Origin of the sequence: Promicromonospora sp. NPDC060271 (assembly GCF_042726755.1) — a bacterium.
Taxonomy (GTDB): Bacteria; Actinomycetota; Actinomycetes; order Actinomycetales; family Cellulomonadaceae; genus Promicromonospora.
On the sequence record NZ_JBHXBG010000016.1, the window covers coordinates 1 to 51,179 of the forward strand.

The 51,179-nt window shown below is 71.1% G+C and carries 53 protein-coding genes; 26 read left to right on the top strand and 27 right to left on the bottom strand.

Annotation, left to right across the window (positions count from 1 at the left end):
* Positions 1 to 31: 31 nt before the first annotated feature.
* Complete coding sequence (locus ACFWE2_RS04295; RefSeq protein WP_377222977.1) at positions 32 to 844, bottom strand: hypothetical protein; 813 nt, start codon at positions 842 to 844, stop codon at positions 32 to 34.
* Complete coding sequence (locus ACFWE2_RS04300) at positions 841 to 1,665, bottom strand: hypothetical protein (protein ID WP_377222978.1); 825 nt, start codon at positions 1,663 to 1,665, stop codon at positions 841 to 843. The genes ACFWE2_RS04295 and ACFWE2_RS04300 overlap by 4 nt, the downstream gene beginning before the upstream one ends.
* A gap of 126 nt (positions 1,666 to 1,791) precedes the next feature.
* Between ACFWE2_RS04300 and ACFWE2_RS04305 the strand changes: the two genes are divergently transcribed.
* The 11 genes from ACFWE2_RS04305 to ACFWE2_RS04355 are packed head-to-tail and all read left to right on the top strand — an operon-like array spanning position 1,792 to position 9,035.
* On the top strand, positions 1,792 to 2,175 hold the full coding sequence (locus tag ACFWE2_RS04305; RefSeq protein WP_377222979.1) for a hypothetical protein: 384 nt from the start codon (positions 1,792 to 1,794) through the stop codon (positions 2,173 to 2,175).
* Between the two features lie 3 nt (positions 2,176 to 2,178).
* Positions 2,179 to 2,562, top strand: coding sequence for a hypothetical protein (locus ACFWE2_RS04310; RefSeq protein WP_377222980.1), 384 nt, complete (start codon positions 2,179 to 2,181; stop codon positions 2,560 to 2,562).
* Positions 2,562 to 2,822 carry a hypothetical protein gene (locus ACFWE2_RS04315; RefSeq protein WP_377222981.1) on the top strand — a complete coding sequence of 87 codons (261 nt, stop codon included), beginning with the start codon at positions 2,562 to 2,564 and terminating at the stop codon, positions 2,820 to 2,822. Before ACFWE2_RS04310 ends, ACFWE2_RS04315 begins: the two co-directional genes overlap by 1 nt.
* Entirely contained in the window at positions 2,822 to 3,067 is a 246-nt protein-coding gene (locus ACFWE2_RS04320) for a hypothetical protein (RefSeq protein ID WP_377222982.1), read from the top strand. The genes ACFWE2_RS04315 and ACFWE2_RS04320 overlap by 1 nt, the downstream gene beginning before the upstream one ends.
* Positions 3,067 to 3,312 carry a hypothetical protein gene (locus ACFWE2_RS04325; protein ID WP_377222983.1) on the top strand — a complete coding sequence of 82 codons (246 nt, stop codon included), beginning with the start codon at positions 3,067 to 3,069 and terminating at the stop codon, positions 3,310 to 3,312. The genes ACFWE2_RS04320 and ACFWE2_RS04325 overlap by 1 nt, the downstream gene beginning before the upstream one ends.
* Positions 3,309 to 4,967 (top strand): FtsK/SpoIIIE domain-containing protein, encoded by a 1,659-nt coding sequence (locus ACFWE2_RS04330; RefSeq protein WP_377222984.1) that lies wholly within the window; start codon positions 3,309 to 3,311, stop codon positions 4,965 to 4,967. Before ACFWE2_RS04325 ends, ACFWE2_RS04330 begins: the two co-directional genes overlap by 4 nt.
* 2 nt (positions 4,968 to 4,969) lie before the next feature.
* Positions 4,970 to 5,695 carry a DUF2637 domain-containing protein gene (locus ACFWE2_RS04335; RefSeq protein WP_377222985.1) on the top strand — a complete coding sequence of 242 codons (726 nt, stop codon included), beginning with the start codon at positions 4,970 to 4,972 and terminating at the stop codon, positions 5,693 to 5,695.
* Positions 5,692 to 5,973 carry a WhiB family transcriptional regulator gene (locus ACFWE2_RS04340; RefSeq protein WP_377222986.1) on the top strand — a complete coding sequence of 94 codons (282 nt, stop codon included), beginning with the start codon at positions 5,692 to 5,694 and terminating at the stop codon, positions 5,971 to 5,973. The genes ACFWE2_RS04335 and ACFWE2_RS04340 overlap by 4 nt, the downstream gene beginning before the upstream one ends.
* The gene (locus ACFWE2_RS04345; RefSeq protein WP_377222987.1) at positions 5,973 to 7,601 is read left to right on the top strand and encodes a replication initiator; all 1,629 of its coding nucleotides are present in this window, start codon (positions 5,973 to 5,975) and stop codon (positions 7,599 to 7,601) included. Before ACFWE2_RS04340 ends, ACFWE2_RS04345 begins: the two co-directional genes overlap by 1 nt.
* 16 nt (positions 7,602 to 7,617) lie before the next feature.
* Positions 7,618 to 7,839, top strand: a complete 222-nt coding sequence (locus ACFWE2_RS04350) for a helix-turn-helix domain-containing protein (protein WP_377222988.1) — start codon at positions 7,618 to 7,620, stop codon at positions 7,837 to 7,839.
* Positions 7,839 to 9,035, top strand: coding sequence for a tyrosine-type recombinase/integrase (locus tag ACFWE2_RS04355; RefSeq protein WP_377222989.1), 1,197 nt, complete (start codon positions 7,839 to 7,841; stop codon positions 9,033 to 9,035). The genes ACFWE2_RS04350 and ACFWE2_RS04355 overlap by 1 nt, the downstream gene beginning before the upstream one ends.
* Before the next feature lie 143 nt (positions 9,036 to 9,178).
* Here ACFWE2_RS04355 and ACFWE2_RS04360 read toward each other — a convergent pair whose 3' ends face one another.
* Entirely contained in the window at positions 9,179 to 9,382 is a 204-nt protein-coding gene (locus ACFWE2_RS04360) for a hypothetical protein (RefSeq protein ID WP_377222990.1), read from the bottom strand.
* A gap of 157 nt (positions 9,383 to 9,539) precedes the next feature.
* On the opposite strand from ACFWE2_RS04360, the gene ACFWE2_RS04365 reads away from it, so the two are divergent.
* Positions 9,540 to 10,379 carry an endonuclease/exonuclease/phosphatase family protein gene (locus ACFWE2_RS04365; protein ID WP_377222991.1) on the top strand — a complete coding sequence of 280 codons (840 nt, stop codon included), beginning with the start codon at positions 9,540 to 9,542 and terminating at the stop codon, positions 10,377 to 10,379.
* Positions 10,380 to 10,428: 49 nt separating this feature from the next.
* On the opposite strand, the gene ACFWE2_RS04370 is transcribed toward ACFWE2_RS04365, so the two are convergent.
* Positions 10,429 to 12,282, bottom strand: a complete 1,854-nt coding sequence (locus ACFWE2_RS04370; RefSeq protein WP_377222992.1) for a GTP-binding protein — start codon at positions 12,280 to 12,282, stop codon at positions 10,429 to 10,431.
* A gap of 145 nt (positions 12,283 to 12,427) precedes the next feature.
* On the bottom strand, positions 12,428 to 13,486 hold the full coding sequence (locus tag ACFWE2_RS04375) for an EamA family transporter (RefSeq protein WP_377222993.1): 1,059 nt from the start codon (positions 13,484 to 13,486) through the stop codon (positions 12,428 to 12,430).
* 81 nt (positions 13,487 to 13,567) lie between these two features.
* On the opposite strand from ACFWE2_RS04375, the gene ACFWE2_RS04380 reads away from it, so the two are divergent.
* Entirely contained in the window at positions 13,568 to 14,467 is a 900-nt protein-coding gene (locus ACFWE2_RS04380; protein WP_377222994.1) for a LysR family transcriptional regulator, read from the top strand.
* A gap of 32 nt (positions 14,468 to 14,499) precedes the next feature.
* On the opposite strand, the gene ACFWE2_RS04385 is transcribed toward ACFWE2_RS04380, so the two are convergent.
* The 7 genes from ACFWE2_RS04385 to glnA all read right to left on the bottom strand — a co-directional run bounded on the left by ACFWE2_RS04385 (position 14,500) and on the right by glnA (position 25,667).
* A complete protein-coding gene (locus ACFWE2_RS04385; protein WP_377223029.1) occupies positions 14,500 to 15,453 on the bottom strand; it encodes an OmpA family protein in 954 nt (317 codons plus the stop codon).
* A gap of 5 nt (positions 15,454 to 15,458) precedes the next feature.
* Positions 15,459 to 17,984: an Hsp70 family protein gene (locus tag ACFWE2_RS04390; protein ID WP_377222995.1), complete on the bottom strand. Its 2,526-nt coding sequence runs from the start codon at positions 17,982 to 17,984 to the stop codon at positions 15,459 to 15,461.
* Positions 17,977 to 18,639 carry a hypothetical protein gene (locus ACFWE2_RS04395; protein ID WP_377222996.1) on the bottom strand — a complete coding sequence of 221 codons (663 nt, stop codon included), beginning with the start codon at positions 18,637 to 18,639 and terminating at the stop codon, positions 17,977 to 17,979. Before ACFWE2_RS04395 ends, ACFWE2_RS04390 begins: the two co-directional genes overlap by 8 nt.
* Before the next feature lie 55 nt (positions 18,640 to 18,694).
* Positions 18,695 to 19,948: a hypothetical protein gene (locus ACFWE2_RS04400; RefSeq protein WP_377222997.1), complete on the bottom strand. Its 1,254-nt coding sequence runs from the start codon at positions 19,946 to 19,948 to the stop codon at positions 18,695 to 18,697.
* Positions 19,948 to 20,826 (bottom strand): serine/threonine-protein kinase, encoded by an 879-nt coding sequence (locus ACFWE2_RS04405; RefSeq protein ID WP_377222998.1) that lies wholly within the window; start codon positions 20,824 to 20,826, stop codon positions 19,948 to 19,950. The genes ACFWE2_RS04400 and ACFWE2_RS04405 overlap by 1 nt, the downstream gene beginning before the upstream one ends.
* Before the next feature lie 159 nt (positions 20,827 to 20,985).
* Positions 20,986 to 24,294 (bottom strand): bifunctional [glutamine synthetase] adenylyltransferase/[glutamine synthetase]-adenylyl-L-tyrosine phosphorylase, encoded by a 3,309-nt coding sequence (locus ACFWE2_RS04410; protein WP_377222999.1) that lies wholly within the window; start codon positions 24,292 to 24,294, stop codon positions 20,986 to 20,988.
* Between the two features lie 38 nt (positions 24,295 to 24,332).
* On the bottom strand, positions 24,333 to 25,667 hold the full coding sequence (glnA, locus tag ACFWE2_RS04415; RefSeq protein ID WP_377223000.1) for a type I glutamate--ammonia ligase: 1,335 nt from the start codon (positions 25,665 to 25,667) through the stop codon (positions 24,333 to 24,335).
* A gap of 104 nt (positions 25,668 to 25,771) precedes the next feature.
* On the opposite strand from glnA, the gene panB reads away from it, so the two are divergent.
* Positions 25,772 to 26,602, top strand: coding sequence for a 3-methyl-2-oxobutanoate hydroxymethyltransferase (panB, locus tag ACFWE2_RS04420; RefSeq protein WP_377223001.1), 831 nt, complete (start codon positions 25,772 to 25,774; stop codon positions 26,600 to 26,602).
* 50 nt (positions 26,603 to 26,652) lie between these two features.
* Here panB and ACFWE2_RS04425 read toward each other — a convergent pair whose 3' ends face one another.
* Entirely contained in the window at positions 26,653 to 26,838 is a 186-nt protein-coding gene (locus ACFWE2_RS04425; RefSeq protein WP_377223002.1) for an SPOR domain-containing protein, read from the bottom strand.
* 14 nt (positions 26,839 to 26,852) lie between these two features.
* Between ACFWE2_RS04425 and ppgK the strand changes: the two genes are divergently transcribed.
* Positions 26,853 to 27,599, top strand: coding sequence for a polyphosphate--glucose phosphotransferase (ppgK, locus tag ACFWE2_RS04430; RefSeq protein WP_377223003.1), 747 nt, complete (start codon positions 26,853 to 26,855; stop codon positions 27,597 to 27,599).
* 9 nt (positions 27,600 to 27,608) lie between these two features.
* Here ppgK and ACFWE2_RS04435 read toward each other — a convergent pair whose 3' ends face one another.
* Positions 27,609 to 27,977, bottom strand: a complete 369-nt coding sequence (locus ACFWE2_RS04435; protein ID WP_377223004.1) for an STAS domain-containing protein — start codon at positions 27,975 to 27,977, stop codon at positions 27,609 to 27,611.
* 268 nt (positions 27,978 to 28,245) lie between these two features.
* On the bottom strand, positions 28,246 to 28,602 hold the full coding sequence (locus ACFWE2_RS04440; protein ID WP_377223005.1) for a DUF3467 domain-containing protein: 357 nt from the start codon (positions 28,600 to 28,602) through the stop codon (positions 28,246 to 28,248).
* 202 nt (positions 28,603 to 28,804) lie between these two features.
* Here ACFWE2_RS04440 and ACFWE2_RS04445 point away from each other — a divergent pair, with 202 nt between their 5' ends.
* Positions 28,805 to 30,898: a HelD family protein gene (locus ACFWE2_RS04445; protein WP_377223006.1), complete on the top strand. Its 2,094-nt coding sequence runs from the start codon at positions 28,805 to 28,807 to the stop codon at positions 30,896 to 30,898.
* Positions 30,899 to 30,947: 49 nt separating this feature from the next.
* On the opposite strand, the gene ACFWE2_RS04450 is transcribed toward ACFWE2_RS04445, so the two are convergent.
* Both ACFWE2_RS04450 and ACFWE2_RS04455 read right to left on the bottom strand, forming a co-directional pair.
* Positions 30,948 to 31,691, bottom strand: a complete 744-nt coding sequence (locus ACFWE2_RS04450) for a class I SAM-dependent methyltransferase (RefSeq protein ID WP_377223007.1) — start codon at positions 31,689 to 31,691, stop codon at positions 30,948 to 30,950.
* 77 nt (positions 31,692 to 31,768) lie between these two features.
* On the bottom strand, positions 31,769 to 32,431 hold the full coding sequence (locus tag ACFWE2_RS04455; protein WP_377223008.1) for a histidine phosphatase family protein: 663 nt from the start codon (positions 32,429 to 32,431) through the stop codon (positions 31,769 to 31,771).
* 222 nt (positions 32,432 to 32,653) lie between these two features.
* On the opposite strand from ACFWE2_RS04455, the gene ACFWE2_RS04460 reads away from it, so the two are divergent.
* From ACFWE2_RS04460 to ACFWE2_RS04470, 3 genes are all read left to right on the top strand, one after another.
* Complete coding sequence (locus tag ACFWE2_RS04460) at positions 32,654 to 33,424, top strand: C40 family peptidase (RefSeq protein WP_377223009.1); 771 nt, start codon at positions 32,654 to 32,656, stop codon at positions 33,422 to 33,424.
* Between the two features lie 52 nt (positions 33,425 to 33,476).
* Positions 33,477 to 34,046, top strand: coding sequence for a TetR/AcrR family transcriptional regulator (locus ACFWE2_RS04465; RefSeq protein WP_377223010.1), 570 nt, complete (start codon positions 33,477 to 33,479; stop codon positions 34,044 to 34,046).
* 301 nt (positions 34,047 to 34,347) lie between these two features.
* Positions 34,348 to 34,782, top strand: a complete 435-nt coding sequence (locus ACFWE2_RS04470) for a roadblock/LC7 domain-containing protein (RefSeq protein ID WP_377223011.1) — start codon at positions 34,348 to 34,350, stop codon at positions 34,780 to 34,782.
* Positions 34,783 to 34,857: 75 nt separating this feature from the next.
* On the opposite strand, the gene ACFWE2_RS04475 is transcribed toward ACFWE2_RS04470, so the two are convergent.
* The gene (locus ACFWE2_RS04475) at positions 34,858 to 35,433 is read right to left on the bottom strand and encodes a pyridoxamine 5'-phosphate oxidase family protein (RefSeq protein ID WP_377223012.1); all 576 of its coding nucleotides are present in this window, start codon (positions 35,431 to 35,433) and stop codon (positions 34,858 to 34,860) included.
* Between the two features lie 135 nt (positions 35,434 to 35,568).
* On the opposite strand from ACFWE2_RS04475, the gene ACFWE2_RS04480 reads away from it, so the two are divergent.
* The gene (locus tag ACFWE2_RS04480; RefSeq protein WP_377223013.1) at positions 35,569 to 35,892 is read left to right on the top strand and encodes an SRPBCC family protein; all 324 of its coding nucleotides are present in this window, start codon (positions 35,569 to 35,571) and stop codon (positions 35,890 to 35,892) included.
* Between the two features lie 4 nt (positions 35,893 to 35,896).
* Here ACFWE2_RS04480 and ACFWE2_RS04485 read toward each other — a convergent pair whose 3' ends face one another.
* Together ACFWE2_RS04485 and ACFWE2_RS04490 are read right to left on the bottom strand one after the other, a co-directional pair.
* Positions 35,897 to 36,322 (bottom strand): hypothetical protein, encoded by a 426-nt coding sequence (locus ACFWE2_RS04485; RefSeq protein WP_377223014.1) that lies wholly within the window; start codon positions 36,320 to 36,322, stop codon positions 35,897 to 35,899.
* Between the two features lie 50 nt (positions 36,323 to 36,372).
* The gene (locus ACFWE2_RS04490) at positions 36,373 to 36,687 is read right to left on the bottom strand and encodes a hypothetical protein (protein WP_377223015.1); all 315 of its coding nucleotides are present in this window, start codon (positions 36,685 to 36,687) and stop codon (positions 36,373 to 36,375) included.
* A gap of 563 nt (positions 36,688 to 37,250) precedes the next feature.
* Between ACFWE2_RS04490 and ACFWE2_RS04495 the strand changes: the two genes are divergently transcribed.
* Positions 37,251 to 38,264: a hypothetical protein gene (locus ACFWE2_RS04495; RefSeq protein ID WP_377223016.1), complete on the top strand. Its 1,014-nt coding sequence runs from the start codon at positions 37,251 to 37,253 to the stop codon at positions 38,262 to 38,264.
* Positions 38,265 to 38,293: 29 nt separating this feature from the next.
* Here the strand turns inward: ACFWE2_RS04495 and ACFWE2_RS04500 are convergent, their stop codons facing one another.
* The 5 genes from ACFWE2_RS04500 to ACFWE2_RS04520 are packed head-to-tail and all read right to left on the bottom strand — an operon-like array spanning position 38,294 to position 43,725.
* On the bottom strand, positions 38,294 to 38,863 hold the full coding sequence (locus tag ACFWE2_RS04500) for a dihydrofolate reductase family protein (protein WP_377223017.1): 570 nt from the start codon (positions 38,861 to 38,863) through the stop codon (positions 38,294 to 38,296).
* A 19-nt stretch (positions 38,864 to 38,882) separates the two neighbouring features.
* Positions 38,883 to 40,754 carry a cytochrome b/b6 domain-containing protein gene (locus ACFWE2_RS04505; protein ID WP_377223018.1) on the bottom strand — a complete coding sequence of 624 codons (1,872 nt, stop codon included), beginning with the start codon at positions 40,752 to 40,754 and terminating at the stop codon, positions 38,883 to 38,885.
* Positions 40,755 to 40,759: 5 nt separating this feature from the next.
* Positions 40,760 to 41,722, bottom strand: coding sequence for an electron transfer flavoprotein subunit alpha/FixB family protein (locus ACFWE2_RS04510; protein ID WP_377223019.1), 963 nt, complete (start codon positions 41,720 to 41,722; stop codon positions 40,760 to 40,762).
* A gap of 14 nt (positions 41,723 to 41,736) precedes the next feature.
* Complete coding sequence (locus ACFWE2_RS04515; RefSeq protein ID WP_377223020.1) at positions 41,737 to 42,516, bottom strand: electron transfer flavoprotein subunit beta/FixA family protein; 780 nt, start codon at positions 42,514 to 42,516, stop codon at positions 41,737 to 41,739.
* A 42-nt stretch (positions 42,517 to 42,558) separates the two neighbouring features.
* On the bottom strand, positions 42,559 to 43,725 hold the full coding sequence (locus tag ACFWE2_RS04520) for an acyl-CoA dehydrogenase family protein (protein ID WP_377223021.1): 1,167 nt from the start codon (positions 43,723 to 43,725) through the stop codon (positions 42,559 to 42,561).
* A gap of 586 nt (positions 43,726 to 44,311) precedes the next feature.
* Between ACFWE2_RS04520 and ACFWE2_RS04525 the strand changes: the two genes are divergently transcribed.
* The 3 genes from ACFWE2_RS04525 to ACFWE2_RS04535 all read left to right on the top strand — a co-directional run bounded on the left by ACFWE2_RS04525 (position 44,312) and on the right by ACFWE2_RS04535 (position 47,927).
* Positions 44,312 to 45,850 (top strand): amino acid adenylation domain-containing protein, encoded by a 1,539-nt coding sequence (locus ACFWE2_RS04525; protein WP_377223022.1) that lies wholly within the window; start codon positions 44,312 to 44,314, stop codon positions 45,848 to 45,850.
* A gap of 80 nt (positions 45,851 to 45,930) precedes the next feature.
* Entirely contained in the window at positions 45,931 to 47,127 is a 1,197-nt protein-coding gene (locus tag ACFWE2_RS04530; protein WP_377223023.1) for a hypothetical protein, read from the top strand.
* An 11-nt stretch (positions 47,128 to 47,138) separates the two neighbouring features.
* Positions 47,139 to 47,927, top strand: a complete 789-nt coding sequence (locus ACFWE2_RS04535) for an enoyl-CoA hydratase-related protein (protein WP_377223024.1) — start codon at positions 47,139 to 47,141, stop codon at positions 47,925 to 47,927.
* Between the two features lie 4 nt (positions 47,928 to 47,931).
* Here ACFWE2_RS04535 and ACFWE2_RS04540 read toward each other — a convergent pair whose 3' ends face one another.
* Positions 47,932 to 48,768: a helix-turn-helix domain-containing protein gene (locus ACFWE2_RS04540; RefSeq protein WP_377223025.1), complete on the bottom strand. Its 837-nt coding sequence runs from the start codon at positions 48,766 to 48,768 to the stop codon at positions 47,932 to 47,934.
* A gap of 101 nt (positions 48,769 to 48,869) precedes the next feature.
* Here ACFWE2_RS04540 and ACFWE2_RS04545 point away from each other — a divergent pair, with 101 nt between their 5' ends.
* The gene (locus tag ACFWE2_RS04545) at positions 48,870 to 49,610 is read left to right on the top strand and encodes an SDR family NAD(P)-dependent oxidoreductase (protein WP_377223026.1); all 741 of its coding nucleotides are present in this window, start codon (positions 48,870 to 48,872) and stop codon (positions 49,608 to 49,610) included.
* An 87-nt stretch (positions 49,611 to 49,697) separates the two neighbouring features.
* Here ACFWE2_RS04545 and ACFWE2_RS04550 read toward each other — a convergent pair whose 3' ends face one another.
* The gene (locus tag ACFWE2_RS04550) at positions 49,698 to 50,447 is read right to left on the bottom strand and encodes an SDR family oxidoreductase (protein WP_377223027.1); all 750 of its coding nucleotides are present in this window, start codon (positions 50,445 to 50,447) and stop codon (positions 49,698 to 49,700) included.
* 238 nt (positions 50,448 to 50,685) lie between these two features.
* Here ACFWE2_RS04550 and ACFWE2_RS04555 point away from each other — a divergent pair, with 238 nt between their 5' ends.
* On the top strand, positions 50,686 to 51,156 hold the full coding sequence (locus tag ACFWE2_RS04555) for a hypothetical protein (RefSeq protein ID WP_377223028.1): 471 nt from the start codon (positions 50,686 to 50,688) through the stop codon (positions 51,154 to 51,156).
* Positions 51,157 to 51,179 lie beyond the last annotated feature (23 nt).

Consider the following 51,179-nt stretch of genomic DNA (forward strand, 5'->3'; position numbering starts at 1 on the left):
CTCTAAGAGGTCAATTCGGCAGCGGCTTCCGTCAAGCGAAGGGCACTGCTACCAGGGTCTTGTCGTCGTGGAGCTTGGCACGAGGCCAGCGGCTGCCGTTCGGGTCCGTGTCTTCGGCGTCCTGGATCTGTCGCAGAACACGTTCGGGTCCGTGCTCGTTGGCCGCCTTGTAGACGCCGCCCCACGTGGTTGCTCCCGGATGCCGAAGGACGTCGACACCATCACTGGCAAGCACCACGGCTGTGACACCCGCTCTTGGCTCGGAGCTCGTGAGCCCGTGTTGACCTGCTGCTGGCTCGGCTCCCGCAATCCAGTAACCGCCTGGCCGGTTGACGTGCCGCGCCTGCTCGGCCTGCAGCTCCATGAGCGTCGCCCGGTGTTCTTCCCCGTAACCATGCCCAGCGGCCAAGCCTTCTTGGTACCGGGCGCGTTCGCGGGTAGCAACGGAGTCCAAGCGCTCGTCGGTGTGGACCGCCTCTGTGCCGTCGCTGTGGAGCACTACTACGTAGCTATCCCCGAGGACGTATGTCTCCAACGCATCATCCGACCAACGCGCGAGAGCAATGGTGCTGGTAGGCGTGGTTCCGGGCGTCAGTCCGTGGGTGTCACGCACAGCACGGATGGCTTCCTCGACGGCGTCAGTCAGGGCACCGCCAAGCGGAAGTACCACACTGAGCACTCGCCCGAGCTGCTCGGCGTACCAACCCGGGTCGTGCGATCGATCTCCGGCGAATGACGTCGCACCGTCGAGCACTACGGCGAACTGATCGCCGATCACGTACCGGTCCTGGTTGTTCGTGCCGCCCACGAGAGTCGCGTGAAGCGCCTTACGCGACGTGCTCACGAGTGAACCTTCGGGCCCCAAAGGGCGGTCGTGTCCTCGACGGTTGTGCCGTCAAACTTGCTAGTCACCACCAGGGAGAACGGGTCATCGCCTACGGCGGTGTAAAGCTCAGAGAGGTTACGCCGGAGATACTCCACTGCCCCGACCGACCCGATCGCATGCACACCCGCGACGACGAGCAGCACTCTGCCGCGTCGGTTCAGCCGGGCCACATAGGCGATGTCTCGGGCGGGGTCGTCAATGTCAAAGGGAGAGACGAACACGTCGCCGGTCGTCTGGTCGGTGATGACCCATCGACCCTCGGCGTCGGGCTTGAACGTGAGGTGCGGGTCAGCCTCGATCGCTTCGGCGGTGACATGGGAGGACTTGGGCCCGCAAATCGCTACGGCGTCGACGGGTGGGTCCCATTCACCGGTGGTTGGTATCTGGAAGATGTCAGAGGCGAGGCTGAGCGATTCGAGCATCCCTGTCATGCGCTGTGCGGCCGTGTCGTCTTCAGCAGCTATAACGCCGTTGGGGCGATCCCCGATCGCTCGGAGTGGGATTGCCACGGTGACAGGCCCGACGCCGAAGAAGGCGCGCTCGACGGGCGGCGCGCTCTTGCGGAGTTGGGTGATCCGCCCCTTTGAGATACCGACCTTGTTCGCGACCTCGGTGTACGACATTCCGAGTTCGTCATGGGCTCGGTCGATCGCTGCCTTGCGAAGACGCGCGAGCTCGGTGGTTCGCTGGCCATAAACCACCAGAAGCTCCGTGGCGCGCCGGGCCTGACGGATGGGGTCAGCATCCGTTCTGACGTGCTCGAAGTCCTCTGCGCTCATGCCTCCCGAGTTTAGACCCCTTGACGGCGCGCCAGATCGGGTCTACCTTCGTGTTTAGACCCCTCAATTTCGAGCGGTCGGCGAGCGGGGTCGGAGTTTAGACCCCTCAACATTGGAGACGTTCAGATGGCGACGTTCGCAGTGGACAGCAACCGACAGCAGATGATGGCGACCGGCGTTGTGGAGCCGGTCAACGAGTGGATCGAGACGGCCGACGGCAAGCGTCGTCCGGGCGACATCCAGGCCCGGGACGAGAACACGGGTGCCCCGCTGTGGGGTGTCGAGGTGGTGTACCAGTCGGTGTCGTGGGGTCGGGTCTCCACGGAGTCGGTCAAGGTGACGGTCCCGGCGCGCGAGATGCCCGCCCCGTCTCTGTTCTCCCCGATCAAGTTCGAGGACCTGGTTGCCTCGGTCCGCGTCGACAAGCGCAACAACGGTCTGTCGACCTCGTGGGAGGCGTCCGGCATCGCGGAGATGTCCGGGGCCAAGGTCCAGCCCAAGGCGGCCTGACCCATGAGCACCAACACGGTGTCGTCGGGGGTGGCGGAGGCTTCGGTTTCCGCCCCCTCGACGGGGGAGGCGCTGCGGTTCGCGGCCTATGTCGTGGACCTGATCGGGACGGGGCGTGTCGAGTACGTCAGCGTCGAGGGCACGAAGCTGCACCTGACCACGCTGGACACTCTCGCGGTCGAAGCGGCTGTGCACCTGCTCGGCTTGAAGTCGACGCTGAGCCGGGATCGCGTGGACGTCGAGCCGGACGAGCGCCGCCCGGAGGGCTATTCGTCCTGGATGGGCACCTCGGGCCCGTTCTCGGTGTACCTGTCCGCGCCGCTGGCCCTGGGGGCACTGCCCCAGCTCGCCCCTCGGGACTGGTCCGCTGCCGGGGTGGCTGCCTGATGTCCCGCGCCGAGTCGCTGGCGAACGCCGCGACCTACCTGTCCGAGGCCGTGACCGCCCTGGGTGGTGCTGCCCGGACCCTCGACCGCTCCGGACTTTTCGGCACCGCCGAGCAGGTCCAGGGCATGCACGAGCAGGCAGAAGACCTGCACACGCAGGTCAGTCTCGCGGCGTCGACCGCGCACCGGGCCGAGCGCCCCGAGTTCTACGACGAGTCCGGCCGCTGGATCGGCCGGCAAAACCGGAAGGGACAGAGCTGATGGCACTGGACGAGACGACACGGCAGGTCAACCGGCGTGCGGTCCGGGCGCTGGAGACCTCGCTGCACTGGCTCGGGGAAGCCCACGGGGACATCCACCTGGGTATCGAGCCGCTGGCCGACCTGAGCCGGGTCACCAACGCACACGACCCGGCCCTGGAGAACCTTCAGAACCTGGCCGTCAAGGTCCGCGAAGCCCGCGAAGACCTGGCCCGCCGCCTGACCGCTGAGAGCGAGGACCGCTGATGTTCAACCGACGGATCACCAAGAAGGACTACCCGGAAATGCTCAACGGGATGGGCAACGACCTGGAGACCACCCGCGTCATGGTCACCCGCATGCAGGGCTGGGTCACCGATACCGGTCTCGACCAGGACCTCGCCCAGGCCCTCGGTAGTGCCGCTACGGCCGTCAAGGACGCGCACGAGGCCGCGCACAACGCCTGGCTCAGGGTCAACGACGAGCTCGAGAAGGAGACACGAGACCGATGAACACTCTGGCCACGGGCGGCATCCGTACCGCCTGGAACTCGAAGATCACCACGGCCCGCGCCCGGCTCCGCGCCGTCACGGTGGACCGTCCCGGCTGGGCTGGTCGCCTCTGGCGGGTCCTGGCGTGGATCGCCTTCCGGATCTGGATGTTCGCCCGTGGCCTGTTCACCTGGGCGGGCAAGCACCCCCTCCCCGTGACCCTGGGTGTCCTGCTCGCGTTCGCGTGGTGGGGTGTCCTGACCCTGGCCGACCTGCCCGGCGACCGCATCACCGGACCGGTCCTCCTGGTCGCGGTGTTCCTGCTGCCGGGCCTGTTCATGGGCACCTGGGCCATGCTCGCCCCGCGCCGGTACCTGCTGACGATGTACGCGTGGAAGGTCCGCGACGCCTGGCCCAAGGTCGCGCAGTCCTGCGGCCTGTCGACCCGTCGCCCGGACGGCACCACCGTCATTTCCAAGCTGGTGCACGTACGCCGTGCCCCCGGGGCGGTGGTGCTGCGGATCGAGACCTACACGGGCCAGACCCCGGACGACCTGTACCGGGCTGCCCCGGCGATCTGCACCGCGTTCCGCGCCCACGGCTTCGAGCCGTCCAAGGTCAAGCCCGGTGTGCTGGACCTGGGGTTGTTCACCACGGCGACCATCGCCCCGGCCGTTGCCTCGGTGCCCGGGGTCGAGAACGCCACCCCGGACAACGTGCCCGTGGGCCGCTCCCGTGCCGGGCTCCCGGCCTGCGTGCAGGTCCGGGGACAACACACCCTCGTCGTCGGTGCCACTGGTGCCGGTAAGGGCTCCGCGCTGTGGTCGGTGGTCGGCAACCTCGCTCCCGCTGTCCCTTCGGGGCTGGTGCAGTTCTGGGGCCTGGACCTCAAGGGCGGCGTGGAACTGGAGATGGGCCGCGCCCTGTTCTCCCGCGTCGCCTACGCCTCCGAGGCTGCCGTCGAGGTTCTGCGTGAGCTGCTGGCCGTGATCGACCGCCGCAAGGAGACCATGCGCGGTCTCTCCCGCCTGCACGTCCCCACCCCCGGCGACCCGCTCCACGTCCTGGTCATCGATGAACTCGCTGACCTGATGGCCTACGCCGAGTTCGACGTGCGCCGCGAGGCCGACCGGCTCATGTCCAAGATCCTGACCCAGGGCCGCGCGCTCGGCGTCGTCGTCCTGGCCTGCGTGCAGAACCCCCGCCAGGAAGCCGTGGGACAGCGCAACCTCTACCCCCAGAAGATCGCCCTGCGCCTGGACTCCGACATCGAGTCGGACATGGTGCTTGGCCCGCAGGCTCGCCTCGCCCCTGCACACGAGATCGGGCAGAGCGAGCCGGGTACCGCGTACTTCGTGGGCGAGGACGGCATGCCGTCGCTGATCCGGTTCGACTACTGGTCCGACGACCTGATCCGCCACGTCGCCCAGACCTACCCCGCACCCGCCCCGGCCGCTCCGGCTGCTCCGGCGCCCCGTGACGGGATGGATGCGGCCAACGCCTGGGCCCGTGCCGGTGGACGCCTGGCCGCCGTCGAGACACCCGACGACGCCCCCGAGACCGCTCCAGCTCCCCGACCGCGCAAGCCTCGCGCTCCCCGCAAGCCCCGCGCCCCTCGCGCGCCCCGCACTGCCCGCCCGGCCGCTGCCCCCGCCGCATCCACTGAGGAGGTCTGATCATGAACCGCACCCCTGGGCCTGTGGCCCGGATCGCGGCCGACTCCCGGCCTGTGCTCGTCTTCACCGTCGTCCTGACCCTCGCCGTCGCGCTGGCCTCGTTCGCCCTGTCCTTCGCCTCACTGAGGGACGCCGCTCTCTGGGGTCGGGTCCCGGAGGCCCTGGCCTTCCTGGTGCCTGTCGTCATCGACGCCTCGGTGCTCGTCTACGGCCTGGTGGCCCTCGTGCTGCGCGACCGTGGGCACTCCTCGGCCTGGGCCTGGACCCTGATGTTCGGGTTCACCGTCGTGTCCATCGGCGCGAACGCTGCGCACGCCTACGACGTTGGCCCGGAACTGCGGACCCTGGTTGGCGTCGTCCTGGTCGCCCTCGCTCCCCTGTCCGTGCTCACCTCGACGCACGCCCTCGCCTCCCTCGTGGTCGCAGACCGCGCCGTCGTCGAGCCCGAGCCCCTGCCTCTGGCGGTGACTGAGGTTGCCGAGGTGCCGGTGCCCGAGGTGGCTGCTGCTGAGCCCGTGCCCGCTATCGAGACCCCCGCCGACCCCGAGCCCGCCCCGGTCCCGGAGCCCGCCCGCGCTCCTGAGCCTCGGCCGGCCGAATCGCCGTCCGCCCCTCCTGCGCCGGTCCTTGGCCCGGTCCGCACTTCCACTCGTCCTCGTACCCGGGTCGCCCCGATGTCCATGCAGAGCACCCTGCCGGGCCTCGACCTGCCGGGGGCGACGGCATGAGCACCGACCGCCTGACCGGCGCTGCCTGCGCCCGGCCCGTGAACGTGGGCCTGCCCTGGATCAGCGAGAACCCCACGGCCTCCGCTCGGGCTGACATGGCCCGTGTCTGCGCCTCCTGCCCCGTCGCTGCTGCCTGCGCCCGCGAGGTCGCCAGCAAGGAAACCACGGCCGGTTTCTGGGCCGGTGCTGACCGCAACGACGCTATCGCCCCTGATGTCCCGAGTGGTCGCCCGGTGCAGGGGACCTTCAACCTGCCCGGCCTGGAGGTGGCTGCCTGATGGTCTCGTTCCGCACCGACCTCGACACCCGTACCGGTGGCCTGTCCGTCGATGACGCTGCACGTGCTGCGCGCGACATGGCCCGGGCCAGTGCCGAGGCGAACGGGGTCTGCACCTCCCCCATCGTGCGTGCGGTGCACGACCGCGAGACCGGCACCACCCAGCTCGTGCCGATCCCGTGTGGCTCCACCCGTGAGGCCAAGTGCAAGGGCTGCGCCGACAAGGCTCGTCGTCTGCGGATGTACCAGTGCCGTGAAGGCTGGCACCGCGACGACGAGCCCGAGCGCCCCGACACCGACACCGACACCGACTCGGGCGACGACGAGAACAACGACAAGAAGCCCGCCCGGGCCACGGCTGAGGGCCCCGACCGCACCACGCGGTCTACCTCGCGCCTCCCCGATGTCCCTGAACTGCCCACCCGCAAGATGGACGGCTCCACCGTGGGTCGCACGTTCACCGACCCCAAGACCGGGCAGACGTTCCGGCCCTCGATGTTCCTCACGCTCACGCTCGGCTCCTACGGCCGCATCACGCCCGGTACCGGTGTCCCCGCGAACCCGGACCGCTACGACTACCGCACCGCGGCTCTCGACGCCCTAATGTTCTCCCGCGTCGTGGACCGCTTCATCCAGAACCTCCGACGCTGCGCCGGGTACAACGTCCAGTACTTCGCCGCCGTCGAACCGCAAAAGCGCCTCGCGCCACACCTGCACGCCGCGATCCGGGGCACCATCCCCCGCGCGATCGTCAAGCAGGTCGCCGCCGCGTCCTACTTCGCCGCCTGGTGGCCGCCGTGCACCGACGCCGATGTCGTCTACTCCGAGCACGACGTCGCCCCGGTCTGGGACGAAGACACCTCGAGCTACCGCGACCCCCACACCGGCACGGCCCTGCCGACCTGGAAGACCGCGACAGACAAGCTCGTGCACCCCGCCCACGTCGTACGCCTCGGCAAGCAGGTCGACGTCAAGGGCCTGTTGGGTGGCACCCCCGACTCTGACCGGGCGGTGCGGTACCTGTGCAAGTACCTGACCAAGTCCGTCGCGGGCACCTACTCCGGTCACGAGCTTGACGCCGACGACGACGCTCCGACCGCTCAGCAGGTCGCCTACGACAAGCACATTGATCGTCTCCACGCTCACGTGAGGGTGTTGCCCTGCGGTCCCGCCTGTGCGAACTGGCTGCGGTACGGAGTCCAGCCGAAGAACGCCGGTCCTGGTCTCCAGCCTGGCAAGTGTCTGTCCCCAGCTCACGAGCGGGACAACCTCGGTCTCGGTGGGCGCCGGGTCCTGGTCTCGCGGGGCTGGTCGGGCAAGACCCTGACCGAACACCGCGCCGACCGTGCCGCTGTCGTGCGTCAGGCCCTCGAAGCTGCCGGGGTCGAGGCGGAGGAAGCTGACCGGCTCTCGACCACGCAGGAGACCACTGATGGGCGCGCTCGGTACGTCTGGCGGGAACCCGAGGCAGGGACCTACACCTACGCGGCCGTGATCGCCGCGAGCTTGCAGGAACACATCCGTCGTCGCGCGCAGTACGACGCGGCGAAACAGGCCATCGGCCAGGGCCTACCGGGTCCACCTGGGTCTGTGGATAGCCGTTCGGCAACCGCCACCGTGGCGGCTTAGAGAAGGGGCAGGGGTCATGAGGAACACGAAGAACCGGCAGGCCAGAGAGCCCAACCAGCTCCCGCGTATCGAGTCGCTATGGACCATCGAGGAAGTCGCGGACTTCCTGCGTATCCCCGTGGCCACGCTGTACCGGTGGCGCACCATGGGCACCGGCCCGACCGCATTTCGCGTCGGCCGTCACCTGCGCTACAACCCGGACACCGTCCGGTCCTGGCTCATGGAAAGTGCCGCCTGATGGGCTCCGTCGAGAAGCGCACCCGGACTCTTAAGAACGGCAAGGTCAAGACCTTCTACCTCGCCCGTTGGCGCGAGCCCGGCACGGACCGGCAGCCGTCGAAGTCGTTTCCGAAGAAGGGCCTCGCCGAGGACTACGTCATCGCGATGGAGGGCGACAAGCTCCGTGGCGAGTACATCGCTGCCGATGCTGGCAAGGTCACCTTCAAGGAGTACGCCGACGATTGGCTCAGTTCACAAACGTTCGATGCTTCGACGCACAACGCCGTGGAACTGCGCCTGCGCCTCCACGCCTACCCGGTCCTTGGGTCCAAGTCGCTCGCGTCCCTCAAGCCCTCGACGATGCAAGCATGGCTCAAGAGCCTCAGCAAGCTCGCCCCGTCCTACCAGCAAGTCATCTTCACGAACGTCTCGGCCGTTCTGTCGGCTGCGGTGGCCGACGAGATGATCAGGAAGAACCCCTGCAAGGCACCATCGGTGAGCCCTCCCAAGGCAACCCGTCGACGTGTCGTGCCGTGGGAGCCGAAGCGGGTTCTCGCGGTCCGTGCTGAGCTGCCCGAGCGCTACCAGCTCGTGGCGACGCTCGCCGTTGGTCTCGGGCTCCGACAAGGCGAGGTGTTCGGCCTGGCGGTTGAGGACGTGGACTTCCAGCGGGGCCGGGTGACCGTCAACCGACAGGTGAAGCTCTACAACGGAAACCGCCAAGCGTTTGCCCTACCGAAGTTCGAGAAGGTCCGCGAGGTTCCGCTGCCCGAGTCCGTGCACGATGCATTGAACGACCACCTGGCGAAGTATCCGGCCGTGTCCGTGACTCTCCCCTGGAAGACCACGGATGGCCCGCCGACGACGGCAAACCTCGTGATCACATCGCGTGAGAGCAAGGCGCTCAACCGGAACTACTTCAACCCGTTCATCTGGAAGAAGGCACTGGAAAAGGCTGGTGTCCCTGTCGAGCGGGACAACGGCTGCCACATGCTGCGCCACGTGTACGCGAGCACGCTCCTGCACGACGGCGAGAGCATCAAGGCCGTCTCCGAGTACCTGGGTCACTCGGACCCCGGCTTCACGCTGCGGACGTACACGCACCTCATGCCGGGCAGCGACAAGCGCACACGGAAGGCCGTCGACTCGTTGCTTCGTGTAACCAGTGTGGAACTCCCGCCCGAAACCGAGGCGTCTGCCCAGGTCAGAGGCTAAATCACTGTCTGACCTACGACATCTGATCGCTGGTCCCTCGTGACCTGCTGAGATGCCCCGAAACGGCGGCTGACCTGCACACACGTCTTGCGACGTCGTGCAGTGTCGGTCGCCGTTTCTCGTGCTCCGGTGTAACTGCCGTGTCATTTCCCAGGTCGCTCGGTCGCCACATCGTGCTCCTCACGAAGCCGGTCGCGCTCACGAGCCGATTCCTTCCGCGCGCGCCACGACTCGCGGATCGCGATGTACAGAGCGATCAGAAAGATCAGGACCGCTCCGACGGCGCCCAGTACCTCTGCCCATCGCGCCGCCCACCCGATCAACTCGGCCGGTCCCTCGAACTGCATGAGCTGATCCCCTGTCTCGGTACGCTCGCCAGGTCCGGACAACCGGCTCCTGCCGGGCCGGCCTCGCCTACACGCTACTGGAGACACCGGCGCGGCTGAAGGCCTGCCACAGCGATCTCTGCTGGAAAGGGGCACGCGATCGCTGCACGATGAGGTGATGGCACAGTCCACCGCACAGTCCACGACACCTACTGTCCGAGCGCTGACCATGAACGTGTTCGGCCCCGGCAACCCCGGCTGGGACCAACGGCATCCGCTCATCGGCGAGACGATCCGCGCCCTCGACCCCGACGTCGTCGCGCTCCAGGAGGTGCCCGTCGACGCGCCGGAGGTCCTGGAGCGCCTGATCGGGCCGGGCTATCACCTCACGCACTTCTCCCGCCCGTCGAACGACGGCGTCGCGGGCACCCTCGCTACCCGCTGGCCCCACCGGCTCGTCACCGAGATCGACCTGCGCATCAGTAATCGCAGCCGCCGCACCCTGCCCTGGTGTGCCGCCGTCCTCGTCGAGCTCGACACACCTCTCGGCCCGATGCTCGTGGTGCACCACAAACCGAGCTGGCCCCTCCCGTTCGAGCTGGAACGTGAGGAGCAGGCGGTGCTCGTCGCGCGGGCGATCGAGGAGCACCTCGGCAGCCGCGACGTCCATACGCTGGTGCTCGGCGACTTCGACGCCGCTCCCGACTCGGCCAGCATGCGGTTCTGGCGGGGCCGGCAGCCGGCGCGGCATCTGAGCGTCTGCTACCAGGACGCCTGGGAGTACGCACACCCCGACGATCCGGGCCATACGTTCGAGCTGGCCAACCCCCTGGTCCGCGACGGCGATTTCGGTACGGCGGTGTCGCGAAAGATCGACCACGTCCTGGTCCGCAGCGGGCTGCGCGGTCCGACCCTGGCCGTCGCCGACTGCCGGCGGGTCCTGGACCGCCCCGTGGACGGGGTGTGGGCGAGCGACCACTACGGCGTCGTCGTCGATCTGGTGGCGCCGCCGGGATGACCAGGCACCTGCTGCCAGGACCGACGTCATCCTGGCAGCAGGTGCATGGTCAACCGCGGTCGGCCACCGGCTCGAACCGGTCGTGCACCGTCTGGCACACCCCCTCGCCGTGCGTCAGCCCGGGCAGGTCCCGCTGCAGCGCGGCGACGCTCCCTGCCGGGATCTCGCCCCGCAGGACGGCGGTCCCTGCCCCGGCGTCCGACTCCATCGGCATCCCGCCCAGCCGTCCGACCAGGGACGTGACCGAACCGACGACGTCGTCCGGCATCTCGATGACGAAGCGGTGGACCGGCTCGCACACCACCGTCCCGGCCCGCCGGACGGCGGCGGCGAGCACGCGCGGCGTCAGCCCGCGGAAGTCGGCACCCGTGCTGGACATCGCCTTGTTGAACTTCTGGTGCATGTGGCTCTGCCGGGGCGCGTAGCCCGAGTGCGTCATGACCACCCGGGCGTCCGGGACGGGCCACCGCAGGGACCCGCGGGCCAGCTCCCGGCGCACGGTGTCCTCGACGGCGTCGAAGAAGGCCGGCGGCATCGAACCGCGTTCGCACTCCAGGTCGAACGTGACTCCCGACCCGGGCGGCACGGGTTCCACCCGCAGCCCGATCGTGGCCAGGAACTCGTTGCCGTCCTGCTTCTTCACCTCGAGCGCGTGCCCGGTGCCGACCAGCCGTTCCTGGCGTGCCGTGCGCACCTCCCCGAACCGCGCGTCCACGGCGTACTCCCGCTGCAGGACGGCGGCGAGCACCTCCCGCTGGACCTCGCCGTACAGCGAGACGGTGACCTCCTCGCCGCGCCGCCGCACGCGGATCAGCGGGTCCTGCTCGGCCAGCTCGGTGAGCGCGGCGTACAGCCGGCCGCGGTCACCCGGGGCGACGCCGACCACCGTCTCGTACGACGGCGGCGGGAACTGGCTCGCCCGCTCGTCCCCGGGCAGAGCGCGCCCGACGACGTCGCCGACCCGCGCCGCCGAGAGCCCCTGCACGACGGCGATCTGGCCGGCCGCGGCCTGGTCCCGCGGTTCGAGCGACCCACGGTGGGCGACGCTCAGACCCGTGACCCGCTCGGCCCTGCCGTGCCCCAGGTCGATCTTGTCCCGGACCCGCAGCGCGCCGGACCGCATCCGGACGAAGGTCCGCTTCCGGCCGCCCTCGCGGTCGATCGCGAAGACGACGCCGGACGGCCTGTCCGCGCGCCCGGAGCTGTCCGCAGCCGCTTCGGTATCGGCGTCCTCCTCTGTCGGGACCCGGTCCACCACCGGCAGGTACTCCCCCAGCGCGGCAGCGAGCTCGGGTACACCGGCGCCCGTCACAGCCGACCCGAACAGGACGGGGTGGGCGGCGCCCTGCCGCGACTCGCCCGTGAGCCAGGCGCGCAGACCGTCGTCCGGCAGCGGCACCACCCGGGCGGACGGCGTGCCGGCGGCCACCACCCGCTGCACCGGCAGCACGTCGGGAGTGAGGCGGCGTGCGACGGCGTCGGCCACGGCGTCCGGGCGGGCCCCACGCCGGTCGATCTTGTTGACGAACACGATCACCGGCAGCCGCAGCCGCTGGAGGGCGCGCATCAGGACGAGGGTCTGCGCCTGCACGCCCTCGACGGCGGACAGCACGAGCACGGCGCCGTCGAGCACGGCGAGGCTGCGGTCCACCTCCGCGATGAAGTCCGGGTGGCCCGGCGTGTCCAGCACGTTGACGGTGACGTCCCCCGCGGGGAAGGACGCGACCGAGGCGCGGATGGTGATGCCGCGCTCACGCTCCAGCGCGAGCGTGTCGGTGGTGGTGTCGCCGCGGTCCACGCTGCCCGGGCGGTCGATCACGCCCGCTTGGTGCAGCAGGCGTTCGGTCAGGCTGGTCTTACCGGCGTCGACATGGGCGACGATCCCGAGGTTGAGGTACGACAAAGGCAGTCACGTCCGTTGTGCGGAGGGTCAGGGCACGGGGCGTGACAGCCGTCATCGGGGTTCCTTTTCGCTCGGGAGGACACCACGATGCTCCGGGCCGCGCGGTCGGGGCAACGGTTTTTCTGGTGACCGCACAACCGGCTCGTCATCGTGCGACCTGCAGCTCCTGGACCCTGGCGGACGCCGGTGCCGGTGCCGCCGCCGAGACCCCTGCGGACGCCGACGCCGCACGCGCCACCCGTTCCGCCCGCCGGGTCCGGGGCGGCAGCTGCCCCGCCAGCACCGCCGCGAGCGCCAGCGCGAAGCCGGCGACCTGGACCCCGGACAGGCTCTCGCCGAGCGCCCCGACGCCGATCACCGCCGCGACCATGGGCGAGAGCGGGGCGAGGAACGCGACGGAGGTGACCGGCAGGCGTCCGATGCCGCGGAACCAGAGCACGTAGGCGACGAGGCCGCCCACCAGGCCGAGCCAGAGGTAGCCGAGTACCGCCCGGCCGTCGACGGCGGGCGGCAGACCCTCGGCGACGAGGGTGACGGGGACGAGGAACAGGCCGCCCGCGGTCAGCTGCCAGCCCGCTGCGGAGACCGGGCCGACGCCCTCGGGGCGTCCCCAGCGCTTGGTCAGGGTGACGCCGAGCGCCATCGAGGCGGCGCCGGCCAGTCCGGCGAGGACACCTGCCGCGTCGAGGCGGGCGCCCGGGCCCAGCACCACGAGCCCGACGCCGACGACGCCCGCGACACCCCAGGCGACCCGGCGCACGGACAGTCGTTCCCGGAGCACCGGCACGGCGAGCAGCGCGACGAACAGGGGGCCGACGGCGCCGAGCGTTGCCGCGACGCCGCCGGGCAGCCGCTCGGCGGAGATGAACAGCATCGGGAAGAAGAGCCCGATGTTGAGCGTGCCGAGCACCGCGCTCTTCCACCACCACGCGCCGTGGGGCAGTGCCCGGGCCGCCGAGCCGTTCCGCACGGCGGTCGCCCGGCCGAGCGCGGCGCCGATCGCGACGGCGGCGAGCCCGGCGGGCAGCGCACGGGCGAGCCCGGCGAAGAGCGGGTGCCCGGCGGGGAGCATCTCGGTGGTGACGAAGTACGTGGTGCCCCAGACCGTCGGGGCGAGCGCCGTGACGGCGGTGAGGGCGGCGACGGCGGTGAGCGCCGCCGTCCGGCCCTGGCGGTGGCCTTGCCGGAGTGTCGTGGTGTCCATGTGCTCCAGTCTTCGCCTGCAGCTACCGATGAGTCCAACACATCCTTTTCATGCGATCGATCGTGATGCACGATTGATCGCATGGAGCTCCAGCAGATGCGTTACGTCGTCGCGGTCGCCGAGACGTCGAACTTCACGCGGGCGGCGGAACGCTGCCACGTCGTGCAGTCGGCGCTGAGCCACCAGATCAAGCGGCTCGAGCACGAGCTCGGCGCCGCGCTCTTCGCCCGCACGAGCCGCCAGGTGCGCCTGACGGCGGCGGGTGAGGCGTTCCTGCCCGCCGCCCGGCAGGCGCTCGAGGCCGCCGAACGCGCCGCGGCCGACGCGGCGGCCACCGTCGGCGAGGTGCGGGGACGGCTCAGCGTTGGCGTCATCCCGACGGTCGCCGCCGTCGACGTGCCGGCTGCCCTGCGTGACCTGCGCGGCAGGCATCCGCAGGTGCGTGTCTCCCTGCGCACCGGCCCGAGCGAGCTGCTGACGACCGACGTCGCGGCCGGGCGGCTCGACGTCGCGTTCCTCGGGCTGCCCAGCTCCGCCCGGCCGAGCGGTGTGCACCGCCACGAGCTGGCCCGCGACCGCCTGGTCGCCGTCCTCGCCCCGGACCACCCACGGGCGAGCGCCGAGGGCCTTGCCCTCGCCGACCTCGCCGCCGAACCGTTCGTCGACTTCCCGTACGGGTCGGCCGGACGGGCCCAGACCGATCAGGCCTTCGCTCAGGCCGGCCTCGGCCGCGACGTCGCCTTCGAGGTCACCGACGCGCCCCTCATGGCCCAGCTCATCCGGCACGGGCTGGCGATCGGCTTCCTGCCCTCCACGTATCTCCAACGAGCGCCCGAGCTCGGCGGGCTGGCCACCGCCACGGTCACCGATGCGCCGAGCCGCGTCGAGTACGTCGTCTGGCCCAAGCCGGGGCCCAGCCCGGCGACCCGCGCTTTCCTGACGGCGATCGGGCTCCCGGCCGCACCGGGCGCCGGAGGCTAGCCGCGGCTAAGAGCTGCCTACCGGCGGCACCCCTAAGGCACGACCTCGATCGCCACCGTCACCGTCTGGTTCCTGGCCCGGTTCGCCTCGTCCGTGTTGGGGTACGGCGGGTCGACGTCGCCCGCGCCGGCCACGTCGATCGCGCTCAGCGGGATCCCGCTGCCCGACGAGATGACCTGCGCCGCCGCGAGCGCCCGGGCCAGGCTGACCTCGGCGTTGTCGCGGTAGCGGCTCCCCGGTACGGGTGCGGTGTCGCTCGTGTGGCCGATGACGGTCACCTCGACGTCCTTCAGATCACCGAGCGGCCCGGCAAGGCCGGTGAGCACATCGGCCCCGCTCCGGGAGGTCTCGGCGCCGCCGGCCTCGAACACCGGCTCGCGGAAGGTCACGAGGACGGTTCGTGCGTCGAGCGTGGTGGTCCATCGTCGGTCTCCCAGGGCGTCGCGCACCGCCCGCAGAGCCGCCTCGCGCGACGTCGTTCCGTCCGGGGTCGCCTCGTCCGACGGCGGCGGGGTCGCCGTACGGATCTGGTTCAGCTCGTGCCTCAGCTCGGCGAGCTCCTGGGCCACGGCCGGGTCCGCCTGCTGGTCGGCGGGGCGGGAGGCGAGCGCCCACCCGGTGACGACCCCGCCGCCAGCGAGCAGGAGACAGGCCGCCGCGGCGCCCAGCGCGAGGCCGCCGCCGGTGCGCTTCCCTGACCACAGCGTGCGGATCCGGCGGCGCCCGTCGGCTGCTCCGGCATGCTCCGGGTCCAGGCGCTCGACGCGGGCCCAGCAGGCGTCGGCCCTGACCAGGTCGCCGCGCTGGGCGTGCACGCGGGCCAGCAGGTCCAGGACCGCCACGTCGTCGCTGTCCTCGCCACCGACCCCGTCGAGCAGGTGTCGCGCGGCGTCGTACCGGCCGGCCCGCGCGTGCAGCGCGGCGTCGGCCACCGCGGTCCTGACCGCCGCGGGGTCGGCCCCAGCAGGTCCGGCTGCCTCGACCATGGTGGTCACCGCCCGCCCCCGTTGCCCAGGAGCCCGTCCCCGAGGATCGACGGCGTGGTGCTGCTCCCGCCGCTGCGGTCCACGAACCGGTCGAGCCTCGCGTTGACCCCGGTGAGCCGGTTCAGGTCGCCGGCGGCGACCGCCGAGCGGCCGTCACCCAGGAGGCGCTGCACCTCCCGGCGCGAGTCGCCGTCCAGCTCGCTCTCCAGGGCCGCGAACCGGATCAGCGGAAGCTGCCCGTTGTCCTCGAACACCCGGATCGCGATGGACCGGACCTCGTTGGTCCGCCGCTCGATCACCGTCCGGTTGCCCTGCGCGATGGCGTCCTCGAGCTCGGCCTCGGCCCGCCTGAGCTCGTCCGCGTAGCGGCCGTTGCCGGCCTCCGCGACGACCTCGTTGGCGATCCCCTGTGCCTCGCGCCCCTCTTCGACGACCTTCGGCAGCTCCAGGAGCTCGTCGACCTCGTCCAGGGCCGAGTCGGCGTCGAGCAGCCGGGCCTGGCAGGTCGCCGTCGCGTCCGGGTCCGCCTCCGACTGGCGCAGCAGCCGGTCGATCTCTTCCATGACGCCGTCGGCGTCCAGCCGGTCCAGCCGGGCCAGTGCCTCGACGGCCCGGATCTGCTCACCCTGGCCGCGCAGGTCGTGGTACCTGGCGTCGAGCGCGGCGCGGGCCGCCCGCAGGTCCGCGAGGTCGGGGAGCACCGGGCGGACGAGGTCGACGTCGATCGCGAACTCGGCGTCGAGGAACGGGATGTACGCCTCGGCCTCGATACCGAAGCTGCTGTCGACGCGCACGACCACCTCGACCTCCGTACCGAGGGGCAGGTCGCGCTCGATGTCGTCCGAGCGGACGACGAGCTGGCCCACCACGGTGTTGCGGTCGGCGCGCGCGTGCTCCCCCGAAAGGATCGGGATGCGCAGGAGGCCGGCGCCGGACCGCCGGTCGACCGCCTGTGTGGTCCGCAGGCCGTTGACCCGGCCTGTGCTCGGCAGCTCGGTGTTGCGCCGGACCAGCGGCGCGACAGTGTTGTCGACGAGGCCGACGCCGAGCGAGTGGCTCATGGTCGGGGCGCCGCCCATCCCGCCGCTCTTGCGCTGGTAGGTCAGGCCCGTCTGGTCGGTGGCCAGCTCGGTACCCGCCGGGTCGTGCACCGTCGCCGTGAACGTGTGCGTCGCGATCTCCGGGGCCCTCAGGCGTACGGAGAACGACCCGTCCTGGCGCAGCCCGACGGCCCCCGTGCTCCACGGTGGCATGGTCGTCGTGTTGCGGATCTCGACGGTCCCGCCGGTCCAGTCGGCGACACCGTCCGCCTGGACCCGGCCGCCGAGCAGCGGGTCGGGGTCCAGCCCGGCCGGCGAGTACTCGAGATTCAGCCGCGCACGGCCCGGGGCGGCCGGTGCCGCTGCCCGCACCTCGCGAGGGATGCGCTGGGTCGCCGCGTAGATCGCCGCGCCGCGCGCCACCACCGTCATCGGGTCGAGGCTGTGGTCGAGCGGGATGCCGAGGCCGTCGGCCGGGTCGGCCAGCATCTCGCGCACCAGCGCAAGCTGGGACGAGCCGCCGACCAGCAGCAGCCGCTCGAACGCCGCCGCCGGGATCCCGCTCTCGGCCAGCGACTGGCGGCACAGCCGGATCGAGCTCGCCACCAGCGGCCGCGCGATGTCCGCCAGGTCGTCGCGCGTCAGCTCGCAGTAGAACTCGACGTCACGGCCGGCGTCGACCCTGATCTCCGCCTCGATCTCGACTCTCTCCTGCTGCGACAGCTCGACCTTCGCCGACTCGGCGAGACGCTTGAGCTGCGCGAGCACCCCCCGGTAACGGGGGTCGTCGGCCGTGACGTCGCTCAGTCCGTGATCCTGCTGCAGCCGGGGCAGCAGATGGTCCTCGACGATCGCCCAGTCGATCCGCTTGCCCCCCAGCGAGTTGTCGCCCGCGTGGTTGACCACCCTGAACTCGCCGTCCTCGATCTTCACGACGGCGGCGTCGAACGTGCCGCCGCCGAAGTCGTAGACCAGCCAGAACCCCTTGTCCGGCGCCTCGACGTCGGCCGTGTACGCCCAGACGGCGGCGGTGGGCTCCTGCAGCAGGGGTGCGGCCCGCAGTCCGGCGAGCTCGGCAGCCCTGCTCGTGGCGGCCGTCTGGTCGGCGGTGAACGCGGCAGGCACGGTGATCACGGCGGTCACTATCGACTCGCCCGTGCGGCGCTGCACGTCGAGGCGCAGCGACTTGAGCACCTCCGCCGACATCTCCTCCGGCGACAGGGTGCGGCCCGACGCCTCGAACACCTTGTCCTGGTCGCGGCGGCCCATGCGGAGCTTGAACTCGGCGCACGCGTTGTCGGGGTCGGACACCACCCGCGCGCCGGCCTTCTGCCCGACGAGCACGCTGCCCGTGCGGCTCACGTACACCGCCGACTGTGTGAACTCCAGGTTCTGGGCATTGCGGACCACCTCGGCGCTCGCGCCCCTCGCCTCGGCGACGGCGCTGTTGGTGGTGCCCAGGTCGATCCCGATGTCGATCGTGTCACGCATCGTCGGTTCCTCTCTTCTCTGCCGCTGCCCGCTCCGCGCCTGACCTCTTCGCGCCTGACCTCTCCGGTACCGCCACGATCACCTCGCCCTCCTGGATGACACGCCCCGCGCGGCGGACCGACGGGCGGATCGTCTCGACCACCGTCTCCTCGGTGACGTCCGGGTCGTCCTGGTAGGCCAGCACGCGCAGGTCCATGCCCACGTCGAACCGCAGCCCGTCGTGTCCCTCGACCTCGATCCCGGCCCGGACCAGGCGGTCGTCCGCGGCGGCCAGATACCGGTTCGCCCAGCGCACGGCGCGCGGCGGGTCCTGCTCGGCCGCGGGACCGTCCACCTTGTTGCGGGCGCGCCAGAGCTCCGTCACCAGGCCCGCCAGCACGTCGTCGGGCAGGTCGCCCGGCAGGTCCCCCGGCAGGACGCCGGGTCGCGGGTCGGGCAGCGGGTCCGGCGCCGGGGCGGCCGCCGGGCTCGAGGCCGGACCGGAAGCCGGAGCCGGCTCCGGAGCCAGGTCCGGACCCGGGACTCGAGCCGGGTCTGCGGCCGGGTCCGGAGCCAGGGCAGGCGACGGGATCCGGAACTCGGCCGGGAACCGGTGCTGCCGGGACCAGGCCGACAGGCTGCGGGCGCCGGGCCGGCGTCGTGGTGCGGCGTTCACCCATCCACTCCTCGTATCGGTTGCGACAGCGGTTGCGACGGTGATGGCGACGGCTTCATCGGGTCCGCGAGCCGAAGACCGCCTGGAAGAACTCGACGACCTGCCCGACCAGGCCCACCGCCGTGAACCCGCCGAAGACGGCGAGCACGACGGACCAGATCGGCCCCAGCTCCATCACGTTGTAGACGAACAGCCAGGAGGCCACGCCCCCGACCAGGAAGAAGAAGAGCAGCGGCAGGCAGCCCAGATCGGCACCCGAGCCGGCCCCCGCCGCGCGCCGCGCCTGATAGCCCTCGATGTCCGCGATGTTGTTGTCCAGGAGCGTGGCGACCGATGGCGACGACGCCAGGGCTCTGGCCTCACGGAGCAGGTCGAGGACGGTCTGGGTGGACAGCGCGGCCGGCGCCGTCTCCACGTAGAGGTTGACGAACCCGAGCACGCAGTTGTTGACGGAGCGCGCCACCTCGTCCCGGCAGGCGCCGACCACGTCGTCGTCGTTCCCGAGGACCGCCGCGCAGGTCGCCAGGTCCGACGTCGTCTCCTCCAGCAGGGCCGACGCCGCCGAGAGCCCGGCGGACGGTTCGGCCTCCCGCGCGCTCTCGCAGGCGCTCCGCACCCGGGCCGTCGCGGGCTCGACCGCGGCGCGGGCGGCGTCACGCACCAGCATCGGCTCGAAGCCCGCCCCGCGCAGCACCTTCATCTGGTGCTCCGCCAGCTCCTGACCGACGCCGGCGGCCCGTACCGCCAGCCCGACGGACACCCCGATGACGTGCTCCGGCAGCCGGTCGCGCAGCGCGCGGAGCACGGCGACGGACAGGCGGGGGTCGTCGATCTCGGCCGCGCGCGACCGGACCCACTCCCACGTCACCTCGGCGGCGAACGCCTGCGCCAGGAGGCGCAGGCCCACCCGCCAGTCGTCCCAGGTCTCCTCGTGCGCCACCCGCCCGTCGGGCGTGGTCCCCTCCAGCGCCCGGGAGTGCGCGAAGACCGCGTGCTCGTGCCAGCTCGGCTGGTCGGACCGGATCCAGAACAGCTCGTGCACGAGCCGGGCCAGGGGATCGCGCAGCACCTCGAAGGCGGCGCGCAACGCGTCCGGGTCGTCCGACGGCGGAAGCGGCACGTCGCCGTCGGGCACCGGTGTCACGTAGTACGGGTTCTGGGTCTCCTCCCGGTGCCTGCGCACCTGCCGGTTCGACACGTCGGTGGGCAGCCCCGTGACCCGGAACGCGTTGTTCCGGTACAGGCCGTGCCCTTCGAGCGGGCGCAGCACGCGGTCGATGTCCCGCGCGACGTCGGAGGGGACGCTCATCAGCTCGCCTCTTCCCCGGCCGTAGCCCGGTGCGCGTCCTGCCACGCCGTCAGAGCGCCGCCCAGCACTGCCGCGTCCGCGGGCCGACGCGTCAGGTCGGGGTCGAGCGCGCCGAGCACGATCCCGGCCAGGTCGGGGTGCACGTCGCGGTTGAGGTCGTGCGGCGAGATCGGCGGCGGCCGGTGCTGGGCGCCGAAGACCGTGGCCGGCACGTCGTCGTACGGCAGCAGGTTCGTGAGCAGGAGGTACGCGAGCGTGCCGACGGCATACACGTCACCGGCCGGGGACGCACCCTGGCCGTACCGCAACGCCTCCGGCGCCATGAACGCGAGCGTGCCCTCGGACCTGGTCAGCCCGGACGTGGCCTCGACCCGCCGGGCCAGCCCGAAGTCGCCGACCCGCACCCGCAGCCGGTCCTGGTCGTACCCGACCAGGACGTTCCACGGCGTGATGTCGCGATGCACTATGGGCGGGTCCGACCGGTGCGCCACGGCGAGCCCCGCGCAGAGCTGCACGAGGATCTCCACCGCGTCGTCGACCGGGACGGAACCGGCCGGCCGCGAGCGCCGGTAGTCGTCGAGGTTGCCCGCCGCCACGTACTCCATGGTGAAGAAGCCGCGGTCCCCGGCGGGTGTCGGCACCGTCCCGGCGTCGAAGACCCGCACGATGTTGGGGTGGCCGAGCGTGGAGAGCAGCGTGGCCTCGCCGAGCATCCGGCGTGTCTCGGCCAGCGTGCCGACCCGTTTGAGCACCTTCATGGCCTGCCGGCCCAGGAAGCGGTGCCGCACCCGGTAGACCTCGGAGTAGGCGCCCTGGCCGAGGTAGCGCTCGATCTCGTACGTGTCGCCGATCTGGCTGCCCTCGGTGAGCAAGCGCACTCCGGCCTCCCTCCGACGGCGTCTGGCTCGCACGGCTGTGTGCCCGACTGATGTGGCCGACCGAACCGTCGCACGCACGGCCCGGGACCCCTCCCGAGGGGCGGAAATCGACGAAGCTGCAGTCACCCTATCGCCACGAGTGCGTGGATATGCGGCTTTTCACTCCGCGCCGTAGAACACCCGCTCCATCACCCCGCGCGCCCGCCGGGCGAGCCGCAGGTACAGCTCCTCGAGCTCAGGTCCGGTGCCGACGTCACCGAGGAGGCGCGCCAGCCCGGTCAGGGCGTGGCTGTCGTGCGGCAGCATGTCGACGCCGGAGCCCGTCGTCCGCCCTGACCAGAGCACTATCGCCGAGCGCAGCCGTGACGCGAGCCGCCAGGCCTCCAGCAGCACCTCGGCGTCGTCGTCCGCCAGCAGGTCCGCGTCCCGCGCCGCCTTCAGCGCGGCGACGGTGCCGGTGGTCCGCAGGCCGGGTACCTCGAACGCGTGCTGGAGCTGCAGGAGCTGGACCGTCCACTCGACGTCGGAGACCCCACCACGGCCCAGCTTCAGGTGCCGCGCCGGGTCCGCGCCGCGGGGCAGCCGTTCGGACTCCACGCGCGCCTTGATGCGCCGCACCTCGCGCAGCACCGCGGCGTCCGGGCCGCCCTCCGGGTAGCGCAGCGGGTCGATGAGCGCGGTGAACCGCGCGCCCAGCGACGCGCCGCCCTCGGCGCCGGGCCCCAGGTCGAGCTCGCCGGCGCCGGCCGTCCCGCCGTCCGACAGCAGGGCCGCCACCGCGCCCTCCTCCGGGCCGCCCGCCGCGACCACGCTCAGCGTCCCGGACAGGGCCCGCGCCCGCAGGAGCGCCTGCGCCTCCCACGGCGACGACCAGCGGTCGTAGTACTCCACGTAGGACTCGAAGGACCGCACCAGCGGCCCGTTGCGACCCTCCGGCCGCAGGTCGGCGTCGACGGGCAGGCCGGGCTCCGGCCCGACGGCGGACAGGATGCGCCGCAGGTTCTTCGCCACCGTCAGGGCGTAGTCGTTGGCCTGCTTGTCCGGCGCGCCGCCGACCGCCTCGTACACGAACATGACGTCGGCGTCCGAGCCGTAGCCGAGCTCCTGGCCGCCGAGCCGGCCCATCGCGACGATGAGCAGCCGGGCGGGCTCGTCCCCGCGGGCGACCCCGCGCTCCGCCCGCGCGTCGTGCTCCGCGATCCGCAGCCCGCCGGCCAGGACGACGTCGGCGGCGTCCGAGATGGCCCTGGCCGCCGAGACCGGGCCGAGCGCGCCCAGCACCTCGGCGACGCCCGTGCGGGCGAGCTCGCGCCGCCGCAGCGCGCGGAGCGCGACGGTCGCGGCGTCCACCTCCTGCGCGCGGCCGAGCAGCGCGTCCGCCTCCGCCGCCAGCCTGCGCACCCCGCGCGGTGCCAGCGAGTCGGACTCCGCGAGCCAGCGCACCGACTCCGGGGACCGCCCGATCGCGTCGGCGAGGTACCGCGAGGAGGAGAGCACCTGCGCCAGCCGGGACGCAGCCTCGGCGGAGTCGCGCAGCAGCCGCAGGTACCAGTGCGTCGAGCCGAGGGTGTCGGACAGCTTACGGAAGGCGAGCAGCCCCTCGTCCGGGTCGGCCCCCTCGGCGAACCAGCCCAGCAGCACCGGCAGGAGCTGGCGCTGGATCGCCGCCCGGCGCGAGACGCCGTCGGTCAGGGCCTGGACGTGCCGCATGGCGCCCGCCGGGTCGCGGTAGCCGATCGCGGCGAACCGGGCCATCGCGGCCCGCGGAGCCAGCGACGCCTCGCCGGTCGAGAGCAGCGCCGTCGCGGGCAGGAGCGGCCGGTAGTAGACGGCCTCGTGCAGGTCGCGGACCTCACGCCGCACCGACCGCCACGTCTTGACGAGGTCGTCGGCGCCGCCCTGGCCCAGCCCGCGCGCGATGCGGCGCAGCTCGGCCTCCGCGGTCGGCATGAGGTGCGTGCGGCGCAGCCGGAAGAGCTGGATCCGGTGCTCCAGGGCCCGCAGGAACCGGTAGCACTCCCCCATCCGGCGCGCGTGCTCACGTCCCACGTAGCCACCCTTCGACAGGGCGGCCAGGGCGTCGAGCGTGGTCCGCGAGCGGATGTCGTCGTCCGCGCGCCCGTGCACGAGCTGCAGGAGCTGCACCGTGAACTCGACGTCGCGCAGGCCGCCCTTGCCGAGCTTGATCTGCCGGTCGGCCTCGGTGACGGGCACGTTGTCCTCGACGCGCTTGCGCATCGCGCGGGCGTCCTCCACGAAGTTGGGCCGCTCCACCGCCTGCCACACCAGCGGCCCGACGGCGGCGCGGTACTCCTCCCCCAGTGCCAGGTCACCCGCGACCGGGCGCGCCTTCAGCAGCGCCTGGAACTCCCAGGTCACGGCCCACCGCTCGTAGTACGCGACGTGGCTGGCCAGCGTGCGGACGAGCGGCCCCTGCTTGCCCTCGGGCCGCAGCGCGGCGTCGACCTGCCACAGCGCGGGCTCGGCGGACGGGCCGGAGCACACCTGCGCGAGCCGCCCCGCGAGCCGGGCAGCCACCCGCAGGGCGTGGTCCTCGTCGCACGCCGGCGTGCCGTCGGGGAGCACTCCCGGCTCGGCGACGTAGATCACGTCGACGTCCGAGATGTAGTTCAGCTCCCGGCCACCGGTCTTGCCCATGCCGAGCACTGCCAGGCGCACGCCGACGGCGTGGTCGTCCTCGTCGGCGCGCGCGACGGCCAGCGCGCCCTCCAGCGCCGCCGCGGCGAGGTCGGCGAGCGCAGCGGCCACCGCCGGCAGCACCACCATGGGGTCCGGCGCCGTGACGTCGGTGGCGGCGATCCGCAGCAGCCGCGCCCGGTAGGCCCGGCGCAGCCGGTCGGTGTACGACGACGGTCCGCCCTCGGCGGGTGCCGCGCCGCCGGCCGGCACGTGGGTCCCCGCGACGGGCTCGTCCGACTCGGCGTCTGCGTCCACGGCCCGCAGCAGCTCCGCGCGCACGAGCTCGGCCGGTACGCCGGTGCCCGGCGTGCGGTCGCCGATCAGGTCCAGCAGCGCGGGGTGGCGCACCAGCTCGTCGCCGAGCGCGGACGAGGAACCCAGCACGCGCAGCAGCCGGTCGCGCGCGGACGGCTGGGGCGCCTCGTCGTCGTCCGCGTCGCGGGACTCCGCCGGCTCGACGTCGGGGGCGGCGAGGAGCGGGCGCAGCCGGTCCGGCGCGGCGGCCGCGAGCCGGACGAGCTGCAGCAGCGCGAGGTCCGGGTCGGCGACGACCGCGAGCGCACGCAGCAGCGCGGCGTCCGCCGGCGCGAGCTCGACGTCGCCGCGGTCCGGGCCGGCCGCCTGGTCAGTGCCCCTGGCGCCCTGCGGTCTGCTGTCCAGGACCGATACCAGGTCGGGATCCCGCCACAGCGAGGCCGAGCGGGTGAGGTCGGCGAACCCGGCCCGGATCAGGTGGGTCGTCAGGGTCTCGGGTCGGCGGCTCTGCACCCCCTGACCCTACGACGCGAACTCGCCGAAGTAGAGGTTCAGAGCTGGAGGAACCGCTTGATCTCGAACGGGGTGACCTGGGCGCTGTACGCCTCCCACTCCTCGCGCTTGTTGCGCAGGAAGTAGTCGAAGACGTGCTCGCCGAGCGTCTCCGCGACGAGCTCGGACTTCTCCATGAGCTGGATCGCCTCGTCGAGGTCGCGCGGCAGCGGTGCGATGCCCAGGGCGCGCCGCTCGGAGGCGGTGAGCTCCCAGACGTCGTCCTCCGTGTGGTCGAGGAGGTCGTAGCCCTCCTCGATGCCCTTGAGGCCGGCGGCCAGGAGCACCGCGAAGGCCAGGTAGGGGTTCGCGGCCGAGTCGAGCGCGCGGTACTCGATGCGTGCCGAGTTGCCCTTGCCCGGCTTGTACATCGGCACCCGGACCAGCGCGGACCGGTTGTTGTGGCCCCAGCTCACGTAGCTCGGGGCCTCCTGCCCGCCCCAGAGCCGCTTGTAGCTGTTGACGTACTGGTTGGTGACGGCGGTGATCTCACCGGCGTGCACCATGAGGCCCGCGATGAACTGGCGCGCCGTCTTGGACAGCTCGAACTGCGCGCCCGGCTCGTGGAAGGCGTTGCGGTCGTCCTCGAACAGCGACACGTGGGTGTGCATGCCGGAGCCCGGCTGGTCGGCCAGCGGCTTGGGCATGAACGACGCGAACACGCCCTGCTCCAGCGCCACCTCCTTGACGACCGTGCGGAACGTCATGAGGTTGTCGGCGGTGGTCAGCGCGTCGGCGTAGCGCAGGTCGATCTCGTTCTGCCCCGGGCCCGCCTCGTGGTGGGAGAACTCGACGGAGATGCCCATCGACTCGAGCATCGTGATCGCCGCACGGCGGAAGTCGTGCGTCGACCCCCGCGCCAGGTGGTCGAAGTACCCGCCCTGGTCGACCGGCTCGAGCGTCGGGTCGCCCTTGGTCATCTGGTTGAAGAGGTAGAACTCCACCTCGGGGTGCGTGTAGAACGTGAACCCGCGGTCGCTCGCCTTCGCGAGTGTGCGCTTGAGCACATTGCGGGAGTCCGCCAGCGAGGGCTGACCGTCCGGCGTCAGGATGTCGCAGAACATGCGCCCCGTGCCGTGCCGTTCACCCCGCCAGGGAAGTACCTGGAAAGTGGTCGGGTCGGGCTTGGCGACCATGTCCGCCTCGAAGACCCGGGTGAGCCCCTCGATGGCGCTGCCGTCGAAGCCGATGCCCTCCGTGAACGCCGACTCCAGCTCCGCGGGCGCCACCGCGACAGACTTGAGCACACCGAGCACGTCGGTGAACCAGAGCCGGATGAAGCGGATGTCGCGCTCCTCGACCGTGCGGAGCACGAACTCCTGCTGCCTGTCCATGGGCCCATCTTGCACTAAACCTGTTACAGGCGCGTGTACCGGGCATGGACGACCGGCCGTAGGCTTTCCTGCGGCACCGAGGCCGCCCGAACCACAGGAGGACCATGTCCGCCCACACCTCACCCACTCAGGGTCCCAAGAGGGTCCGTGTGCATCACCTGGCGGAGGCCAAGGCCCGAGGCGAGAAGCTCGCGATGCTCACCGCGTACGACGCGGTGACCGCCGCCATCTTCGACGCAGCGGGCATGGACATCCTGCTCGTGGGTGACTCGATCGGGAACGTCATGCACGGTCACGCCACCACCATCCCGGTGACCGTCGACGACATGATCCCGGCCGCCCGGGCCGTCGCCCGGGCCACGAAGCGCGCCTTCGTGGTGATCGACCTGCCGTTCGGCTCGTACGAGGCCGGACCGCAGCAGGCGCTGGAGACGGCGGTGCGGGTCTTCAAGGAGACGGGCGCCGACGCGGTCAAGCTCGAGGGTGGCCTCCGCTCGGCGGCACAGATCCGCGCGCTGACCGACGCCGGTATCCCCGTCGTCGCGCACCTCGGGTACACGCCGCAGTCGGAGAACCTGCTCGGCGGGCCGCGCGTCCAGGGCCGCGGCGACGACGCCGTGGAGGCGCTGGCCGCGGACGCGCAGGCGGTCGAGGAGGCCGGCGCCGTCGCCGTCGTCCTGGAGATGGTGCCGTCGGGCGTGGCCGCGCGCATCACCGAGATCCTGCACATCCCGACCATCGGCATCGGCGCCGGGCCGCACTGCGACGGCCAGGTCCTGGTGTGGACGGACATGGCGGGCATGACCGGCTGGTCGCCGCGCTTCGCCCGGCGCTACGCCGAGATCGGCCAGGCCCTGCAGCAGGCCGCCGAGGACTACGTCTCCGAGGTCAAGGACTCCTCGTTCCCGGACGCGGAGCACTCGTTCGAGAAATAGCAGGTGTCAGACCCACAGGTCACTCCGGTGACCCGTACGTCTGACAGGTGCTACTTGCTGCGCCACTCCTCGTCGTCCTTGTCCCAGGACTCGTTGCGCGACCGCGCGTTCTCCAGGGCCCGCTGCGCCTCGGCGCGAGTGCTGTACGGCCCCATCAGATGGGTCCAGGAGGAACGGTGCCCCTCCTCGACCTCACCCGTCTCGGTGTTGTACCAGTACTGCTCCCCAGTGCTCATGAGACGATCCTGACATGACTGACCTGGCGTTCGGCATCGACATCGGAGGTTCGGGGATCAAGGGTGCGCCCGTCGACCTCGTGGCCGGCGAGTACGCGGACAAGCGGACCCGCATCCCGACCCCCCAACCGTCCACCCCGCAGGCCGTCGCGGACGTGCTCGCCCAGCTCGTCGACAGCTACCAACTGGCTGACGACGTGCCGATCGGCGTCGCGTTCCCCGCGCCCATGCAGCACGGTGTGGTGCGGTTCATGGCGAACCTCGACCAGTCCTGGACCGGTGTGGACCTGCCCGCCCTCGTGCAGCGCGCGACCGGCCGGAGCGTCACCGCAGTGAACGACGCCGACGCCGCGGGCATCGGCGAGGTCCGGTACGGGGCCGCGCGCAACGCCGAGGGCGTCGTGCTGGTGGCGACCCTCGGCACGGGTATCGGTTCGGCGCTGGTGGTCGACGGCGTCCTGGTGCCGAACACCGAGCTGGGGCACCTCGAGATCGACGGGTACGACGCCGAGTCCCGCGCGGCGGACTCCGCACGCGAGCGGGAGGACCTGTCCTGGGAGCAGTGGACCGAACGCCTGCAGCGCTACTTCGGCGTCGTCGAGGACCTGCTGTCGCCCGACCTCATCGTCGTGGGCGGCGGAGTGAGCAAGCATCACGAGAAGTACCTGCCGCACCTGCACCTGCGGGCGCCGATCGTTCCGGCTCAGCTACGGAACGCGGCGGGCATCGTGGGCGCCGCGGCGCTGGCCGCGGGACGCTGACCAGCCGGCTCAGGCCTCCCGCGCCACTGCGGGCTGAGCCGGCTGGGCGAACAGCACGTCGACCCCGAGCATCTCGATGACGCTCCGGACCACCGGTGGCGGGTCCGGAAGGGTGACGGTCAGCCCGTCCTGCGTCCCGTAGGTGTACATCTGCATGAGAAATGCGACGCCCGTCGAGTCCATGAACGTCACCCTCGAGGTGTCGATCACCACCGACTTGCCCCTCTCCAGGGCGTTGGCAATCGCGGCACTGGACTCACCACGCAGGGAGACATCGATCTCTCCCCACATACTCACGACACTCGTGCGGGACTGTTCTTCGAACATGATCCCGCCCGTGCGCCCCCTGTTATCGAATTCCGAGTTGCTCACTTGCATCGCCCCTGTTCATTGCTCCCCGACATGGCCGCCGGAACGGGTCGCCCGACCCCCCGGGCAACTCTGGGAGATTGCAACGCCTTCGTCGCGATCACGGGAAGCCTACATCCGTGAAGATCGCAAGTGGAACAGCCTCGGAGGCTTACATTTCCCCCTCAGGACTGGTATAACCCACCATTTCTCCGGCCAAACTGGAACATTCCCCCCGGTCAGACCGGACATTTGGGTGCCCAGTTGGACAATCGTCCAAGAAAAAGATTCACAAAATTCATTTCTCTGATGATCGATTCGGACCATCCGGCCCCTCTGGCACCCCGGGATTGCGAACGGTCGGTGCGCTTTCCTTCTCCCATGCGTCGAGCTGCATAGTGAGGGCCTTGGCGAGCTCGAACACCTGCTGCGGAGGAATGCGCACTCGTGACACCACACGGCCCGGCACCGTTATCGAGGTGACTTCTCCCGACTCCGGGTCCGAGACCGGGCTCGGGGGCTGCTTCACGGCGATGAAGTCCAGGATGAACGAGGTCGGTGTGTGCCAGACCGAGGCGAAGTCGGCCGGCACGCCGGTCTCCATCTCGTCTGGCACGTCGATCTGGAACTCCTGGGGCAGCTCGTCGGACGACACTGGGGCTCCTCGATTGGCCGGGCGGTTCCCCGACCGTACCGTGGGGCCCGGTGGCGCGACAGTGGAAACGGACTCCGAGGACATATGTGTCGCGAGCCGTCCGCACATCGCCAAAAAGATGCCGCCTCGACCCCGCCCCCGGCACTAGAATCGCGCGTTCGCTCCCGCGAACACTCCCACGCCGACTCCTGGAGGGTCACCCATGCCTGCCGACGCGCCCGAGCTCGCCAAGGAACGAGAATTCCTCGCCGAGGCACGGACCCAGCTCGGCCGGATGCGCGACCGGGTGGCCGCGCTGGACGGCCGCTACGCCGGGGACCCGATCAGCGCGGACGCGCTGGAGGCCGCGCTCGCGCGCCGGATGGAACAGCTCACCGACGACCCCGAGATCCCGCTCTTCTTCGGCCGCATCAACCTCGAGGAGACCGCCGAGATCTTCCACATCGGCCGCCGCCACGTCTCGGACCCGGACGGCGAGCCGATGGTCGTCGACTGGCGCGCCCCGGTGAGCACCCCGTTCTACCGGGCGACGCCGAAGGAGCCGATGGGCATCACGGCCCGGCGTCGCTACGGCTTCGCCCGCGGCCACCTGACCGGGTTCGAGGACGAGTCCCTGGCCCGGCCCGTGCCGGGCGTCGACGGGGTGAGCGCCACCGCGCACTCGGACATCCTCGAGGCCGAGATCGAGCGCCCCCGCACCGGGCCGATGCGCGACATCGTCGCGACCATCCAGCCCGAGCAGGACGTCATAGTCCGGATGCCGCTCGAGCGCACGCTCGTCGTGCAGGGTGCGCCCGGCACGGGGAAGACGGCGGTCGGCCTGCACCGCGCGGCCTACCTCTTGTACGCGCACCGCGACCAGCTCACGCGCCGCGGCGTGCTCGTCGTCGGGCCGAACAAGAGCTTCCTGCGGTACATCCGCGACGTGCTGCCCGCGCTCGGCGAGATCCACGCCAGGCAGGCCACCATCGAGGAGCTGGTCGGCACGCATGCGCCGGTCCGGGCCACCGAGGCCGCCGACGTCGCGACGCTCAAGGGCGACGGCCGGATGGCCAAGGTGCTGCGGAACGCCGTCTGGTCGCATGTCGGCACGCCGCAGGACACGCTGGTCCTGCCGCGCGGCTCGTTCCGCTGGCGCGTCCCCGCCTACGAGGCGCGCGAGGCGATCGAGCAGGTCAGGGCCAGGGACGTGCGGTACGCCCTCGGCGCGGCCCAGCTCAGGCACGCCCTCGCCCACCGCGTCCTCGTCCAGATCGAGGAGACCGGTGACGCGCTCGACGACAAGGCATGGGACGTGCTGGCCCGCACCAAGCCCGTCCGCGACTACGCGGCGGCGGTCTGGCCCGCCGTCGAGCCGCGCCGCCTGCTCTTCCGGCTGTTCTCCGACCCCGAGTTCCTCGCCGAGTGCGCCGAGGGCATCCTCTCCGAGGCCGAACAGCTCCTCCTGACCTGGACGCGCCCGCCCCGCACGCCCGGTTCGGCGCGCTGGACGACAGCGGACCTCGTGCTCCTCGACGAGATCGCCGACCTGCTGGACCGGACGGAGTCGGTGGCGCACATCGTCGTCGACGAGGCGCAGGACCTGTCGGCGATGATGCTGCGCGCCCTCGGGCGGCGCGCGGCCACGGGCTCGCTCACCGTGCTCGGCGACCTCGCCCAGGCCACGACGCCCTGGGCGTCGCGCGACTGGTCGGACGTCCTCGGCCACCTCGCGAAGCCCGACGGGCACGTGGAGCAGCTCACGGCGGGGTTCCGCGTGCCCGGCGACGTGATCGAGCTCGCCGCGCGGCTCCTGCCCAGCATCGCGCCCGGCCTCGAACCGCCGACGGCGGTCCGGCGCGCCCGCGGCCGCCTCACGATCACCGACGCGCCGCTCGACGACGTCCTCACCCGGGTCGGCGGGCTCGAGGGCTCGGTAGGCCTCATCGTGCCCGACGACGCCGTCGCGCACCTCCGCACGACGCTCGCCGCCGCGGGCGTCGCCTTCGCCGTGGTCGGCGAGCAGGACGACGAACCGCCGGCCCCGGACGAGACCGACGTCGACCCGGACGACGCCTCCGAGTTCGACGCGCACCTGGACCTGGTGCCCGCCTCGCTGGCGAAGGGTCTCGAGTTCGACCACGTCGTGCTGCACGACCCGGCAGCGATCGTGGCGGCCGAGCCGAACCACGCCACCGGCCTGCGGCGGCTCTACGTCTGCCTCACGCGGGCTGTCACGTCCCTCGTCGTCCGGCACGACGGCGACCTGCCGCCGGAGCTCGGCGTCGAGCGCCTGGACGAGACCCTGGTCGGTTGACCGAGCGGTTGCCGCACCGCCGGGTGCGGCGCGCCCAGGTGCGCCCCGCTCAGATGCGCCGCGCGAGCAGGCTGAACGCGTTCGGCAGGCGCCCGTCCCATGCGGCCGCCGTCATCCCGCCCGGGCGCCAGAACGGGTCGGGGTGCTCGGCGAGGTGCTCGATCGCGAACCCTGCCCCCAGGCACGCCATGACGATCTGAGAGAGCGTGTGCTGGCGCTCGACCGCGCCGTTGCCCGGATACGAGTCGTTGACGTGCGAGGGCTCGAAGTACCCCCGATCGGGGCGGACGCGGATCTCGTCCGCGTCCCAGGCCCACAGCGGCACCAGCGGGTGCGCCTCGTACACGTAGAACCAGCCGTCCGCCCGGAGCAGGCGGTGCGTCTCCGCGAAGAAGGCGGGCAGGTCGCCGACCCAGATGAGCGCACCCTTGCCGGTGTAGACGAGGTCGGCGCACGCGTCGTCCAGCCCGCTCTCCGGCATCACCGCGCGCGTGTACCGGCAGGGCATGCCGAGCTCGTCGGCCCGGCGCTGCGCGCTCGAGAGCGCCGCGTCGCTGTAGTCCAGCCCGTGCACGGAACGCGCACCGAGGCGCGCGAGCGCGACGTCGTCCAGGCCGTGCCCGCTCATCGGGTGCACGACGTCGGCGCCGACGACCATCCCGCTCAGCACCTCGACCTCGGCCGGCAGCAGCTCGGCGGTGCGGGCCTGTTCGAGATGCTCTGCGTACTCGTCCTCGTACTTGCGCGAGGCGATGGCCCAGGCGGCCCGCGTCTCTTCCCCTGTGAAGTCCATCCGGGCAGCCTGTCAGGGCTGATGGCGGCGACCCAGCTTTTTCCCGTGCCCTCCGGGGTTCGCTCGCCTTCCGGGGCTCAGTCCTCGACCGGTTCCCCGGTCGGGTCGTCGGCCGCGGGAGCGTCGAGGCCGCGGCCACCGACAGGGTCCGAGCTCCAGCTGATCAGCCGCCAGCCACCGACGGGATCGCCCTCGATCTCCACCAGGCCGGTGTTGGCCAGCGCAGCCCGCTCGGCATGGTCGACGTCCACGCCCGCCACCCGCGCCGAGACCCACACCCGGATCGCCGCGCCGTGCGAGACCAGAACCGCGCTGTCGCCGCCTCGCGCGGCGACCTGCGCGACCGCCGCGTCGTAGCGGCCGAGGAATGCCGTCCCGTCCGCACCACCCGGCATGACGCGGCCGAGGTCGCCGCGCGCCCAGGCGAAGGCGGTGCCGAGATAGCGCTGGTGCGCCTGGTGGGCACCGGCCATCTCCAGCTCGCCCGCCTCGATCTCCTGGAGGCCGTCCACGACGATCGGCTCGAGCTCGCGCGCCCGGGCCAGCGGTGCGGCGGTGAGCGAGGTCCGGACCAGCGGGGAGACGGCTATCGCGTCGATCCGGCGGTCACGCAGCGCGTGGGGCACCGCGGCGGCCTGACGCTCGCCGAGCGCCGTCAGCCCAGGGCCTGGGTGTGCAGTGTCGAGGAGCCCGTGGACGTTGGAGGGCGTCTGTCCGTGCCGCAGGAGCAGAAGTCTCATGGGGAGCATTCTCGCCGAGGCGTCGGGCGGCCGGAGACGCCGTCCGGAACACCGGGACAACGGGAGGGAAAGTTGGGGGGTGTCAACCTCGTATCCGTTCCGTTACTCTTGGGCTCGCTATGAGCCTGACATGTCGCCTTCGTCCCCTGCTTGCCGGTTCCCGGCGCGGTCTCACGCGGGTCGCGCACGGGTCTCCTTCCATCTGAAAGGCCCCCCACTTTCATGGATCCCCAGTCCAGCACGGCCACGTCCCAGGTCCGTCGTGGTCGTCACCGCGCAGCGCACCGCCCCCTCCTGACCGCGGTGGCCCAGGCCGCCACCGGCCAGGCCGGTGTGATCACCGGTCGCGGAGCAGTGATCGCCGCCGCGGGTTCCGGTGTCCTGCTGTCCCTGATCGCGCCGCCCGCTCAGGCCGCGCCGTCCACGGAGATCAGCACGTCGCTGACCGGTACGGCGATGAAGGGCAAGCTCAACACGACCGACATCAACGCTCTCGCGTCCCAGGCGCGCCAGACCGTGGCTGCCGCGAACGTCGTCGCGGTCAACCCGACCGCCGAGCTGAACGTCGAGAAGTCGGCGGTCAGCGTCATCTCCGCCGCCGAGAATGAGGCGTACCAGGCAGAGCGCGCCGCCGAGATCGCAGCGGAGGAAGCAGCGCAGCGCCGGGCATCGATCGTGTCGATCGCGATGCGCTACATCGGTGTCCCGTATGTGTGGGGCGGGACCACCCCGGCAGGATTCGACTGCTCCGGGTTCACGTCCTACGTCTTCGCCCAGGTCGGGATCGACCTGCCGCGCACCTCGGCCGCGCAGCGCTATGCCGGGACCGTCGTGTCGTACGCCGAGGCGCTGCCGGGCGACCTGATCTGGTCACCCGGGCACATCGCGATCTACGCGGGCGACGGGATGCAGATCGAGGCTCCGGTACCCGGCAAGAACGTCCGGTACACGAGCATCTGGCAGTCCGGCCCGGTCTTCATCCGCGTGAGCTGACGCCGTAGGCGGATCGGGTCTCGGCCTGCCCCTGCCTGGCTAGACTCCCGGCATGACGACAGCGGCGAGGCCCAGCCCTCGGGAGCGGCTGCTGGAGACGGCGGCCGCCCTCTCGTACCAGCAGGGCGTCGGCGTCGGCATCGAGACGCTGTGCAGGACGGCGGGTGTGTCGAAGCGCTCCATGTACCAGCTCTTCGACAGCAAGGACGAGCTGCTGGCAGCGAGCCTGGAACGAGGCGCCGCCGCCTATACGGCGTCGCTCCTGCCCGCGGCCGACGACGCCCGTGGGCACCGTGAGCGGATCCTGCACGTCTTCGAGCAGCTGGAGGCCCAGGCGGGGGCGCCTGAGTTCCGTGGCTGCCCATATCTCGCCGTCGAGATGGAGCTCAAGGACCCGGACCACCCGGCCAGCCGGGTCGCACGCGAGGTCAAGGAAGGACTCGCGGAGTTCTTCCGCGCCGAGGCCGCCGCGGACGGGGCCCTCTCCCCGGACCTGCTGGCGCGGCAGCTCGTCCTGGTCTTCGACGGCGCGAGCGCACGTGCGGGCATCGGGGCCGATCATCTGGCGGGACTCATCATGCCTACCGTCCACACCCTGCTGGACGCGGCGGGGATGCGGTGACCACCGCGGCCACGTCTCGCCGTGCCCGGTAGAACAGTCGCCTTCACGAGATTCATGCTTGCGCAAGGAAACCGATCGGTTTACCGTGTGCCCGGACGGCGCTCGGTGAACATCGCAAGGCCTGGTAACGGCTGGTCTCCGACGAGGGGTACCGTGGCGTCACAGACTTGCTGGAAACCCTGCCGGGGCGCCCGTCGAAGGCTCCGCAGCTCCAAGACCAACGTGGCACGGGTCGCGCGCCGGCATCGAGCGCCCGACCCGGCAGCGAGAGCGCACGACAGACGCAGTAGGAGAGACAAGAGTGACCCTCAGTACCGAAGCCACGAATTTCGGGTGGCTGCTCGACAACTTCGTACGCACCGTCCCTGGCAGCCGGCACACGCTCGTCGTGTCGGCGGACGGCCTGCTCATGGCGATGTCCGACCAGCTCGACCGCACCAGCGGTGACCAGATCGCGGCGATCGTCTCCGGCATGTCGAGCCTGACCCGTGGGGCTTCCCGACAGCTCAACGGCGGCAACGTCCGGCAGACGATCATCGAGATGGACAAGGGATTCCTGTTCCTGATGAGCGTCTCGAACGGGTCGGTGCTCGGCGTGGTGGCGGAGGCCACGTGCGACATCGGCCTCGTCGGCTACGAGATGGCGCTGCTCGTGTCCCGCACCGAGGCGACCCTGACGCCGCAGCTCATCTCGGAGATGCGCGGGAGCCTCCCGACGGACCGCCAGCCCCGCTGACCGGTCGCTGCTGACCACTCTGGCGGCGACCCCCTGGCCGACGGCGTCCAGGGGGTCGCCGGGGTCCTCGTCGCTCTACGCGACCGGCTCGGGTTCTACGGCTGGGTCGGCGTCGTAGGCCGGCAGGCCGTCGATGCTCGTGAGGTTCTTGCGCCGCCGGTACTCCTGCTGCCCGGCCTCCCCCTTGCGCTCGAAGTACGGCCCCATGAGGTCCCGCTCGCCCTCGTACGCCATGAGGGGCACGCCCCAGCCGCAGCTGTCGGAGATCCGGTCGACGTCGACCACGATGACCGCGCGGGCACCGGGGAGGTCGGTGAACCCACCGGCGAAGGCGGGGTACTCGTCGTCGTACCGGGTCACCACGCGGCCGGTGCCGTGGAACCTGACGATGTTCGGCGCCCCGTCGAACGCGCAGAACATCACGGTGATGCGGCCGTTCTCGCGGAGGTGCGCCACCGTCTCGCTTCCGCTCCCGGTGGCGTCTAGCCACGCGAACGTGTGCTCGTCGAGTACGGCGAACGTCCCGGGAACGCCGCGCGGCGAGACGTTGACGTGCCCGTCCGCGGCCAGCGGCGCCGTCGCCACGAAGAACATGTGCTGCCGCTCGACGAACTCGCGCAGCCGACCGTCGATCCGCTCGTGGAGTTTCATGCTCGCATGCTGCCAGACCACCGTCGCAGGTCAGGACCTGCCCCAGCACCTGGACGATCTTCGGAGCACTGACCTAGTCCCGGCAGGACCGCCTGCCAGCAAGCGGACTTCCCCGGGAAGCTGGAGCAGCTCGCCATGAAGTACACCGTCTCGATCGAGATGGAGGCCATCGCCCGCTGGCAACCGGCGGACCTGCACGGGATCCCGAGAGACAGCGTCGTTCACCTCGAGCGCGAGATCGTCGCCAAGGGCATGTGGAACGCCGCGCGCGAGCGGTTCACCGAAACCGGGCCGCAGACGACGCTCTGGGTGAGCGAGAACGAGTACCGGTTCAGCGGCTTACTGCGGCTGCTCGCGCCCTTCATGCGCGGTGTCTTCCGCAAGCAGTCACAACAGCACATGCAGGACTTCAAGGCGTTCGCCGAGCAGGGAACGGACGTGCGCGAAGCGAAGGACTGAGCGACTAAGCGGCGGGGCGGACGGCGTTCCGTGCTGCCCGGTTCCGCAGGTCGCCGACCAGGAGCCCGACCGCGAACGTCAGCCAGCCGGGGACCTGCACGCCGGCGAGCACCTGGAAGGTGAGCATCCTCCAGCCGTCGTCCCCGATCGTCGCGTAGTCGATCCCCTGGATGATCGCGATTACGCCGAAGGCCAGCCCCAGCGCGGCCCAGGCGTTGCTGACACCCCACAGGCGAAGCAGGGCGATGGCAACGACGAGGACCGCCGTGAGCACGATCGCCGCCCCCACGAGCCCCACCAGCAGCGCGATGCCGACGAGCCTCAGGTCGATCGAACCGTCTGGTCGGGCCAGCACATAGATCAGGTAAGCCACCGTGGTGACGACGAACGCCACCGGGGCCAGCACGAGGAACCGCCGTACGGTCTGCATGGGCACATCGTGACTGGTGCCCGTCAGGATGGCCAGGAATCACCGGGGTGTCATCGATCCCCTGACTTACCCCGCTGCCCGTCGATCAGCACCTTCGTCGCCCTGTCGATGTTCTCGGCGCACAGGTAGACCCCGACGATGAACTGGACGACGCCGGCAATGATCGCGATGACGCCGAAGATCCACGCCATGACCACGGCCGTCCCGTTCACTCCGGCGAACAGACCCGCCAGGAGTACGACAGCCACTCCCCCGAAGAGCAGACCGAGCCCCAGCGCGAGAGCACTGGCCGAGTTGTGGACCTCTCGCTCGTCGGAAGCAGCGTTCGTGGTGTCGGACGTGTTGTCGCTCGTCTCGTGGCTCACGAGGTGAAGCGTGCCATCGAACCGTCCGAGAATCGACGGAAGTAGGGCGCGAGCAGCGGGTCAGCCGGTCAGCCGCCGTGCGCGGCGTCGAAGGCGGTCTGGTTCTGGTGGATGTCGTGCTCGACTCGAGGCGTCTGCGCGAGGCGGGCGCCGTCCGCCAGTTCACCCATTCACTATGGCCGCAAATGTCCCGACAAAACCAGGACCTGCAGAGCCATATTCCTAAATTCACTCCGTCGTTACCTTGACGGTCATTTGTGGGCGGGAGCACCCTGAGCCAGCAGGGGAGATGGAGGTTTGACCATGCTTTCAGCAACTCAGCAGCTCCCGGTGAAAAGGACGGACCGTGCCGTTCGTAGACCGCGAATCAGCACGGCCGCGGCTCTCGTCCTCAGCGCCCTCTCGCTCGTCACCAGCGCACTTTCTCTGACCGCATGGCAGACGTCCGAGTCCGAACGAGAGCGGATAGAGAGCCGACTCGTCTGCCTCGAACGACCGGGGCCCAACGACTGCGGGCTGGACGGGAAGTAGCCGCCTGGCTACCTGCCCTACCGGAGGTTCCGATGGCTGAGACTGGCGGACTCGACTTCGACCGGTGGTCCTACGTGGCTGAGGAGCAGCTAGGGGTCAACGCGGTCGACATGCAGAATCGCAAGATCGGGCCGAACATCGCCAAACGCGACGGCGAGGGCCTCAACTGGTACCCGCTGGACCGTTTCCAGCACGTCCTGGTCGGCGAGATGGATCACTACAACTTCTACGACGGCTGGGGAGCGGAGGCCGACTGGAACCTCTTCATCAAACCCAGTCCGGAGTTCGCCTTCCTCCTGGATGACGCGCTTCCCAACGCGGACCTCGACGACGTGCACAAGTGCGAACGGTCCGAGGGTTTCTGCATGGAGGCCGAGGTCACGCCCGACGAGCACTATTACGACAATCCATTCTTTCCGAAGAACGGGTCATCGCCTCTGGTCGGGCACGACATCGGGGTCTACGGCCCCTGGGTGGCGGAGGAGGCGCACGGCTGGCGCCCGGAGATCCACCCCTCGCAGGCAATCTGGTGGCGAGATCCCGCGGCCGGCAGTCCTCCCGGACTCGATCTCCACGACTATCACCTGCTCGTCGTACAGGACGACTCCAACCGGTTCGACCGCAACGACAACTTCAGCGGAAACATCGTCCGGCCCTGGTCGAAACCTCCGATCGACCTCTTGTTCCGCCTCGCCGTGCGCGTACCCGCCGGCCAGATCCTCCGGCTCACAGTCGAGGAACTCTATGAGCGAAACGCCCACGACATCGGCAGCGCCGCCGTCGACTCCTCGTTGGACCTGGTTCCGAGCTTTCCCATGTTTATGGGTAGAACGCAGCTTCAGGTTCACATGAATTCGGACCCGCGACACGTCGCGGTCGCGTTCGAGTCCTTCACCGAGCGGGCGCGGTTCAGGAAGTCGGAAGGATTCCGAGGGTACGTGTCGTTGCGCTGCCGGGTGGGTGTCGGCGACCGCGGAGGAGAAGGCCTCCTTGCTCTCCTGGTCCGGGAAGAGATCGTCCCGCAGAGACCGGTGGTGTTCGCGTAGCCGCGTGGGCCGGCACGACGCCGACGGCGTCAGGCCGTGGCTTGCGCGGGCCGGTATCGCATGGCGACCGCCCCCGACCGGAACTCATGGCGGTCCACGAGCTCGAGCTGGATGCGCTCGCGCAGGCCGGCGAGCAACGTCGGCCCGTGTCCGGCGACGACCGGCTGCACGACGAACTCGTACTCGTCGATCAGTCCCAGATCCGCCAGTGCCAGAGGGAGCGTCACGCCACCCACCCACAGGCCCTCGCCCGGCTGCTGCTTGAGCCGCTGAACCGCCGGCCCCAGGTCACCTCGCACCAGCTCGGCATTCCAGTCGACCCCGCTCAGCGTGCCCGACACGACATGCTTCTTCGCCTGGTCGATGGCCTCGGCGAACGGGATCTCCCACTCCCCCATCCAGTCAGGCCAGGGGCCGGTGGCCGGCTTCCGCCAGGCCGACTCCATCATCTCGTAGGTCACCCGGCCGAAGAGCAGGGCATCGGCCCGCTCCATCTCGGCGGTCCAGTAGCGCATCGACTCCTCGTCCGGAGGGAGTCCTGCCTCGTGATGGCAACAGCCGTCGAGCGTGACGTTGATCGAGTATCGAAGTGGTCTCATCTGTGCCGCTCTCCCTTGGTCAGCGGCTGCTGACCTTGCCGACCAGGGAGGCGATCGGCGCGATCACCAGCGGCCTCGCCGCGACGACCGCCGCGACCGCGAGGACGAGACCCCCCGCGAACCAGGCGAAGCCGACCCAGCTGACCGCGTCCTGGGCCGCGAACATGTGGTTCAGGTTGCGCAGCGCTCCCGTGGCGAACACCAGGGTGACGTGGACGATCACGAACAGCACGAAGAAGAGCATCGTCGGGAAGTGGATCGCCCGAGCCACCGGCGCAGGGTAGAGCCGGTTCAGCCGGTCCGCGTCCTTGGGCCACCACTCGCTCATGCGCAGCCCGGTGATCGCGGCCAGCGGGGCGGCGACGAACACCACCGTGAAGTACATGAGCTGCTGCAGGCTGTTGTAGTTCACCCAGCCGTGCTCGGTGGGCCAGTCCAGCGTGAGGTACTGCAGCAGGGCCGACGCCGCGTTCGGGAAGACCTCCCAAGACGTCGGCACGATCCGCATCCAGTGGCCGGTCGCGAACAGGAGCACCACGAACGCGGCCCCGTTGGCCAGCCACAGCAGGTCGATGCCGGTGTGCAGCCACAGGTTGATGCTGATCTTCTTGCCACCCTTGGCGGGCGTCCAGTAGGCGGGCGGGGTCTTCTGGTACCGCACCTGCAGGCCCGTGCGGACGATCAGCACCATGAAGAAGAAGTTGAGGTAGTGCATCCAGTTCGCCCAGGCGGGGAAGCCGACCGGGGCGGACTCGGGCAGCTCGTAGGACCCGGGGTAGCGCTCAAGGAACTCCGGCACGCCAGGCAGCGTGGTCACGCCGCGCGCGGCCAGCACGATGATGCCCGCAGCGGCGACGACGCCGGCCAGCCCCCACCCGAGGATCCGTGCCCACCCGCCGAGCGTCCGCGAGCCGATCCTGCGCGGCTCCCGCGCGGGCTCGACGGGTCGTGCGGGTGCGGCGGGTCGTGCGGGTGCGGCGGGTCGCGCGGGTGCGGTCGCGCGCGACGCCTCGGTCGGGCGCGCCTGCTCGGTCGGACGCGGCGCCCTCACGCTTGCCGACGCGGCCGGGGCCTCGACGGCGGGCTCGACGGCGGCAGGCGCCTGGACGACCGGCGCGCTCTCGGCGGCTGGAGCACTCTCCGCGGCGGGAGCACTCGGCGCCAGGACCGGCTGCACAGGCTCAGGTGCGGGTGCCTCGCCGTCGTCCACCTGGGTACGGGAAGGCTCGGCCGCAGCCGGCGCAGTGGCCGCGACAGGTGCGACGGCGACTCGGCGCTGGACCGTGACCGTCTCCGCCGGAGGCCAGGGCTCGCCACCGGTGACACGCGGCAGGCCGCGACGCAGCACCACCTCCTCCGTGACGGAGTCGGCGGCCGGTCCGGCCTCCCCGACGGCGGCCGGGGTGTCAGCGGTCGCGAGCACAGCGCCAGCCGGGAGGTCCGCAGCAGCGGACGCTTCCGCGGTCGCGGCGGCCGTCTCCTCGCTCACGACGGCGGTCCCGCCCGCCACGGCAGGCAGGCCGGCGTCGGGAGTCAGCGCCGGGGCCGGGCCACGGTCCACCCGGACGACGGCAGCCGGCGGCCAGGGCTCGCCACCTGCGACACGCGGCAGGCCGCGACGCACCGGAACCTCGACGTCGCCGGCCGGCGCCGTCGCGCGCGCGGCACCAGCCGCCGGCTCCGCGGCCGGCTCGGCGAGCGCAGGCGCAGCAGGTGCGGCAGGCGCAGCAGGCTCGGCAGCCGCGACGACGAACGCGGGCTCGGCCGCCTCCTGCGCGGCGGTGTCCTCGGCCGCTGCCGGAGCCGCCGCCGTCTCGTCGACCGGCGGCCAGGCCGGTCCGCCGGGATGACGCGGCAGCCCCTGACGAAGACCCTGGGTGAACGTCGCCACGGTGGTTACGCCTTCGCCTTCTCGATCTCGGCGATGAGCTGCGGTACGACGGTGAACACGTCACCGACGATCCCGAAGTCGGCGATCTCGAAGATCGGGGCGTCCTCGTCCTTGTTGATCGCGACGATGGTCTTGGCGGTCTGCATGCCGGCCAGGTGCTGGATCGCCCCGGAGATCGCCAGGGCGATGTAGAGCTGCGGCGCTACCTGCACGCCCGTCTGACCCACCTGGGCCGACGACGGCACGAACCCGGCGTCGACCGCGGCGCGCGACGCGCCGACCGCGGCGCCGAGCGCGTCGGCGAGCTGCTCGACGAGGGCGAAGTCCTCCTTCGAGCCGAGGCCCCAGCCGCCCGAGACGACCTTGGCGGCTCCGCGCAGGTCGGGGCGCCCGGCGGTCTTCTCGGCGACCTCGACCGAACCGATCGTGGCTGCGGCGACACCGCTCGCCGCCACCTCCAGCACGACCTCGGCCAGCGGCCGCGCCTCGGCGCGCGCCTCGACCGCGCCCTGCCGGACCGTGATGACCGGCGCGCCGTGCGTCACCGTCGAGGTCACCGTGTAGGACCCGCCGTAGGCGGAGCTGCGGGCGATGACGCCCTGGTCGTCGCGGGCCACCTCGGTCGCGTCGACGACCAGGCCGGAGCGGGCGCGCACCGCGAAGCGGGCGGCGGCCTCCCGGCCGTCGACCGAGTGGGACGCCAGGACGGCGTCGGGCCGCACCAGGGCCGCGGCGGCGACCAGGGCGTCGACCACGCCCACCTGGCCGTCGGCCGGCGCGGGGGCGCGCAGCACCGTGGCGGCCCCGAGCTCGGCGGCGGCCTTGGCGGCCGCGTCGTCGCCGAGGACGAGCGCGACCGGCGTCCCGACGGTCGAGGCCGCACCCAGCAGCGCGGCCGAGGACTTCGCCAGGGCGCCGTCGGGCGTCGTGTCGAGCAGCACCAGGATCGAGTCAGCAGCGATAGTCATCGTCGTCCCCCTTCTCAGATCAGGTGGTTCTCGGCCAGGAAGGCCGACAGTCGGACGGCGGCGTCCCCGTCGTCGTCGGTGATCTTCACGCCGCCGCCGCGCGGAGGACGGGCGTCGATCGCGAGCATGATCGAGCGCGACGTGCTCAGGTCGTCCGCGTCGACGCCGAGGTCGGCGAGCGAGAGCACCTCGACCGGCTTCTTCTTCGCCGCCATGATCCCCTTGAAGCCCGGGAACCGGGGGTCCGGGAGCGCCTCGGTCACCGACACGATGGCCGGCAGCGGGGCGCTGAGGCCCACCGCCGCGTCCTCCGACACACGCGTGCCGCTGACCTCGGCGTCCCCGATGGTCACCGCTGTGAGGTTCGTCAGGCTCGGCAGCCCCAGGTGCTCGGCCACCATCGCGGGCAGCACCCCGCCCATGCCGTCCGTGGACTGGTTGCCCGCGAGCACCAGGTCGTACCCGACCCGGCCGAGCGCCGCGGCGATGACCTCGGCCGTCAGCCCGAGGTCCGCGCCGACGAGCCCGCCGTCGACGACGTGCGTCGCGCTCGCCGCGCCCATGGCGAGGCACTTGCGGATCGACGTCGTCGACTCCTCGGGACCGACGGCGAGGACGTGCACGTCGGTGCCCTCGTGCGCCTCGGCGTAGGTGAGCGCGACCTCCAGGGCGCGCTCCCCGATCTCGTCGGCGACGAGAGCTGCCGTGGCACGGTCGGCGAGCCCCGTCTCCAGGCTGAGCGTGCGCTCAGCGTTGGTGTCGGGCACGACTTTCACCAGGACGACGATCCTCATGGGCTGACTCTGCTCTTTCCTCGAACGGCTGACGTGGAGAGACTACTTGCGGCCGGTGATGCTGCGGGCGACGATCTCGCGCATCACCTCGTTCGTGCCACCGTAGATGCGGTGCACGCGGGCATCGAGGAAGGCTCGCGCGATCGGGTACTCCAGGATGTAGCCGTACCCGCCGTGGAGCTGGACGCCCTGGTCGAGGATCTCCCACTCGCGCTCGGTGCACCAGAACTTGACCTTCGCGGCCTCGTCGGCGCTGAGCTTGCCGTGCCGGTAGAGGTTCATCGCGCGGTCGACGTAGGCCCACATGACGTCCACTGTCGTGGCCATCTCGGCCAGCCGGAACCGGGTGTTCTGGAAGTCGATGACCGGCTTGCCGAACGCCTCGCGGCTCGTCGTGTAGTCGATCGTCCACTTCACGCCGGCCTCGGCCACCGCCGCGGCGACGGCACCGATCGAGAGCCGCTCCAGCGGCAGGTTCATCATGAGGTGCACGAACCCGCGGCCCTCGACGCCGCCGATGAGGTTCTCGTCCGGCACGAAGACGTCGCTGAAGCTCAGCTCGGCCGTGTCGTGGCCGGGGAAGCCCATCTTGTGCAGCTTCTTGCCGTGCTCGAACCCTGCCATGCCGTCCTCGAGGATGAGCAGGCTGAAGGCGTCCGGGCGGTTGCCCTCACCGGTCTTGACGAACGTGACGACGATGTCCGCCGTCTTGCCGCTGGAGATGAACGTCTTGGCACCGTTGACGAGGTAGCCGCCGTCGACCTTCTTCGCGGTGGTCCGCGCGGCCCGCAGGTCGCTGCCCGCACCCGGCTCCGTCATCGCGAGCGCGCCGAGGACCTCGGCCGTTGCCATCTTCGGGAGCCACTTCGCCTTCTGGGCGTCGGTGCCGAAGTGGGCGATGTACGGCACCGCGAGGTCGTCGTGGATGCCAACGGCCCCGGCCAGCGCGGAGCCGTGGCCGCAGCCGATGAGCTCCTCGTTCACCACGCTGCGGAAGCGGTAGTCCATCAGCATCCCGGCGCCGCCGAACTCCTCCGGCACGGAGAGCCCGACGATGCCGTGCTCGGCCGCTGCCTTCATGGTCGCGCGGTCGACCTCACCGTCGGCGTCCCACTGCTTCGCCTTCTCCGGGGTGACGTAGCGCTTGACGAACTCCTTCACGACCTCGCGGAACGCGTCGTGGTCCTCGTCATAGATGTCACGCTGCATGGCTTCGCCTTTCGTTGGGCCGGACGGCTGTGGTGCCCGGCGCGTGGAGGGGAGATACCGTGTTCCGGCCAGCCGGCCTCGACGTTACCCAGGGGCGCGCGGTGAGGACAGTCGTCGTGTCGTCAGCTCGCACAGCGGGTCCCGTCCTGCTCGTCGTCGAGGAGCCTGATGCGCCGGCGTCACGCCGCCACCCGGGCACTGGCGAGTATGCCTGAGACCCAGTATCAGATCAAGCGCCAGCGGCCGACGGCGGCGCCCGCGCCGAGGTCCAGCTCCGAGCCCTCGTCTGAAACGGCGTCTCCCAACTGCGGTACCGGCCACGCCGACGAGGGTCCGAAACGCCGGGCCGGGCCCGGGGCGCCGGCCATCCCGCAGCCTGAAACGATTAAGTAGATGCCAAATCAAGGACATTTCGCCTTACGGTGGCCGGCGAGTGAGACCTCGTCCATGTGTTCCGCCGAGCTACCGAGTCAGGGGCGAGTGTCCGAAGCCCTGCGTGTCGAATCTCTACCCGGTCTTGTCTTGCCAACGAGGGCTTTCGAGGCGCTCTCGTTCGCGAGCGCGTCCCGAAACGGAGCAGCCGCACATGACCCATCACATCGACCGGTCCACGCTGACCGGCCTGACGCCGTCCGACCAGGAGCTGTTCCGACGCTTCGGGACGGGGGCTTCGGAACCACCGCCGTTCGTCCTGCTCCACCAGGCGTTCGAGGCCACCGCCCGGCGCCGGCCGGAGGCGATAGCGGTGACCCACGCCGGCGGGTCGCTGACCTACCGCGAGCTCGACCGGCGGGCGAACCTGCTCGCCGAGACGCTCGTCCGGCTCGGCGTCGGACCGGGTGATCGAGTCGGACTGTTCGTCAAGCGCTCGATCCCGATGGTCGTCGGCATCCTCGGGGTGCTGAAGGCAGGGGCCGCGTACGTGCCGCAGGACGCGCGGATCGCGTCGAGCGCACACCTGGCGCACATCGTCACCAGCGCCGACATCCGAGTCGTGCTGACGCTGTCCGAGTGCGCCGCCGACCTGCCCGCGCTGCCCGGCCGGGTGGTGCTCGCGGTGGACACGCTCTTCGGTGAGCGGGCGGAGCCGCCAACGGTCGCGAGCAGGCCAGGACATCCGGCGGTGGTGATCTTCACCTCGGGCACCACGGGCACACCCAACGGCGTCGCCGTCACGCACGCGAACCTGTGCAACGTGGTCACGCACGGCCCGGGAGCACTCGACGTCCGGCCCGGCATGAAGGTGTCGCAGCTGCTCAACATCGCGTTCGACATGGCGGCGTGGGAGATCTTCGTCGCGCTCTGTCGTGGCGCGGAGCTGGTGATCAGGGGCGACTCGATCCTGCAGGCGGTGCGTTCGGTGGACGTGGTGATCGCGACACCGAGCGTGCTCGCGAGCCTCGATCCCGCCCAGTGCCGCAACGTCACCGTGGTGGCGGTGGCCGGGGAGCGCTGCCCGCGCGCGCTCGCGGACACCTGGTCGTCGTTCGCCCGGTTCCACAACGCGTGCGGACCCACCGAGGTCACCATCGTGAACACGATCGCCCCGCCGCACCGGCGCGGCGAGGAGCCCACCATCGGCTCGCCGCTGCCCAACACCACCGTCTATGTGCTCGACGAGCACCTTCGGCCGTGCCCGATCGGCGCGGTCGGCGAGCTGTGGGCAGGCGGGGCCTGCGTCAGCCAGGGCTACCTCGGCAATGCCGAGCTGACCGCGCAGCGCTACCTGCCCGACCCGTTCCTCGGTGGCGAGCACCGCATGTTCCGCACCCGCGACCTCGGCAGATGGACCTCCGACGGCCGGCTCGAGCACCACGGACGCACCGACGACCAGGTGAAGGTCCGTGGCTTCCGGGTCGAGCTGGACGCGATCACCTCGGCGCTGGAGCGCACGCCCGGCTGCGAGCGGGCGACGACCGTCCTGCACGACGGCGAGCTCATCGGCTTCGTCACCCCCGCCGGAGTGGACACCGTCGCGGCCAGCCATGTGGTCGCGGGCGTCCTGCCCTACTACTGCGTGCCTGCCACCGTCCGCGCCGTCGCCGAGCTGCCGATCACGCACCGCGGCAAGGTCGACAAGCGGGCCCTGGTCGCCGGACTGACCGCCGAGGAGGCGATGGCGTGACGCAGGCCGACACCGAGCTGGCCCACCCGCTGCCACCGCTTCACGGGAGGTGGCGGCGCATCTGGCGCCACAGGCGGTTGATGCACCACAACCGGCTCGCCGCCGGCGTGGTCGCGGTCAACCTCGTGGTCGCCGCCGTGGTCGCCGCCGACGGCGGCTGGCTGGGCGACCTGGGAACGATCTCGAACCTGGTGCTGGCGAACATCGCGCTCGCCGCGCTGATCCGGCAGCAGTACGTGATCAACGCGATCTTCCTGTCCGCGACCAGTGCACCCGTGACCTGGCCGCTGCGGGTGCGCACCCTGCTCGGCAAGGTCTACCACGTGTTCGGGGGCCTCCATGTCGGCGCGACGGTGTCCGCGACCGGGTGGTTCCTGGTCTTCGCGGTCACCGCGACGGCGCGGCCGGTGGGTGCGGCGGTACTCGTGGTGACCTACCTGATCGCCGCGCTGCTGCTCGCCATGATCACGTTCGCGCTGCCGGCCCTCCGGGCGCGCCACCACGACCGTTTCGAGCTGGTGCACCGCTTCGGCGGCTGGAGCCTGCTCGCCCTGTTCTGGCTGCACTCCTTCCTCTTCACGGGGGCCGGGCCGGTGCCGTTCCTGGTGCTGCTCGTCGTGACGGTCAGCATCGCGCTCCCCTGGCTCCGGCTGCGCCGGGTGCCGGTACGGATCACGGCTCCCTCCTCGCACGTCGTGCTCGTGGGCTTCGACTACGGCGTGACGCCGTTCGCCGGCTCGTCCACCACGGTCAGCCGTAGCCCTCTGCGCGAATGGCACTCCTTCGCCAACGTGCCGTCCCCCGGTGCGCCCGGATTCCGGCTCACCATCTCGCGGGCGGGCGACTGGACCGGGGCGCTGATCGACGACCGTCCGTCGCACCTGTGGGTCAAGGGCATCCCGACGGCCGGCGTCGGGAACATCGACCGCCTGTTCCGCCGTGTGGTGTGGGTGGCCACCGGCAGCGGCATCGGCCCCTGCTTACCGCACCTGCTCTCGCGTGAGACGCCCTCACGCCTGGTCTGGTCCACCCGCGACCCGCGGGCCACCTACGGGGACGACCTGGTCGAGGAGATCCTCGCCGTGCAGCCCGACCCGGTCATCTGGGACACCACGGCTTCCGGCAAGCCCGACCTGGTGGCGCTCGCCTACCAGGCGTACCGCGAGTTCGACGCGGAAGCGGTCATCTGCATCTCCAACAAGAAGACCACCTGGAACATCGTGGAGCAGCTGGAGATGCGTGGCATCCCGGCCTATGGCGCCATCTGGGACTCCTGAAGGGAACCACCATGAGCGACAAGACCTTGCTGCTGTCGGACGACGACGGCGTCCTGACCATCACCGTGAACCGGCCGGACGCGCTGAACGCGCTGAACGAGGACGTGCTCACCGAGCTGCGTACCCTGCTGGAGGGCCCGCTGCTGACCGGTGGCGGCCTCAGGGGCGTCATCCTGACCGGGGCCGGCGAGCGCGCCTTCGTCGCGGGAGCCGACATCCGCGAGATGTCCGTGATGACCCCGGACGAGGGCGAGGCGTTCGGCGCGCTCGGCCAGCGGGTCACCCGGCTGTTCGAGGAGCTGCCCGTCCCGGTGATCGCCTGTGTGTCCGGCTATGCGCTCGGCGGGGGCTGCGAGCTGGCCATGGCGGCCGATTTCATCTACGCCACCGGCTCGGCGGTGTTCGGCCAGCCGGAGGTGTCGCTCGGCCTGATCCCGGGCTTCGGCGGCTGCGCGCGGCTGCACCACCGGGTCGGCCTGAGCTGGGCCAGGGAGCTGATCTACACGGGGCGGAAGATCGATGCCGCGGAGGCGCGGCGGATCGGGCTGGTCAACCGGGTGTTCGACACCCGGGAAGAGATGCTCGACTCCGCCGCCGCGACCCTCGCGGAGATCGCCACTCGTTCGCCGGTCGCGGTCGCGCTGTGCAAGGCGGCCATCGGCGACTCGGTCGGGCGGCCCGTCACCGAAGCGCTCACCATCGAGAGAGCGGCCTTCCGGAAGGCGTTCGAGACCGACGACATGCACGAGGGCACTGCCGCGTTCCTTGCCAAACGGCCGCCGTCGTTCCCGGGGCGCTGAGCGGTCAGACGGCCCGCAGCGCGCGGGGTCGCCGGCCGGCCAGCCCGTCGAGCGCGCACGACGTCGCCTCGTCCGCCGGCAGGAGCACGATCAGGCGCTGACCGTCGGCATCGGGCAGCGCCAGGGTCTCGCTGTCCAGTCGGAGCTCGCCAGCCTCCGGATGCCGCATCCGCTCCGTGCCGGCGCGGTAGCGCGGTACGAGCGGTGCGGCATACCGGTCGGTGAACTCCGCTCCCGCCAGCACGGCCAAGGCCTCGGCGAGCTCGGCGACGTGCGGGTCGCCGGGCAGCGACTCCATCCGGAGCGCCGCGACCTGCCGGTCGGCCTCGTTCGCCCAGTCCGGGAACGCCTCCCGGGCACGGGGCTCGGTGAGGACGAACCGGAGCAGGTTCGGGTGACCGTCGTCGAACAGGCCGAACGGTTCGAGCAGACGGCGGTACGTGCTCGTCGCGGCCAGGACGTCGCCCACGCGGTTGAGCAGCACCGCCGGTGACGGCTCCAGCCGGTCGAGGAGCGCACGGACGGGCGGCCGGACGGAGTCGGCAGGCGGGTCGGTCGTGCAGGCCCCGTTGGTTCCCTTGCTGGCGCGGAGCAGCAGGAACCGGTCCGCCGAGGCCAGGCGGAGTGCGTCGGCCAGCGCCCCGAGGATCTCCGGGGACGGATGCCTGTCCCGGCCCTGCTCCAGGCGTGTCAGGTACTCGACGCTCACCCCGGCCAGGGTGGCGAGCTCGGAGCGGCGCAGCCCGGGCGTCCGTCGGCGGGTGCCGCGCGGCAGGCCCACGTCCTCGGGCACGAGGGCCTCGCGGTGTGCGCGCAGGAGTGCGCCGAGCTCGCTGGTCATGTGCGTCAGCCTAGACGGGCGGGGTGTGCGGAGGGTGGCCCGCTCAGGGCCAGTCTCCGGCCGGTCTGGTTGGCCGACGGCGCTCCGCGCACGGTTGAGCCATGGACATCGGACTTCAGGATCGGACAGTCATCGTGACCGGCGCGTCGGGCGGCGTCGGGCGACGGATCGCCACCGCCTTCGCGGCGGAGGGCGCGAACGTGGTGGTCACCTACCGCAATGCCCGCGACGAGGCGCAGAAGGTGGCCGACGAGATCGGCGACCGCGCCGTCGTCGTGCAGTACGACCAGGCGGACCCTGGCGCGGCCGAGGCGCTCGTCGCGGCGGCCGTCGAGGCCACCGGACGGGTGGACGTGCTGGTCAACAACGCGGTGGCCTGGGGTGACATGGTGCCCTTCGACACCGTGCCCGACGAGGAGTGGACGGCGCTGCTCCGCAGCAACGTCGAGGGTGCGATCCGGCTGACGCGCGCCGTGACGCCGCTGATGCGCGCTGCGGGTTGGGGGCGGCTCGTGCACCTCTCGTCGTCGCTCGTGACCGACGGCGTGGCAGGCGCCGAGTACTACACAGCGGCCAAGGCCGCGCTGCACGGCTTCAGCCGGTCGGTCGCGTTCTCGCTCGGGCAGGACGGCGACCTGCTGTCCAACGTGGCGATGCTGGGGCTCACCCGGACGGCGACCAACACCCACATCGTCGAACAGGTGGGGCAGATGTACGCCGACCGGTCACCGCGCGGACGGCTGCTGGACGCGGCGGAGGTGGCGACCGCCGTCGTCTGGCTGGGTTCCGCTGCGAACACCGCGGTCAACGGCCAGGTGATCGGGCTGACGGGCGGGGCGTAGCCGCACCCAGGGCGACCGTCGAGAGCGGGACGAGCCGGTCTGTGGGCCGGGCCTCCTCGACAGGCCGTACGGCCTGTCGAGGTGGGCTCAGGCCCTCGAGCGCAGCCAGTCGGCATACGTCTGCGTGCCGTGGTCGGCGTCGCTGCCTGCGACGAGAGTGCCGTCGCGCAGCGCCCGACCCAGCGCACCCGGGAAGGGAACCGGCAGGATCCAGACCCTGGTGCCGGTCGCCGCCCTGAGCGCGCGCACCATGTCGACAGCGTTCTCCTCGCGAGGCCCACCGAAGTCGGCGACTCGGCCCGACGGCCCGACGTCCACGAGGTCGATCAGCCGCCCGGCCACCTCGCTTGCGGCGACGGGCTGGGACCGCATCTGGGGAACGATCACGAACCGGCCGTACCGCAGGCGCTCCATGATCTGTCCCGCGAACTCGTGGAACTGGGTGGCCCGCACGAGGCTCCACGGCACGTCGCTCTCGGTGACGAGCCGCTCCTGGAGAACCTTGCCCGCGTAGTAGCCGTACGGCGCCTTGTCGGCGCCGACGATCGAGAGCGCCACGTGGTGTCCGACACCGGCCGCCTTCTCGGCCTGGAGCAGGTTGCTGGTGACCGCTCCGTAGAACTTCTCCGAGGCGCGCGCGGACTGCGTCTGTATCGACGTCACGTCGACCACCGCTTCGACGTCGTCGAGCACTCCGTCCAGGCCTGTCCCGGTGACCAGGTCGACGCCCGTGCTGTGCGCGAGCGTGACAGCGTCGTAGCCGCGCTTGCCTGCGACCTCGACGACGTGCCGCCCGAGGACACCGGTCCCGCCCGCAACCGCGATCTTCCGTCTCATCATCTACTCCTTGTCGTCGGCTTCCTGCCTCTATGACCGCGCAGCGAGCCCGTGTGTGACTACCGCACCGTGCTTCAGGCCGGCCTTGGGCCCTCGATCCCTCTGACGGCGATCCCTCTGACGGCGTGGCATGCCGGAGTGTGAGGTCGACCGTGCACATCACATTTCCCGGGGCTGTCCGGTCAGGGTGATGAACGGCAACACCGCCGCACACCGAGAGCGAACGAAGGACGACACGATGTCTGAGACAGCAGCAGCCGAACGCCGCGCGCCCCACGATGCGCGCGCAGTGAGCCGCGCCCAGTACGGCGCGCTCGTCGCGACGGTGATCATCGTCGGCGTCGTCGGCGCGTGGTCCTACTTCTGGCCGCAGCCCTACTTCGACCACTTTCCCGTCTTCCTCGGCGAATGGGTCTCCAAGGACGGCCCGTACAACGAGCACCTCGTGCGCGACCACGGCGCCATGTACCTCGCGCTCGGCGCGGCATCCCTCTACGGGCTCGTCCGGCCCTCACAGGTCGGCTGTCTGCTGCTGGGCATCGCATGGACGGCCTTCGGGGTCCTGCACTTCGGATACCACGTCACCCATCTCCACCACCTCCCGACGGACGAAGCCACCGGCCAGGTCGTGGTCCTCGCCGTCGCGATCCTCCTGGCGGTCGCGTTGATGATCCCCGGGCGCGCTCGCGAGAGACAGGAAGCGCGGTAGGACGGTCGAACACGGCGTCGGCT

Bases quoted from the DNA above. Each gene is read 5' to 3' on its own strand.
- ACFWE2_RS04300 (WP_377222978.1), bottom strand. From the start codon at position 1,665: ATGAGCGCAGAGGACTTCGAGCACGTCAGAACGGATGCTGACCCCATC.
- glnA (WP_377223000.1), bottom strand. From the start codon at position 25,667: ATGGACAGGCAGCAGGAGTTCGTGCTCCGCACGGTCGAGGAGCGCGAC.
- ACFWE2_RS04450 (WP_377223007.1), bottom strand. From the start codon at position 31,691: ATGGACTTCACAGGGGAAGAGACGCGGGCCGCCTGGGCCATCGCCTCG.
- ACFWE2_RS04305 (WP_377222979.1), top strand. From the start codon at position 1,792: ATGGCGACGTTCGCAGTGGACAGCAACCGACAGCAGATGATGGCGACC.
- ACFWE2_RS04480 (WP_377223013.1), top strand. From the start codon at position 35,569: ATGAAGTACACCGTCTCGATCGAGATGGAGGCCATCGCCCGCTGGCAA.
- ACFWE2_RS04390 (WP_377222995.1), bottom strand. From the start codon at position 17,984: ATGCGTGACACGATCGACATCGGGATCGACCTGGGCACCACCAACAGC.
- ACFWE2_RS04310 (WP_377222980.1), top strand. From the start codon at position 2,179: ATGAGCACCAACACGGTGTCGTCGGGGGTGGCGGAGGCTTCGGTTTCC.
- ACFWE2_RS04455 (WP_377223008.1), bottom strand. From the start codon at position 32,431: ATGAGACTTCTGCTCCTGCGGCACGGACAGACGCCCTCCAACGTCCAC.
- ACFWE2_RS04340 (WP_377222986.1), top strand. From the start codon at position 5,692: ATGAGCACCGACCGCCTGACCGGCGCTGCCTGCGCCCGGCCCGTGAAC.
- ACFWE2_RS04530 (WP_377223023.1), top strand. From the start codon at position 45,931: ATGCACCACAACCGGCTCGCCGCCGGCGTGGTCGCGGTCAACCTCGTG.
- ACFWE2_RS04495 (WP_377223016.1), top strand. From the start codon at position 37,251: ATGGCTGAGACTGGCGGACTCGACTTCGACCGGTGGTCCTACGTGGCT.
- ACFWE2_RS04425 (WP_377223002.1), bottom strand. From the start codon at position 26,838: ATGAGCACTGGGGAGCAGTACTGGTACAACACCGAGACGGGTGAGGTC.
- ACFWE2_RS04360 (WP_377222990.1), bottom strand. From the start codon at position 9,382: ATGCAGTTCGAGGGACCGGCCGAGTTGATCGGGTGGGCGGCGCGATGG.
- ACFWE2_RS04525 (WP_377223022.1), top strand. From the start codon at position 44,312: ATGACCCATCACATCGACCGGTCCACGCTGACCGGCCTGACGCCGTCC.
- ACFWE2_RS04325 (WP_377222983.1), top strand. From the start codon at position 3,067: ATGTTCAACCGACGGATCACCAAGAAGGACTACCCGGAAATGCTCAAC.
- ACFWE2_RS04350 (WP_377222988.1), top strand. From the start codon at position 7,618: ATGAGGAACACGAAGAACCGGCAGGCCAGAGAGCCCAACCAGCTCCCG.
- ppgK (WP_377223003.1), top strand. From the start codon at position 26,853: ATGACTGACCTGGCGTTCGGCATCGACATCGGAGGTTCGGGGATCAAG.
- ACFWE2_RS04400 (WP_377222997.1), bottom strand. From the start codon at position 19,948: ATGAGCGTCCCCTCCGACGTCGCGCGGGACATCGACCGCGTGCTGCGC.
- ACFWE2_RS04485 (WP_377223014.1), bottom strand. From the start codon at position 36,322: ATGCAGACCGTACGGCGGTTCCTCGTGCTGGCCCCGGTGGCGTTCGTC.
- ACFWE2_RS04330 (WP_377222984.1), top strand. From the start codon at position 3,309: ATGAACACTCTGGCCACGGGCGGCATCCGTACCGCCTGGAACTCGAAG.
- ACFWE2_RS04315 (WP_377222981.1), top strand. From the start codon at position 2,562: ATGTCCCGCGCCGAGTCGCTGGCGAACGCCGCGACCTACCTGTCCGAG.
- ACFWE2_RS04465 (WP_377223010.1), top strand. From the start codon at position 33,477: ATGACGACAGCGGCGAGGCCCAGCCCTCGGGAGCGGCTGCTGGAGACG.
- ACFWE2_RS04365 (WP_377222991.1), top strand. From the start codon at position 9,540: ATGGCACAGTCCACCGCACAGTCCACGACACCTACTGTCCGAGCGCTG.
- ACFWE2_RS04475 (WP_377223012.1), bottom strand. From the start codon at position 35,433: ATGAAACTCCACGAGCGGATCGACGGTCGGCTGCGCGAGTTCGTCGAG.
- ACFWE2_RS04380 (WP_377222994.1), top strand. From the start codon at position 13,568: ATGGAGCTCCAGCAGATGCGTTACGTCGTCGCGGTCGCCGAGACGTCG.
- ACFWE2_RS04510 (WP_377223019.1), bottom strand. From the start codon at position 41,722: ATGACTATCGCTGCTGACTCGATCCTGGTGCTGCTCGACACGACGCCC.
- ACFWE2_RS04385 (WP_377223029.1), bottom strand. From the start codon at position 15,453: ATGGTCGAGGCAGCCGGACCTGCTGGGGCCGACCCCGCGGCGGTCAGG.
- ACFWE2_RS04460 (WP_377223009.1), top strand. From the start codon at position 32,654: ATGGATCCCCAGTCCAGCACGGCCACGTCCCAGGTCCGTCGTGGTCGT.
- ACFWE2_RS04435 (WP_377223004.1), bottom strand. From the start codon at position 27,977: ATGCAAGTGAGCAACTCGGAATTCGATAACAGGGGGCGCACGGGCGGG.
- panB (WP_377223001.1), top strand. From the start codon at position 25,772: ATGTCCGCCCACACCTCACCCACTCAGGGTCCCAAGAGGGTCCGTGTG.
- ACFWE2_RS04355 (WP_377222989.1), top strand. From the start codon at position 7,839: ATGGGCTCCGTCGAGAAGCGCACCCGGACTCTTAAGAACGGCAAGGTC.
- ACFWE2_RS04545 (WP_377223026.1), top strand. From the start codon at position 48,870: ATGGACATCGGACTTCAGGATCGGACAGTCATCGTGACCGGCGCGTCG.
- ACFWE2_RS04515 (WP_377223020.1), bottom strand. From the start codon at position 42,516: ATGAGGATCGTCGTCCTGGTGAAAGTCGTGCCCGACACCAACGCTGAG.
- ACFWE2_RS04345 (WP_377222987.1), top strand. From the start codon at position 5,973: ATGGTCTCGTTCCGCACCGACCTCGACACCCGTACCGGTGGCCTGTCC.
- ACFWE2_RS04375 (WP_377222993.1), bottom strand. From the start codon at position 13,486: ATGGACACCACGACACTCCGGCAAGGCCACCGCCAGGGCCGGACGGCG.
- ACFWE2_RS04555 (WP_377223028.1), top strand. From the start codon at position 50,686: ATGTCTGAGACAGCAGCAGCCGAACGCCGCGCGCCCCACGATGCGCGC.
- ACFWE2_RS04535 (WP_377223024.1), top strand. From the start codon at position 47,139: ATGAGCGACAAGACCTTGCTGCTGTCGGACGACGACGGCGTCCTGACC.
- ACFWE2_RS04320 (WP_377222982.1), top strand. From the start codon at position 2,822: ATGGCACTGGACGAGACGACACGGCAGGTCAACCGGCGTGCGGTCCGG.
- ACFWE2_RS04520 (WP_377223021.1), bottom strand. From the start codon at position 43,725: ATGCAGCGTGACATCTATGACGAGGACCACGACGCGTTCCGCGAGGTC.
- ACFWE2_RS04335 (WP_377222985.1), top strand. From the start codon at position 4,970: ATGAACCGCACCCCTGGGCCTGTGGCCCGGATCGCGGCCGACTCCCGG.
- ACFWE2_RS04445 (WP_377223006.1), top strand. From the start codon at position 28,805: ATGCCTGCCGACGCGCCCGAGCTCGCCAAGGAACGAGAATTCCTCGCC.
- ACFWE2_RS04550 (WP_377223027.1), bottom strand. From the start codon at position 50,447: ATGAGACGGAAGATCGCGGTTGCGGGCGGGACCGGTGTCCTCGGGCGG.
- ACFWE2_RS04500 (WP_377223017.1), bottom strand. From the start codon at position 38,863: ATGAGACCACTTCGATACTCGATCAACGTCACGCTCGACGGCTGTTGC.
- ACFWE2_RS04540 (WP_377223025.1), bottom strand. From the start codon at position 48,768: ATGACCAGCGAGCTCGGCGCACTCCTGCGCGCACACCGCGAGGCCCTC.